49 protein-coding genes (1 of these 49 running past the window's edge) are annotated in these 57,671 nt (G+C 65.6%); 16 read left to right on the top strand and 33 right to left on the bottom strand.

Going from position 1 to position 57,671, the window contains the following annotated elements:
• The 5 genes from VJ897_RS08030 to VJ897_RS08010 all read left to right on the top strand — a co-directional run.
• Positions 1 to 1,220 carry the 3' portion of an asparagine synthase-related protein gene (locus VJ897_RS08030; protein WP_324054903.1) on the top strand. Its footprint begins 706 nt before the window's first position, so only the last 1,220 of its 1,926 coding nucleotides appear in the window; its start codon lies beyond the left edge, outside the window; its stop codon occupies positions 1,218 to 1,220.
• A 130-nt stretch (positions 1,221 to 1,350) separates the two neighbouring features.
• Complete coding sequence (locus tag VJ897_RS08025) at positions 1,351 to 2,766, top strand: IS4 family transposase (protein ID WP_324054901.1); 1,416 nt, start codon at positions 1,351 to 1,353, stop codon at positions 2,764 to 2,766.
• A 36-nt stretch (positions 2,767 to 2,802) separates the two neighbouring features.
• Positions 2,803 to 4,038: a PAAR domain-containing contractile injection system baseplate protein gene (locus tag VJ897_RS08020; protein ID WP_527251209.1), complete on the top strand. Its 1,236-nt coding sequence runs from the start codon at positions 2,803 to 2,805 to the stop codon at positions 4,036 to 4,038.
• Positions 4,035 to 4,532 (top strand): ankyrin repeat domain-containing protein, encoded by a 498-nt coding sequence (locus tag VJ897_RS08015; RefSeq protein WP_324054897.1) that lies wholly within the window; start codon positions 4,035 to 4,037, stop codon positions 4,530 to 4,532. The genes VJ897_RS08020 and VJ897_RS08015 overlap by 4 nt, the downstream gene beginning before the upstream one ends.
• A gap of 215 nt (positions 4,533 to 4,747) precedes the next feature.
• Positions 4,748 to 5,329 (top strand): hypothetical protein, encoded by a 582-nt coding sequence (locus tag VJ897_RS08010; RefSeq protein WP_324054895.1) that lies wholly within the window; start codon positions 4,748 to 4,750, stop codon positions 5,327 to 5,329.
• A 114-nt stretch (positions 5,330 to 5,443) separates the two neighbouring features.
• Here the strand turns inward: VJ897_RS08010 and VJ897_RS08005 are convergent, their stop codons facing one another.
• The 3 genes from VJ897_RS08005 to VJ897_RS07995 are packed head-to-tail and all read right to left on the bottom strand — an operon-like array spanning position 5,444 to position 7,802.
• Positions 5,444 to 6,037 (bottom strand): invasion associated locus B family protein, encoded by a 594-nt coding sequence (locus VJ897_RS08005; protein WP_324054893.1) that lies wholly within the window; start codon positions 6,035 to 6,037, stop codon positions 5,444 to 5,446.
• Positions 6,038 to 6,057: 20 nt separating this feature from the next.
• On the bottom strand, positions 6,058 to 6,984 hold the full coding sequence (locus tag VJ897_RS08000; RefSeq protein WP_324054891.1) for a polysaccharide deacetylase family protein: 927 nt from the start codon (positions 6,982 to 6,984) through the stop codon (positions 6,058 to 6,060).
• Entirely contained in the window at positions 6,981 to 7,802 is an 822-nt protein-coding gene (locus VJ897_RS07995) for a formyltransferase family protein (RefSeq protein WP_324054889.1), read from the bottom strand. The genes VJ897_RS08000 and VJ897_RS07995 overlap by 4 nt, the downstream gene beginning before the upstream one ends.
• Positions 7,803 to 7,951: 149 nt before the next feature.
• Between VJ897_RS07995 and tssK the strand changes: the two genes are divergently transcribed.
• The 6 genes from tssK (at position 7,952) to VJ897_RS07965 (ending at position 18,543) form a co-directional block, all read left to right on the top strand.
• Positions 7,952 to 9,286, top strand: a complete 1,335-nt coding sequence (gene tssK / locus VJ897_RS07990) for a type VI secretion system baseplate subunit TssK (RefSeq protein ID WP_324054888.1) — start codon at positions 7,952 to 7,954, stop codon at positions 9,284 to 9,286.
• Between the two features lie 395 nt (positions 9,287 to 9,681).
• A complete protein-coding gene (gene tssL, locus VJ897_RS07985; protein ID WP_324054886.1) occupies positions 9,682 to 10,986 on the top strand; it encodes a type VI secretion system protein TssL, long form in 1,305 nt (434 codons plus the stop codon).
• 25 nt (positions 10,987 to 11,011) lie between these two features.
• Positions 11,012 to 14,644 carry a type VI secretion system membrane subunit TssM gene (gene tssM / locus VJ897_RS07980; protein WP_324054884.1) on the top strand — a complete coding sequence of 1,211 codons (3,633 nt, stop codon included), beginning with the start codon at positions 11,012 to 11,014 and terminating at the stop codon, positions 14,642 to 14,644.
• A gap of 10 nt (positions 14,645 to 14,654) precedes the next feature.
• Entirely contained in the window at positions 14,655 to 15,773 is a 1,119-nt protein-coding gene (gene tagF / locus VJ897_RS07975; protein WP_324054882.1) for a type VI secretion system-associated protein TagF, read from the top strand.
• The gene (locus VJ897_RS07970; protein ID WP_324054880.1) at positions 15,770 to 16,555 is read left to right on the top strand and encodes a PP2C family protein-serine/threonine phosphatase; all 786 of its coding nucleotides are present in this window, start codon (positions 15,770 to 15,772) and stop codon (positions 16,553 to 16,555) included. The genes tagF and VJ897_RS07970 overlap by 4 nt, the downstream gene beginning before the upstream one ends.
• Positions 16,552 to 18,543: a serine/threonine-protein kinase gene (locus VJ897_RS07965; protein WP_324054878.1), complete on the top strand. Its 1,992-nt coding sequence runs from the start codon at positions 16,552 to 16,554 to the stop codon at positions 18,541 to 18,543. Before VJ897_RS07970 ends, VJ897_RS07965 begins: the two co-directional genes overlap by 4 nt.
• A gap of 6 nt (positions 18,544 to 18,549) precedes the next feature.
• Here VJ897_RS07965 and VJ897_RS07960 read toward each other — a convergent pair whose 3' ends face one another.
• Together VJ897_RS07960 and VJ897_RS07955 are read right to left on the bottom strand one after the other, a co-directional pair.
• Positions 18,550 to 20,562 (bottom strand): hypothetical protein, encoded by a 2,013-nt coding sequence (locus VJ897_RS07960; protein ID WP_324054876.1) that lies wholly within the window; start codon positions 20,560 to 20,562, stop codon positions 18,550 to 18,552.
• Between the two features lies 1 nt (position 20,563).
• Positions 20,564 to 22,261: a caspase family protein gene (locus tag VJ897_RS07955; RefSeq protein ID WP_324054874.1), complete on the bottom strand. Its 1,698-nt coding sequence runs from the start codon at positions 22,259 to 22,261 to the stop codon at positions 20,564 to 20,566.
• 240 nt (positions 22,262 to 22,501) lie between these two features.
• Here VJ897_RS07955 and VJ897_RS07950 point away from each other — a divergent pair, with 240 nt between their 5' ends.
• Together VJ897_RS07950 and VJ897_RS07945 are read left to right on the top strand one after the other, a co-directional pair.
• On the top strand, positions 22,502 to 23,812 hold the full coding sequence (locus tag VJ897_RS07950; protein ID WP_324054873.1) for a type VI secretion system protein TssA: 1,311 nt from the start codon (positions 22,502 to 22,504) through the stop codon (positions 23,810 to 23,812).
• A gap of 84 nt (positions 23,813 to 23,896) precedes the next feature.
• Positions 23,897 to 25,240, top strand: a complete 1,344-nt coding sequence (locus VJ897_RS07945; protein WP_324054871.1) for a glycosyltransferase family protein — start codon at positions 23,897 to 23,899, stop codon at positions 25,238 to 25,240.
• 8 nt (positions 25,241 to 25,248) lie between these two features.
• On the opposite strand, the gene VJ897_RS07940 is transcribed toward VJ897_RS07945, so the two are convergent.
• The 14 genes from VJ897_RS07940 to VJ897_RS07875 form a co-directional block, all read right to left on the bottom strand.
• Positions 25,249 to 26,016, bottom strand: coding sequence for a YdcF family protein (locus VJ897_RS07940; RefSeq protein WP_324054868.1), 768 nt, complete (start codon positions 26,014 to 26,016; stop codon positions 25,249 to 25,251).
• Positions 26,017 to 26,076: 60 nt separating this feature from the next.
• Positions 26,077 to 27,486, bottom strand: coding sequence for a mannose-1-phosphate guanylyltransferase/mannose-6-phosphate isomerase (locus VJ897_RS07935; RefSeq protein ID WP_324054867.1), 1,410 nt, complete (start codon positions 27,484 to 27,486; stop codon positions 26,077 to 26,079).
• A gap of 148 nt (positions 27,487 to 27,634) precedes the next feature.
• Positions 27,635 to 28,771 (bottom strand): glycosyltransferase family 4 protein, encoded by a 1,137-nt coding sequence (locus VJ897_RS07930; RefSeq protein WP_324054866.1) that lies wholly within the window; start codon positions 28,769 to 28,771, stop codon positions 27,635 to 27,637.
• On the bottom strand, positions 28,768 to 29,838 hold the full coding sequence (locus VJ897_RS07925) for an EpsG family protein (protein WP_324054864.1): 1,071 nt from the start codon (positions 29,836 to 29,838) through the stop codon (positions 28,768 to 28,770). Before VJ897_RS07925 ends, VJ897_RS07930 begins: the two co-directional genes overlap by 4 nt.
• Positions 29,835 to 31,799: an asparagine synthase (glutamine-hydrolyzing) gene (gene asnB, locus VJ897_RS07920; protein WP_324054862.1), complete on the bottom strand. Its 1,965-nt coding sequence runs from the start codon at positions 31,797 to 31,799 to the stop codon at positions 29,835 to 29,837. Before asnB ends, VJ897_RS07925 begins: the two co-directional genes overlap by 4 nt.
• A gap of 16 nt (positions 31,800 to 31,815) precedes the next feature.
• Positions 31,816 to 32,613, bottom strand: a complete 798-nt coding sequence (locus VJ897_RS07915) for a glycosyltransferase (protein ID WP_324054860.1) — start codon at positions 32,611 to 32,613, stop codon at positions 31,816 to 31,818.
• Positions 32,606 to 34,609: an acyltransferase family protein gene (locus VJ897_RS07910; protein WP_324054859.1), complete on the bottom strand. Its 2,004-nt coding sequence runs from the start codon at positions 34,607 to 34,609 to the stop codon at positions 32,606 to 32,608. Before VJ897_RS07910 ends, VJ897_RS07915 begins: the two co-directional genes overlap by 8 nt.
• 1,026 nt (positions 34,610 to 35,635) lie before the next feature.
• Positions 35,636 to 36,502 carry a glycosyltransferase family protein gene (locus VJ897_RS07905; RefSeq protein ID WP_324054856.1) on the bottom strand — a complete coding sequence of 289 codons (867 nt, stop codon included), beginning with the start codon at positions 36,500 to 36,502 and terminating at the stop codon, positions 35,636 to 35,638.
• A gap of 60 nt (positions 36,503 to 36,562) precedes the next feature.
• Complete coding sequence (locus tag VJ897_RS07900; RefSeq protein WP_324054855.1) at positions 36,563 to 37,294, bottom strand: hypothetical protein; 732 nt, start codon at positions 37,292 to 37,294, stop codon at positions 36,563 to 36,565.
• Positions 37,295 to 37,373: 79 nt separating this feature from the next.
• Entirely contained in the window at positions 37,374 to 38,105 is a 732-nt protein-coding gene (locus VJ897_RS07895) for a hypothetical protein (RefSeq protein WP_324054853.1), read from the bottom strand.
• Positions 38,102 to 38,998: a sulfotransferase family protein gene (locus VJ897_RS07890; protein WP_324054852.1), complete on the bottom strand. Its 897-nt coding sequence runs from the start codon at positions 38,996 to 38,998 to the stop codon at positions 38,102 to 38,104. Before VJ897_RS07890 ends, VJ897_RS07895 begins: the two co-directional genes overlap by 4 nt.
• A gap of 67 nt (positions 38,999 to 39,065) precedes the next feature.
• Positions 39,066 to 40,172, bottom strand: a complete 1,107-nt coding sequence (locus VJ897_RS07885) for a glycosyltransferase family 4 protein (protein WP_324054851.1) — start codon at positions 40,170 to 40,172, stop codon at positions 39,066 to 39,068.
• Positions 40,173 to 40,179: 7 nt separating this feature from the next.
• A complete protein-coding gene (locus VJ897_RS07880; protein WP_324054849.1) occupies positions 40,180 to 40,974 on the bottom strand; it encodes an FkbM family methyltransferase in 795 nt (264 codons plus the stop codon).
• Positions 40,975 to 41,026: 52 nt separating this feature from the next.
• A complete protein-coding gene (locus VJ897_RS07875; RefSeq protein ID WP_324054847.1) occupies positions 41,027 to 41,914 on the bottom strand; it encodes a hypothetical protein in 888 nt (295 codons plus the stop codon).
• An 80-nt stretch (positions 41,915 to 41,994) separates the two neighbouring features.
• On the opposite strand from VJ897_RS07875, the gene VJ897_RS07870 reads away from it, so the two are divergent.
• Complete coding sequence (locus VJ897_RS07870; protein ID WP_324054845.1) at positions 41,995 to 43,293, top strand: glycosyltransferase family 4 protein; 1,299 nt, start codon at positions 41,995 to 41,997, stop codon at positions 43,291 to 43,293.
• Positions 43,290 to 44,057: a sulfotransferase family protein gene (locus VJ897_RS07865; RefSeq protein ID WP_324054843.1), complete on the top strand. Its 768-nt coding sequence runs from the start codon at positions 43,290 to 43,292 to the stop codon at positions 44,055 to 44,057. Before VJ897_RS07870 ends, VJ897_RS07865 begins: the two co-directional genes overlap by 4 nt.
• 43 nt (positions 44,058 to 44,100) lie before the next feature.
• Here the strand turns inward: VJ897_RS07865 and VJ897_RS07860 are convergent, their stop codons facing one another.
• From VJ897_RS07860 to VJ897_RS07850, 3 genes are read right to left on the bottom strand one after another with little or no spacing between them, the layout of a single operon-like run.
• Positions 44,101 to 44,562 carry a hypothetical protein gene (locus VJ897_RS07860; protein WP_324054841.1) on the bottom strand — a complete coding sequence of 154 codons (462 nt, stop codon included), beginning with the start codon at positions 44,560 to 44,562 and terminating at the stop codon, positions 44,101 to 44,103.
• 3 nt (positions 44,563 to 44,565) lie between these two features.
• A complete protein-coding gene (locus VJ897_RS07855; RefSeq protein ID WP_324054840.1) occupies positions 44,566 to 45,525 on the bottom strand; it encodes a glycine-rich domain-containing protein in 960 nt (319 codons plus the stop codon).
• Positions 45,525 to 45,806, bottom strand: a complete 282-nt coding sequence (locus VJ897_RS07850; protein WP_324054837.1) for a spike base protein, RCAP_Rcc01079 family — start codon at positions 45,804 to 45,806, stop codon at positions 45,525 to 45,527. Before VJ897_RS07850 ends, VJ897_RS07855 begins: the two co-directional genes overlap by 1 nt.
• A gap of 167 nt (positions 45,807 to 45,973) precedes the next feature.
• Here VJ897_RS07850 and tviB point away from each other — a divergent pair, with 167 nt between their 5' ends.
• Entirely contained in the window at positions 45,974 to 47,269 is a 1,296-nt protein-coding gene (tviB, locus tag VJ897_RS07845) for a Vi polysaccharide biosynthesis UDP-N-acetylglucosamine C-6 dehydrogenase TviB (RefSeq protein WP_414706708.1), read from the top strand.
• Between the two features lie 5 nt (positions 47,270 to 47,274).
• On the opposite strand, the gene VJ897_RS07840 is transcribed toward tviB, so the two are convergent.
• The 11 genes from VJ897_RS07840 to VJ897_RS07790 all read right to left on the bottom strand — a co-directional run.
• On the bottom strand, positions 47,275 to 48,144 hold the full coding sequence (locus tag VJ897_RS07840; RefSeq protein ID WP_324054834.1) for a glycosyltransferase family 2 protein: 870 nt from the start codon (positions 48,142 to 48,144) through the stop codon (positions 47,275 to 47,277).
• Entirely contained in the window at positions 48,141 to 48,980 is an 840-nt protein-coding gene (locus tag VJ897_RS07835) for a hypothetical protein (RefSeq protein WP_324054832.1), read from the bottom strand. The genes VJ897_RS07840 and VJ897_RS07835 overlap by 4 nt, the downstream gene beginning before the upstream one ends.
• Entirely contained in the window at positions 48,977 to 49,939 is a 963-nt protein-coding gene (locus VJ897_RS07830; protein ID WP_324054830.1) for a glycosyltransferase family 2 protein, read from the bottom strand. The genes VJ897_RS07835 and VJ897_RS07830 overlap by 4 nt, the downstream gene beginning before the upstream one ends.
• Positions 49,936 to 51,198, bottom strand: a complete 1,263-nt coding sequence (locus VJ897_RS07825; RefSeq protein WP_324054827.1) for a glycosyltransferase family 4 protein — start codon at positions 51,196 to 51,198, stop codon at positions 49,936 to 49,938. Before VJ897_RS07825 ends, VJ897_RS07830 begins: the two co-directional genes overlap by 4 nt.
• Entirely contained in the window at positions 51,131 to 52,069 is a 939-nt protein-coding gene (locus tag VJ897_RS07820; RefSeq protein ID WP_324054826.1) for a phosphoribosyltransferase, read from the bottom strand. Before VJ897_RS07820 ends, VJ897_RS07825 begins: the two co-directional genes overlap by 68 nt.
• 49 nt (positions 52,070 to 52,118) lie before the next feature.
• A complete protein-coding gene (locus VJ897_RS07815) occupies positions 52,119 to 53,195 on the bottom strand; it encodes a hypothetical protein (protein WP_324054824.1) in 1,077 nt (358 codons plus the stop codon).
• A complete protein-coding gene (locus VJ897_RS07810; RefSeq protein ID WP_324054822.1) occupies positions 53,188 to 54,045 on the bottom strand; it encodes a sulfotransferase family protein in 858 nt (285 codons plus the stop codon). Before VJ897_RS07810 ends, VJ897_RS07815 begins: the two co-directional genes overlap by 8 nt.
• Positions 54,042 to 54,740, bottom strand: a complete 699-nt coding sequence (locus VJ897_RS07805) for an acylneuraminate cytidylyltransferase family protein (protein ID WP_324054820.1) — start codon at positions 54,738 to 54,740, stop codon at positions 54,042 to 54,044. Before VJ897_RS07805 ends, VJ897_RS07810 begins: the two co-directional genes overlap by 4 nt.
• Positions 54,733 to 55,887, bottom strand: a complete 1,155-nt coding sequence (neuC, locus tag VJ897_RS07800) for a UDP-N-acetylglucosamine 2-epimerase (RefSeq protein WP_324054818.1) — start codon at positions 55,885 to 55,887, stop codon at positions 54,733 to 54,735. The genes VJ897_RS07805 and neuC overlap by 8 nt, the downstream gene beginning before the upstream one ends.
• On the bottom strand, positions 55,884 to 56,912 hold the full coding sequence (locus VJ897_RS07795) for an N-acetylneuraminate synthase family protein (protein WP_324054816.1): 1,029 nt from the start codon (positions 56,910 to 56,912) through the stop codon (positions 55,884 to 55,886). Before VJ897_RS07795 ends, neuC begins: the two co-directional genes overlap by 4 nt.
• 45 nt (positions 56,913 to 56,957) lie before the next feature.
• Positions 56,958 to 57,671 (bottom strand): hypothetical protein (locus tag VJ897_RS07790; protein ID WP_324054814.1); only part of this gene is annotated, 714 nt, incomplete at its 5' end.

Below are 57,671 nucleotides of genomic sequence, written 5' to 3'. Positions count from 1 at the left end.
TCTCGGAGGCCACCGCAGCGGCGCTGGACGGCGCGGCGCGGCCCGGGGTCAGCCTGTCGGGCGGGCTCGACAGCCAGGCCGTCGCGGCGGAGGTTCTGGCGCAACGTCCGGGTCAGCCACTCGACGGGTTCTGCGCCGTTCCCGAACCGACCTGGGACGGTATCGTGCCCGGGCCGCGCAGCTTCGGGGACGAGTGGCCCCATGTTGCCGCCCTGGCAGCCATGCACGCCGATCTGCGTGCCCATCGGGTGCACTGCGAGGGCAAGTCCTTTGACGATGATCTCGATGCGATGTTTCTCGTGGCCGGGGCCGCGCCGCGTAATGCCATGGCCCTCCACTGGCTGCATGGGGTTCATGGCGCTGCGCGCGCGCAGTCCTGTGATCGGCTTCTGACAGGCGTATGGGGAAATTTCACCTTCAGCTTCGATGGGGCTGGCGCACTTTCGGGGTGGCTGGCGCGGGGGCAATGGGGCCGCTTGGCGCGTGAAACCTGGCGCGGCGGGTCTCGCCGGTATGCACCGATTCGGTTCTGGCGCCAGGCCGTGGCGCCGCACCTGCCACGTCCGCTTTGGCGCCGCCTGGGTGGGGCGCCACCGGAGACGCTGGCAGACCCGCTATCCCACTGGTGCCCGATGACCCCGGCGTACATGCGACGGATGCGCGTTGTCGAACGGGCCGCTGACGTCGGGTTCGACCCGCTCTTTCGCCGCAAGGCCGACAGTCGGTCTGCACGCCTCGCGATGCTGGGCAACGCCACGCTGGAAGCCGCGGACATGCAACAGGCCACGGACATTCTGCAGGGTGTCCCCTCGCGTGATCCGACAGCCTATCGCCCGCTCCTGGAATTCTGCTTCGGCCTTCCCGATGACCAATTCCTGCGCGATGGGCAAAACCGCTGGCTGGCACGGCGGATGCTCGCGGGACGTATCCCGAACGAGGTCTTGCAAGAGCGGCGCCGCGGTTTGCAGAGCGCGGACTGGCACCTGCGACTGGGTCGCCAACGCGACGGCCTGATCGCCGAGCTGGACGGTTTGGCGCGTGACCCTGACATGGCCGAGCGATTTGACCTTCCCGCACTGCGCCAGGCGCTGGAAGACTGGCCGGCAACTACGCCGACGGACCGTCAGAAGGTTGCACGGCTACGGTCCGCCGTCCCGCGCGCCGTCGCAACCGCGCGCTTCATCCGCCACGTCACCGGGCGTAACGATCCGGTCGGCTGAGATGTTGGCTCCCGGCTTGCAGTTACCCACAAGTGTTGTGCGGCGAATTGATTCACCCATCAGACTTGGTCTTGTCCGAGCGAAACCGATCATGATTCGTCAGGTGGCACCGAAGGATTGAGGTGCGGACATGGGACAGAATTGGGTGGAGACGGAAACTGCCGGATGCAATCTGGGTGATGCCCGGCTGAACAGGCGGCTTGAGGCAATGCTCGAGGCTCTCGGAGAGCGTCCGGGGAAATCGTTGCCCACAGCATTTCAGGACTGGTCGAACACCAAGGCCGCCTACCGCTTCTTTTCCAACGGGAATGTCAGCGAGGACAAGATCCTCGAGGGCCATTTCGCCGCCTCTGCCCTACGCATCCGGGCAACCGGTGGTCCGATTCTGATCTTGCAGGACACGACGGAGTTTTCCTTCAAGCGCGCCGCGCCGGAAAAGGTCGGGTTCACAAAGGTTTCGACTGGACGAAAACTGAAGGAGGGCCGCCATCAGAAACATGCGGTCTGTGGGCTCCTGATGCATGCCAGCATGGCCATCACGCCGGACGGGCTGCCGCTCGGCCTGACGGCGGCGAAATTCTGGTCGCGCAGCAAGTTCAAGGGAACCGCCGCCCTTGAACGCAAGATCAATCCGACCCGGGTGCCGATCGAACAGAAGGAAAGCATGCGCTGGCTCGACAATCTGCGCCTGTCCACCGAACTGTCTGGGGCGCCGGAGCGCTGCGTGCATGTCGGTGATCGGGAAAGCGACATCTACGAACTCTATTGCCTGGCCGAGGAACTCGGGACCGGGTTCCTGGTGCGCAGCTGCGTCGATCGTCTGGCGGAGGATGGCGGCACGACCATTGCCAAGGTGATGGCAGAGGTGCAGTCCAGCGGCACCCACGAGGTCCGGTTCCGCGATGCGCAGGGCAAGGATCATTGCGCCGTGCTCTCGGTCCGGCACGCTACGATGACGGTCCGCCCGCCGATCGGAAAGCAGCGGAAATACAGGCATCAGGATCTCCAGATTATCTATGCCGAAGAGCTCGATCCGCCAGAAGACCGGGCGCCCGTCTTCTGGAAGCTGATCACGAACTTGCCGGTGGCAACCCACGCGGACGCCGTCCACAAGCTCGAATGGTATGCGCTGCGCTGGAAAATCGAGACATTCTTCCGGACCCTGAAGACCGGGTGCCGGATCGAGGAGCTGCGCTTGGCCACGGCTGATCGACTAGCAAACTGTATCGCGCTGTGCTGCGTCGTGGCATGGCGCGTGTCCTGGCTAACAATGCTGAGCCGTGAGGCACCGAAAGTATCACCTGCTGCCGTCTTCACCGACGCCGAGCGTCACCTGCTCGAACGCACCACGCCCGAAAGCAAACAAGAGGGTCCGCGCGACCTCGACTTCTATGTCAGGATCGTCGCGCGGCTCGGCGGCTATCTCGATCGAACCTCCGATGCGCCACCAGGCACCACCGTTATATGGCGCGGCCTCTCCCGCCTCGCCGACCTTGTCGAAGGCGCGCGCATCGCAGAAACACCGTCATCGGAGACATATGGGTAACTGCAAGGGCTCCCGGCCGATTACAGTCCGGGATGCATGACAAGCGATTCGTATCCTGCTAACCTCTCACCGCACCTTGACGGAGTGCTCATCTTGCCGCCTGCCGCCAGAATATCGGATATGCATGTCTGCCCGCTGGTTGACCCGGGGCCCAAGCCGCATGTCGGCGGGCCGGTGGTCGCCGGCGCGCCGACGGTTCTCGTCGCAGGCATGCCGCAGGCCAGAATGGGCGATCAGTGCACCTGTGCCGGACCGCCCGACGTGATCATGAAGGGCAGCCCGACTGTCTTCGTCGGCGGCAAGCCGGCCGCACGACTGGGTGACACGACCGCGCACGGCGGGTCGATCACGATGGGCGCACCCACTGTGCTCATCGGCGAGGTGGGGACGGCAGCGGTGCCGCCCTCCGGGCCCGCCCTGCTGTCGCCGATATGCCAGCAACTGGCAGACGCAATGGCCGACAATCAGGCCGCGCGTGACAACGCGCTTCTGGCCAGCGCGGCCTATGGCGACCCGGACGCCGAACTGCCGGAAAACACGCGCCGGGCGACGCAGGAGGACCTCATGGCCCTCGATCTGCATGATGGCGAACACGACCTCACCAGCTTGAATGACAGCAATTTCCGCTCGGAGGTTTTCGTGCAAACCGATCCGGCCTCTGGACGGGAAAATTATGTGGTCGCATTCAAGGGCACGGACATGCTGAGTGGTGAGGACTGGTCCACCAATGCCCGGCAGGGCCTGGGACGCGAGACAGCCTACTACAACCAGGCAATGGAGATCGGCACGACGGCAAACGATGCCGCGCCTGGTCGAGTGAGTTTCGTCGGCCATTCCCTGGGTGGTGGGCTGGCCTCGGCGGCCTCGGCTGCGACGGGTGCCCCTGGACATACCTTCAACGCGGCGGGGCTGCATCCCAGAACGGTGGAACGTTACGGTGCCGAGATCGCCGACGATCTGCCGGTGGAGGCCTATTTCGTGGACGGCGACATACTGAACGCGTCTCAGGACAACACACCGATTCCGCCTGCAGTCGGCAACCGCCGGCCGCTGCCGCCCGCGCGTGAGAGCGTCTGGACGGATTATGCCGGTGGGGCCGGGGGCGCTGTCCTGGGGGCTTTCAAGGGCGGTTTTGGGGCTGTTGCGGGCGGGGCGGCGGGCCATGCGGCGGCGCGTGGCGGCCGCCTTCACATGATGGACGCGGTTCACCGTGCACTCGATGCCCAGACGCAGGGTATCACCGAACAGCAGGACGCGAACGGATGCCCATGACCAGACCCAGGTTGATTTGGCAGCGTGCGCTGGTTGTTCTGGCTATCGTTATTGGATTCGGAGGCTGGGCCATGTCGGATGAGAAAGTGGATATCGAGGCGCTTGGACCTGACGGGTTGCCGGGCATCTTCTGGCTCATCAAGCAGGAAGATATGGCCGGCATGGCCGATTGGATCGAGGCCGGCGGCGATATCGAGGCGCGCGGCTACCACGGAGCGAGCCCGGCGTTGGCTGCTGCAGTGGTCGAGAACTGGCCCGCGGTGCATTGGTTGCTTGAGAACGGCGCGCGGGTCCAGGTTGCTGATGGCCGCGGTTACACGCTTGCCTTTCTGGCAGCGCGCTCAAGGGTCGACCCGGAAGGCCGTTATGGCAAGGCGCTGGCAGACGTGAGGTCAATTCTCGCTGGGCGCGGGCTGCTCGAAGAGATCTACCAGCCTGCAGCTGTGAAGCGGATGCGCGCGGATGGAACCTGGCCCCCGGCGGAATATCGCTGAGGTCTCTGCGTTCTGATCGTATGATGGTCTGTAAGCGCCGAGGGTACCATAACACATTGCAGGATATGGGAAATCGGGCCATGTGGAAATCCGGGTCGACTGCGCTTGCTAACGGTTCAACGACGCATGACGCAACTCCAAGGCAGCACCCTTTCGTGAAGAGCCCAACTGTGCTAAGTATACCTTAGGGGGCCTAGCAAAGGCAGGCACGAATCATGACCGCACAATTCAATATTCAAGACGCCAGATCGTCGCGCGGGTCGCAGCGGCGCAATATAGCTGCGGCCGTCTCCATGGCGGCTTTCGCAGTTGTTGGCACAGCAGGCATGGCTTGGTCGGCACTTTCCATGGCGCTCGACTCGCCGCTGGAATTGCGCAAGGCAAGTGATTCAATGGCGTCTCACGTTTCGGGTCCGAAAGGACAAGAGGCCATCGAGGGTTTTGCAGAGGGGACCCGTGTTCAGGCTGCCACGACAAAACCGGCCCTCCCGTCTGCGCCCATTGTGATCGAAGGGCCGATCCTGTCCACCCGCGGTGAAGCGGCCCTCGCCGCTGCGGCGCAGGATGGTCTTTTTTCGCCGTCCTCATCTTTGGCGGATGGGGAAACCGTGCCGGTGGGTGTGGCCAGCCCGGTAAGCGAGAGCACGCCACGCCCGGCGCCGCGCCCGGAGGCGCAGGTCCCCCCGGTCGTGCAAGCCTCAACCATCGTGGTGACGACCCAGCAGCCAGTCGAAACGGCGACTTCCGAAGAAGAGTCGCGACTTGAGCGGCTCTGGACGACGGGCGTCTTCCGTTAGAATTCAAGCGTTTCTGAAAAGTGCACTTGTGCCGCTTGGCACATAGATGGCGTTGTTTGCACTGCGCGGAGGTTGCGCCCGCTTGGTCGGCTTGGGTGATCGCTGTGTTCCGTATCAGCCGTCCTGAAGCGCGTTCAGTCTGTTGAAGGCTGCCGTGAATCCCATGAAGGAAACCGGGATTCCGAAGGCCTCGCCGTTGCGCGTCACCGCCTGGATTTGCCCCTCTACGCCGGCGCGCATGGCGGTGATGTCCTGGGGCTCGAGCACGGCTAGCACCACGCATCCATTGTTCAGACAGGTGTCAAAGCCGAAGGGCCCGAACACCGTCTCGCCAACAGCGATCTGTACGCCCTCGGCAAGCCGCAGTCCGAACGGTAGCACGAGGACACCGACCAGGTCGCCGTCGGTGTTGTAACGCAAGGAGAACAACAACACGTTGCGTCCCGTCTCGTCATGGCTGACTTGCTGCAGCATCTCGCAAACGCGGCCGGTCTCCGGACGCATCTCGCATTGCACGGTCCAATCGCGAAAGGTTTCGCGCAGCGCGTCGGGCGCGCTGTCCTGTGCCTGCGCTTGAACGCCCGGGAACAGGGCAAGAAGAACGGCAAAGCCGGTCGCGCGGAACTGGTGCAGAATCATGGAAACCTCTGGTGTCACGGTGGTGCCGAAGGAAAGCGTGCTGTCATGGTGGCCAAAACCGCGCGCCAAGGCAATGGGGGCGCCGGATGTCAGCTTGCCGCGCCATGGCGGAAGCTGTTGCAGTCGTGACGCGGCAGGAAGTGGCGTGCCGATTGATGGTCCAGATCTGTTATGTCGCGCGGCTCGACATTGAATGCAAATGCCACGTCATTGTCACCAAGCGCCGCCAGCGTTGCCGCGTCGAAGCTATGGAATCCGCCGTAGGGATGGGCGTAACTGCGCACCGGGGGCGAACAGACCGCATCGAGGCATTCCAGGCAGTCGGTTATTTCCCGTCCCTGCGCGGCGGGGTCGAGCTTGCTCATCACGGGGTGACGGACCGTATGCCCTCCGATCATCATTCCGCCCGCCTGCATCTGTCGCAAATGCTCGGGCCTCACGTAAAACGCGTCGCAATCGAAGGTCAGGCCGAACTCGGCCCTCAGGGCGTCGATCACGTCCCCTCGATGCGCCTCGTCGAGAAAATAGTTGAGCAGCCGCTTGGCCTCGGTCACGCCGGGAGCATTGTGCTGGGTGGTATAGGTGGCCTCGCGGAAGGCATCGCGCCGGGCGTGGGGGATCATGCTCTCGTCGACCATGGCGCGAGCGCGGTCGAAAAGGTCCGGGCCGGATACCGTGCCGCAAAGAAGGTGGACCTTGTGAACATCGAGCATACGGCCCTGCTCATAGGGTTGAGTCGAGACGTAGAACATTCCCCACAAACCCCTTGCGCGCAGCTCGGGAAAGACATGGGTGTAATGGCAGGACATCGCGTCATCGAAGGTAAGAATGATCTTGCCCGGCGTCCGGGGCATCTCGCCGAGGGTCACGAAGGCATCCCATTCAGCACGTGTGACGAAGCCGTATTCGCGCGCGAACATGTCCAACTGGCGCCGGAAATTTGCGATGTCGAGAAACCGGAAATGCGGCCGAGCCGCGTCGTAGTCGCGAACATAGTGATACATGATGGCCTTCATGCAAGGCTCTCCAGCGTTCGGTTGCGCACCAGCGGGGCGGGCTGTGCGCGGTCGCTACCCGACAGGTGGGATTCGATCATGCCGTCGCGGAAATTCCGATAGAGCCTGGCGCAGGCCTCAGCATCGAATTCTGCTTGCCTGTAAAGCCGGCCCTGCTCCGGGTCAGGTTGCGACGGATCGTCGAGCGAACCGAAATGTGCGGCGAGGTCGGCATAACAACCTGTCATATCGCGGATCAGGCGGTTGCCGATACTGTGCGGGCTGTCGCCCAGCGCGATCCCGGCACGGATCTGGTGCAGGATGTGGCCGGTGTCAATGCCGGCGTCGATATGCATGAAGGTCGCGCCGACCATGTGCGGCTTGCCCTCGATCAATGGCCAGACATTGGTGCCGCTACCCCGGTACCAGGGCGACAGGCCCAGGTGCACGTTCAGGAACCGGCCGACGAAGCGGTCCAGCAGCGGTCCCCGGACGATCGAGGCCCCGTAGCAGAGGATCAGGTCAGGGGCGGCATCCGTCACGAGCGCAACCACGTCGGGACTATTGATCGCGCCCTTGGGGATTTGGCGCGGATGCGACTCGTCTGGCAGATGCCCGGCCACCTCTGCGAAGAAATCCGTTTCGGCTTGGTCACGGGCCTCGGCATGCCATCGTTCAAGGGGACTGGCATCGGCCCTTGCCCGGGTGCGAGCGCCAAGGCTCTTCTCGATGCCCTCGCAGACTGAAAGCACCACGTCAAAGCGCGGGTCCAGTGACATGCGGATGCGAAAATAGCGATGACGCAACTCGTCACCGGTCAGGATAACGATGCGGGTCATGCCGCCGTTTTCCGCGTCGGGCGGCTGAAAGCCCTATTTTGGCGAAAAATTCCTTGGAAGGAAACGGATTGGCGTGTCATTGATTTCAACACAGTGAATTCTTTAACCTGTCTTGCAACCAATGGCATAAGTCGAAAGGCGATACCACCATGTCCTGGCACAGCAAGGTCGCCTGGAAGGAAGGTCTCTTCCTTCAGGCGCATCACTTGCAGCAGAGCGACCGCTACATGGAGCATTTGCTGGAGCAGCGGAGCCGCTACAGCGCGCCATACCCGTGGGGGTTCTCGCAACTTGAAATCGACTCCGACCTGTCCGAGCAGAACCTGTTCGGCCTGCGCCGCGCGACCGGCATATTCCCGGATGGCCTGGCATTCGATCTGCCGGGGACAAGCGTTCTGCCGCATCCGGTGGCGGTGCCCGACAGCGCCGAGGGGCAATTCGTGTGGCTGACCGTTCCGATGTCGGATGCCAATGGCCGCGAAGTGGGCACCGACGACGAGTCGAGCCGCGCCACCCGCTATGTTCTGGACCGCGAGCGCATCGCCGACAGTGCTGCCGCGATGCGCCTGGAGCATGACCTGGAAATCGCCCACCCGCGCCTGGCTCTGGAGGTGCGCAAGACGCCGAAACCCGGTTACAGTTGCCTCAAGATCGCCCGTATCGTGGAAGTGCGCGACAAGACGATCGTGCTCGATCCTGCCTTCGCTCCGCCGGTGATCACCGTCGATGCCCACGCCGTGGTCTCGGGATGGATAGACAGGGTTGTTGGCTGGGTGGAAACACGTCTGGCCGCCTTGGCCCGCTATGCGGCTGATCCCGGATCTGGTGGCGGCTTGCAGGCCTCGGACTATTCCATGTTGCTGCTTCTCAATCGCGAGATCGGCGGTCTGCGGCACATGCGCGCTTCGCGCTATGTCCACCCCGAACAGCTCTATGTCGCGCTGCTTCGGCTCGCGGGGGAACTGTGGACCTTTGATGCCACGCGTTTATGTCCCGAGTATCCTGCCTATGATCACGATGATCTGGAAGAGACCTTCTCGCCGGTGCTGCGCGACATACAGCGGCTGATCAGCCGCGACATGAGCCGTGCTATTCGTCTCGACCTGCAACAGCCCGTGCCGAATTCCTACATCGCGACGGTCGAGGACCGGAACCTGTTCCGAGATGCCGCCTTCGTCATCGAGGTGGCCGCCGACAAGCCCCTGACCCAGATCCAGCAACAGTTTCCGGTGTTGTGCAAGGTCGGTCCCAATACTCGCATGAGCCAGATCGTGGACAGCAACCTGCCGGGGCTGGAACTTGTTCACATGCCCACCCCGCCGCACCAGATTCGGGCAGTGACCAGCCACGTCTATTTCAGTATCGACAAACGGTCGGAGCTGTGGCGCGAATTCTCGACCGCTTCGGCCATCGGCCTCCATTTCGCCGGCGACTGGCCCGAGCTGGAACTTGAAATCTGGGCAATCATGGAGACCGCGTCATGAGCCAGTCCTCGCCTCCCGGGGGCGGCGGTGACAAGCCCGGAAGGCCGCCCCAGAAGACGGTCATCGCGCCGCTTCCCGGTGGTCGTGGCGGCCAGTCTTCTCAGGGGGCGCAAGGGGGGCAGGGCAACCGTGGCGGTCAGGGTGATCAAGGCGGCGTCTGGTCGCCGGCCGGGGGCGCCACGTCGGACCGGGGATCGGGAGGGGCTGCCGGGTCGAGCGGCGCGCGCCCTCTGCCCTGGAGCACCCCTCAGGGAGGCCAAGGCAGCCCGGCCCCATCCCAGTCCCCGCAGTGGCCGGCGTCAGGGGGCACTGGCCCCGCATCGCTGCCCCCCGCCTCTGCCGGTGGTCAGCACGCATGGATGGGCAGCACCGGTCAGGATCAGTTCTTCCCCGACATGTCGCGCCCCGACCCGACGCCGCAGGCCGCTCCGATCCAGAAGATACCGTTGGAAAGGGCGCTTCAGGGCACAACAACGGGGCATTCTGCGGGCAACAACCCGCTGACGGCCGCGGCCGCGGGTTTGCTCATGCTGCTGGGTCGCCTGCGCAGCCAGGTCGTCGATCTCGATGCCATGCCTCTGATGTCCCATGTGACCCGTGAGATTGACGAATTCGAGGACCGCGCCCGTACCGCAGGGGCCGATCCACAACAGGCCCAGGTTGCCAAGTACGTGTTGTGCGGGACCGCCGACGACATCGTGCAGAACCTACCCGGCACGGATCGCGACGTGTGGGTGCAGTACGCGATGGAAGCGCGCTTTTTCAATCGGCGCACCTCGGGTGTGGGCATCTTCCAGGAGATCGAGCGTGCGCTGGGCGACCCGGCGCGCTGCTACGACTTGCTGGAACTGATGCTGATCTGCCTGCAATTGGGGTTCCAGGGGCAATATCGCGGAGCGCCCGGCGGCGATGTCGACCTGCAGCACATGCGCCGCCGCGTATACGAGACCCTGCGCCGCGTGCGTGCCCGCGATGATGACGATATATCGCCCCATTGGGAGGGGATCGCCACGCCGACCCATCACCAGCGCGGGCGGGTTCCGCTGTGGATCATTGCCAGCCTGGTGCTGGCGGTGCTTTGCGGCGGCTACATCGGGATGCGGGTCTATCTTGCGGGTGATGCAGGCCAGGTTGCCGACCGGATGCGCGACTTGCACCCGGGCGGAACAATCGCACTGGCGCGCGCGTCCACATTGCCGAGCCAGCCGGTTGATCCCGAACCCTACAAGCCGCCCGAATTCGACCCGCCCGACCAGCTGGAACGCATTCGTGATGCCCTCTCCCGGGATATCGAGGCGGGAAACCTTACCGCGGACACCCGCGGCAATTTCATCGCGGTGACGGCCAACAACCTGGTCCTGTTCGACACCGGCAGCGCCGACATCCAGGAAGATTTCGTTCCAATTGCCGGGCGCATCGCCGAGATGCTGCAAGAGGAAACCGGCGACGTGCGGATCGTGGGCCATACCGACAACGTCCCCATGAGCGGGACCGGCCGCTATCGCAACAACCAGGAGCTTTCGGTGGCACGGGCCGAGTCCGTGGCCGAGGTTATCCGGCAGGCCCTTGAAAACCCCGATCGGATCGAGGTGGTCGGTGCCGGGCCGGACGATCCCATTGCCCGCAACGACAGCGCCGACGGCCGCGCCAAGAACCGCCGGGTCGAAATCCTGATCCGCCGAGAGGAGGGCGGGCAATGAGACGCCGAAATCCGGAGGCCCGCGCATGAAGCGTATCCTGCGTCCCCTTTTGATCATCCTGGGGCTGGTCGCCTTCGCTATGGCGGTGTGGTTCGGCGGGCCGCTGGTGGGCATTGCCGATGTCTACATCCTCGCGGGTGTCTGGAGCAGGCTTTTGCTCATCGTGCTGGTCTGGGGCACGGTCGGGCTGTTCTACCTGATCCGCTGGCTACGTCGGCGCCGCGCCGAGAAGGCGCTGGAAGAGGCGATCGTTCCCGAGGGCCCGACGGGCGACGGCGAGGTGCTCGGCGAGAAGCTGCAAGAGGCCCTGTCCGTCCTGCGCCGCTCTTCGGGGTCCTCGGCCTATCTCTATGAGCTGCCCTGGTATGTTATCATCGGCCCGCCCGGTGCGGGCAAAACGACGGCGCTGCTCAACTCGGGCATCCAGTTTCCCCTGGCCGATTCTGGCGGCGGAGCCATGCCGGGCAGCGGCGGCACCCGCTATTGTGACTGGTGGTTCGCCGAAGAGGCGGTCCTGATCGACACCGCCGGGCGCTACACCACCCACGACAGCGACGCCGAGGCCGACCGCGAAAGCTGGATGTCGTTTCTCGACATGCTCAAGAAGAACCGTCCGCGCCAGCCGGTGAACGGGGTCATCGTGGCCATCAGCCTCGAGGATATCCTGCAGGGCGATGCCGACAGCCTTGCCACTCATGCCGCCGCCATCCGTGACCGGCTGATGGAGCTTTACGAGGTCTTCCGCGTCGAGGTTCCGGTCTACGTCCTGTTCACCAAGGCCGACCTCGTGGCCGGATTCACCGAGTTTTTCGGCAGCTTCAGTGCCTCGCGACGTCAGAAGGTCTGGGGTGCCACCTTCCGCCCCGCCAGCCGCAAGGAACCCACGCTGCCGTACGCGGGCGCCGAATTCGACGCGTTGCTGTCACGGCTTTCGGCCGAGGTCACAGACCGAATGAACGAGGAACCCGACGGTGTTGCCCGCATCGCCATCTTCGGCTTTCCCGCGCAGGTCGCCATGCTCAGGGACCGTGTGCTTTCGCTGCTCGACGGTGTCTTCGGGTCGACCCGCTACAAGGTCAACGCGGTCCTGCGCGGGTTCTATTTCACCTCTGGAACGCAGGAAGGCACGCCGATCGACCAGGTGCTGGGCGCGATGGAGCGCAGCTTCGGTGACATGACGGCCGCAGGCGCCGGGGCCTCGGGGCGGGGCAAGAGTTTTTTCCTGCACGACCTTCTGCGCAAGGTGATCTTTGCCGAGGCCGGGTGGGTGTCGCAGGATTCCCGCGCGGTGCGGCGCGAAGGCTTTTTGCGCTATGGCACGATCGCTCTCCTGGTGATCGGGGCGCTGGTGCTCTCGGGGCTTTGGGGCAACAGCCTTTATCGCAACCATAACCTTGTCCGCGGCGCCGAAGCCGCGGTCGCACAATACAGCGACGAGGCCCGGCTGGAGTTGGAGCAGGCCGAGATCGCCGATGCGGACCTGACCCCGGTCCTGCCGCTACTGCGTAACCTCAGCACTCTGCCGACAGGCTATGCCGAACCCGAGGATGCCGGCACCTGGCAGGACGGTTTCGGGCTGAGCCAACGCGACGCACTGGGCGGTGCGGCACAGGCCGCCTATCGTGACGGACTTGAACGGCATCTGCGCCCGCGCCTGATACTGCATGTCGAGAACCGCATCGCCGATGATATCCGCACCAACGACCTGTTGTCGCTTTACGAGGCGCTCAAGGTCTACAAACTGCTCGGCCACGCGGCCCCCGCGCCCGACGACCCCTTCATCGTGGCCTGGTTCGTTGACGAATGGTCGCGCGATCCAGCCTATCGTGGTGCCGGGCCGATGCGCGAGTTGCGCCAGGAAATGGAGGCCCACCTCTGGGCCATGCTCGACCTTTCCGCCACCCAGAGCCAGGCGCGCGTCGACCTGAATGGCGCGCTCGTGGCCCGCGCCGAGCAGATCCTTTCCCTGATGAACCTGGAGGACCAGGCTTGGCTGCTGGTCATGGGCGGCGGTGGCCCGCAGGAGGCCGATCCGTTCAATATCGGCCTTCGCGCCGGGCCGGACGCCAAGCTTGTCTTCGAGACGCTGGACGGGCGCACGCTGGACGAGCTGACCGTGTCGGCCGCTTTCACTTATGCCGGCTTTCACGAGTATTTCCTGCCGCGGCTGGCGGATGTGGCGACCAAGCTGGAGACCGAGCAATGGGTTCTGGGCGCGCGCGCCGAAGCCGCCGATGTGTCGGGCGAGCTGCAACGGCTCGGTCCCGCGATGATGAACCGCTACGCGTTGGAATTCACCAAGGCCTGGAACGCGGCGCTGGACAACCTGCAGCTGCGGCCCATGGCGGCCGGGGCGCCGCAGTTCCTCGCACTCAATGCCGCCTCGGACCCGCGCCAGTCGCCGATCCTGCAACTGGTCGAGGCGATCAACCGCGAGACCCGCCTGACCGCCGGGTTCTCGGAGGAAGGTGGCTTTGGAGCCGGAATGGGTCAGCTTGAGGGCGAGGGTGCCGAGGTTGCCGGCATGGTCGGCGAAGAGGTCATGCGCCGGATGCGCGACCGGGCCTCGGGCATGAGCCGCATCGGCTTTGATGTGCTGTCCAACCGTCGCACCCAGAATCGCGCCTCCTCGGACGGTCAAGGTGACGGACAAGGAGCGGCGGCGCCGCTGCCTGGAGCCAATGTCGAGGCGCAGTTCCGCCGCTGGCACGACCTGACGGAGGACCTGCCCGAGGGTCGCCCGGTAGACGTCCTGCTGGCCGATCTTCAGAACATCTACCGGCTGCTGCTGACCTCGACCGCGGGCGCAGGTCAGGCCCCGGCCAACCTCGGCCAAGAACTGTCGACGCAGGCGGCCCTTCTGACGCGCCACATCTCGCGGTTGCCGCCGCAACTGGCGCGGATGATCCAGCAGGCGGCGGACGAATTCGCCGGGGATGCCGCCAACACGACGCTGGCCGCGCTCAACGAAAAGCTCAACAACGAGGTCACGCAGGTCTGCGAGGCGCTTATCCCGGACAGCTATCCCTTTGACGGGCGTGCCAATCGAGACTTGCCCGTGGCCGAATTCGCCCGGCTCTTTTCCCCGGGTGGCGTGATCGACGGCTTCTTCAAGCAAGAGCTCCTGCCTCATGCCAACATCGGCAGTGAGGACTGGGAATGGAAGTCCGACAGCCCGCTGGGCAGCCAGATGTCGCCCGCCACACTGGCCCAGTTCCAGCGTGCGGCGGCGATCCGGGACGCCTATTTTCCCGCCGGCAATTCCATACCGGGCTTTGACGTGACGATCCGGCAAACGGCGCTGCACCCCGACGCCGACGCTGCGCTACTCGAGATCAACGGCCAGGTGATTACGACCCAGCAATCCGGCAGCCTGGCGCAAAGCCTGTTCTGGCCCGCCGGTGGCGGCGGCGGGTCCGCCTCGGTGCAGTTGTCGCCGGAACTGCGCGGGCGCGAATCGGAGAAGCGCGTGGCGCCTGGACCCTGGGCGCTGATGCGGCTTATCAACAGTGGGCGTCCACGGCCCTCGGGGTCATCGGTCAACATCCGGCTGGACGTGGGCGGACGCTACGTGGCCTACAATATCAACGCCGCCGCGTCGAAAAATCCGTTCTTCCTGCGTGAACTCTGGGATTTCCGATGTCCGCGCGGTTTGTAGGGGGGAGCGCATGGTGAACACGACCGACGATCCACGAAAGGACGCGCCCGAGACGAAGGACGGGGCCGAGGTGGCGGCGGAAATCGGCGTCACCGATCAGACAGGCACCGGGGAGGACCACGGCGGCTCCCCTGAGGTGTCCGACGACGCGACGGAAGAAACCAGAGGCGATGCCCCCGCCAATGCAGAGCCCGACCCGATCGCTGCGCCGGTCGAGCCGGACACCGAAGACCCGGCAGCTCCATCCGGCGCCACGGTGACGGACGGCTCGGACACCGCAGCGTCGACGGCCTGGATGCCGGAGGCGCCCGACCCCGAACCCTTCGACCAGACACCCTTCGCTCCCGTGTCCGACAGTGTTGAACCCTGCGAGGCCGGGCTCTTCGGCAAGCTACCCGCCCGCGGCGATTTCATCGCACGCGCCTTGGATCGTGACCTGATGCGGGCGCTAGAGGACTGGCTGCTGCCCTTGGTCCAGGGCACCCGGGATGTTCTGGGCCAGGGCTGGGCCACGGCCTGGGGCCAGGCCCCGGCCTGGCGGTTCTGGATCGGTCCCGGTGTCCTTGCGGGCGAGTGGCAGCACGATTTCCGGGGCCATGCCCGAAAGGCGAGCGGGGCGATCACGGGCGTGCTTCTGCCCTCGGCGGACAAGCAAGGCCGGTTATTCCCGCTGGCGGTGATCCTGGCCGACAGCCACGCGCGACTGATGCCGCCGCCGGTGCTGGCACCGCCCGACCGCACCTTCTACGCGGCCTGTGACGCGCTGTTGCATGGTGCCCGCGATGGCCGCGACCTGGCCGCTGTCGAGTCTGATCTTGCCGCGCTGGCGGCCCCGCGCCGGACCCAGATGGCCGAAGCGATGGAGGACCTGCTGGTACAGCAATCCCTTTGGGCGCAGACGACGACGCATGATGCCGAAGGTAACAGCGGCGTCTGGGCCGATATCCGTGCCAGCGATCATCAATTGGCCGCCGCCAACCGCAGCTATTGGTGGGTCGAGGTTGCCGGGGCGCCCGATACCTCGGGGCCGACAAGCGTGCTCAGCCTTGCGGGGTTGCCCGACCCTGAAACTTTTGCCTTCATGTTGACGGACGCGGTGCCCCGCCCGCCGGAAAGTGAGAAACCATGAACAACACGCGATACCGTTTCGAGACCGGTGCCGTGACCCACAGCGGGTGCGTGCGAGACCACAACGAGGACCGCTTCCTTGCCGCATCGGAACAGGGCATCTGGCTCGTGGCCGACGGGATGGGCGGGCATTTTGGCGGCGACCTTGCTGCACAGATGATCGTCGACCGTGCCGAATCGGTCAGCCGCGCATCAAGCGCGCCGGACCTGAACGCGCGGTTCCGAGACCGGATCGTGCAGGCGAACCAGGACATTCGGGACCATTCCGCTCGCAATGATGGCGCCACGATCGGGGCCACGTTGGCCACGCTGCTGATCCATGAGTCGAATTTCGCCGGTATATGGTGCGGCGACAGCCGCCTCTATCGCCTGCGCGACGGTGCCCTGACCCAGCTGAGCCGCGATCACACCGAGGTGCAGGAGTTGCTCGACTCCGGCGCGATCACCGCCGAACAGGCCGAGACCTGGCCGCGCAAGAACGTGATTACCCGTGCCATCGGCGTCGAGGCCGAGGCGGACCTGGATCATGTCTCCGGTGATCTGCGCGACCGAGACACGTTCCTCCTGTGCTCCGACGGGCTGACAGGCCACATGGCCGATGACGAGATCGCAGCGATCATGCGGGGCCGGTCCTCGCAAGCGGCCTGTGACGCACTTTTGGAGGAAACGCTTCAGCGGGGGGCCAGTGACAACGTGACCCTGATCATCGTGCGCTGTGCTCACAAGACCATGGTAAGCGACGATGACATCGCCGGGCGTGAATTCGAGGGGCGCCGGGCATGACCTCGCAACCCCCCAACGGCACGACGCCCCCCGGGAACGGTGACAACGGCAGCGATGGCGGCAACGCGGCAGGGCACCAGTTGACGCATGGACCGATCCAATTGTCGGCGGGGACGGTCCTGATCGGCACATACGAGATCGTCGCGCATATAAACACCGGCGGCATGGGCGAGATCTATCGTGGCCGTAACATCCACAACGACGAACCCGTCGCGATCAAGATCGTGCTGCCCGCGCTGGCGCATGACCAGAAGATCCTGTCGTTGTTCCAGAAGGAATCCACCGTCCTGCGGCGCGTCGCCCATGACGCGATCGTTCGCTACGAGGTCTTCACGATCGACCCGGGAATCGGCCGGCCCTGCCTCGTGATGGAATACGTCGAGGGGGTGGCGCTGAGCGATCACACCGAGGGGCGCCCGCTGCCCGAGCAGGAGGTTCTGTCCCTGGTTGTCCGCCTTGCGGATGGCTTGCAGGTGGCACATCGCGCCGGGGTCGTGCACCGGGACCTGTCGCCGGACAATGTCATCCTGCGTGACGGCAACGTGGACACCTCCAAGATCATCGATTTCGGCATCGCCAAGGAAACCACCTCGGGCGGCGGCACACTGATCGGGGGCCAGTTCGCTGGCAAGCCGGGCTATGTCGCGCCCGAACAACTGGGTCTTTATGATGCTCACGTCACCGAGCAGGCCGACGTATACAGCCTTGGTCTGCTTGCCGCGGCCGCGGCATTGGGCCGACCGCTCGACATGGGTGACAGCCCGGCCGATGCGGTCCGCGCCCGCATGGACGTGCCCGACCTTTCAGCCCTGCCCGAGCGGCTCAGAGGTCTCCTGGGGTGGATGTTGCAGCCCGACCCGGGCCAGCGACCGGCGGGAATGCCCGGGGTGATCGCTGCGGTGGGGCAGATGAGTCATCCGCCGCAGATGCCCCCGCAGCGCTCGCAGGGGCCACAGCCGATGTCGGTACCACCGGCATCAACACCAGCAGGCACCAGCCCGCCCGCGTCCGTGCCGCCGGGCACGGCGGCGCCCGCGACGTCGGCCGCCCCGGTCTCGGAACTCCGGGTCAGCGAGGAAGGCGCGAGCCCGTTCGGCCCGCCGCCCGCGGCGACCGCGACTCCGGCCGAGGCCGCACCGGCCCCACCTGAACAGAAGCGCCGCGGTGGCGTGACGCGCGTTCTTGCGATCCTCGTCTTGCTGGGGTCGCTGGGGGTGGGCGGCGCCTGGTATGCGGGGGTCCTGCCCGTCGAGAGCCTGAGTCAGATCGCCGTGCCCGACACGCCTGATCCACCCCAGCCGGACCCGGCTGCCCAGCGCGACTGGCTGGAGGCCCGTTTCGACACCTACACCGGTGATTGCCGACACTTGCAGCCCGCGGCCTCGGTGCCGGCCGGGACCGAGGGCTTGCCGATCCAGGGGTTCGCCCTCCAGAACGCTGCATTCGATGGGCTGCGGGCTGATTTCGCCGCGGCACTTGGCACCGACCCTGCGCTTGCTGTTACCTCGGTGCCCGAGGCTCAGTGCGCGACGCTGGATTTCGTCGCCGGCGCCGCGCAGCCCTTCGCGGCCGGAACCGCCCCGTCGGTCCTGCCGGCACAGGACAGCCTGCCGGTGGATGCCGCGCTGGAGGGCAGGCTGTCGGGGATTGACGAGGGCGCCGTAGCACTGCTTCTGATCGGGCCGACTGGCCGCTTGCAGAACGTCACCGGCGAGATGGGCGCTGACGGCGTATTCTCGCTGCCACCACGACGGTTGCGGGTGCCGCAAGCCGCCGACCTTGGGGCCGATGCGCCGTTCCTGCTGTTGGCACTGCGCAGCGCGATGCCGCTGGATACGGTTTCGCTGATCCCTGAAAATGCCGTGCTGCCCGCTGACCAGGTAGGCGAATTCTGGCGTTTTCTTGGGCAGGACATCGCGCGGCAGGGCGAAGAGAGCGAGGGATCAGAGGTTCGCGCCACGCTATCCGCGGTGCGGCTCGGCCGTTGATCGAGCTTACCCCGCGGTCAGCATTTCGTCGACCAGGGCGCGGAAATCGTCAAGGCCTTCTGGTTCGCGGATAACCGCGACACGGCCCGAGGCACCGCGCATCTTGTTTTCGGCCCATTGCACGACGTAACCTGCGTCATGCCCGCGCAGGAAGGGGTTCGCGTTGATCACACCAGCGCCGAAAAGGGTCTTGAGGTCGGTATCAGGATCAGCCGCAAGCGCGGTATGCGCCCCATCCATGCCAAGGAAATGGGCCAGGTAGAGTCGCCCCGCGGTGATCGTGTGCCCCCGCGCGCGCAGGAAGGCGGCCCCCTCTGCGGCGAGGTGCTCGACCATCTCGCGGGACAGTGCCGGATCGATGCGCATCGCCAGCAGCTCGGCCCGGGTGTGCTGGGCGGTGAGGTCCGGGCGATAGACCCGCATCATACGCAACCAGGTGCTGTCGATGAACTGTCCCAGGCCCGTTGCGCTGGACAGCGGGTTCTTGGCGTCGGCCTGGCCAGCGGATTCCACCTGAATGATGCGGTCGACCAGGGTCGCGATTGCAGTATTGCCACTCAGCGCCCGCTCGGCGTCCGCGGCGCTACTGCGTCGCGCGGGCCGGGTGCCGTCGCCCGGGCCGTAGCAGGTTGGCGCGGCCTCGGGATCGGGCCGGTAGACATAGCAGCGCACACCGGCATTGGTGCTGTCGATCCCCACGAAGAGCACCCGGTCGAGCGCGCTCGCATCCTGGTCGCTGGTATTATCAAGAGGGGTCTGTGCCCCCAGGACCAGCGTCAAGCGGTCATCGGGGCCGGCCTTGGCATCCAGGTCATGGGCTTCGGACAACAGCATGATCAATTGGCCCACCAGGCGCGGCGGCAAGTTCTGGCGCAAGGCCGCACCATAGAGCGCGTCCATCAGTCGAGGATCGGGCTGGCGGGCGCTGCTGGCGGTAGTGGCCTGATCCCGGTCGTCCAGCAGTGCTGTCAGGTCGCGGTCAATCCAGGGGTCTGCGCCGGTGCTGATGGTGCTGTCCGCGCCGCTGCCGTCGTGGGCGGGCGCGCGCGTGCGGGCCAGCGCCCCGATATAGCGGTTCGGCGCGTAGAAGGCGGCCTGCACGAACCTGGGTTCCTCCGTTACGCCAGAGGCCGGTGTCAGCCAGCGGAGCGCCAGGATCTGATTCACGTCTAGCCTGGATAGTTTCAGCTGCGCCTGGGCGGCGTCGGCCACTGTGCGGGCTTCGGCGGCGGGCAGACCTTCGCGTTGAAGGACCTCCGCGGTGGGGGTGCTGCGGTCGATGCGCAAAACCGTTTCGCGGAACAGGGGCTTGCGGTTCTCCGGGGCGCGCAGACGCATGGCCTGGAAGCCGTCCCGCTTGGCCGCGCCCTGCGCCTGGCGCGCGGGGTCGGCATAATAGGCCACAAGTGCGTGGGCCTCGGCAACGTTGCGTGGCCGCGCCCTTGGCACGCCGCTTCCGGTCTCCATTTCGGCGGGGGTGTTCACCATACTCCGTCCGTCCGTGTTCCGGCGCTGGGCCTGGAAGATGGCGAAGTCTTCCTGGCTCGTGGGCAGGGCAACATTCAGACGTTCGCCTGCCGGGATCATGCTGTCGCGGATCACGAGGATGTCGCCCCTGCCACCGCGTGTATCGGGCAGGCCCGCCGGGCGCGGCACGCGATGAGGCAGGGCCGATTGCCCCGCCTTGCCTGAAGTGATCCGCAGCGGTTCCCCCGGCAGGTCGATGAACCGGGGCCGCTCCTGCTCCCACTCGGCGGGATCCGAGGGGGCGGTCTCGTCGCCTCGTGGGCCGGTTGCCGGGTTCGTCGGAGGCGCTTCCGTTGCGTCTGCGACGGTGCGAGGCTGGGACGGTTCGGTTTTCGTCCACCACCAGCCTGCGGCACCACCTCCGGAAAGCAGAACCAGGGTCAGGCAGAGCGTAACAAGCCGGCGCAGGCGCTTGCGTCGTTGACGCAGGCGGGCCATCTCGCGGGCCTGTCCGAAACGTGGATCGACGCGGCCATCTGCGGTCCCTGACATGTCACCGGAACCCCGAGCCTAGCGCCCGTTGCAGTCGGTCGCTGTCGGTGGATGTGCCGGAAGGTTGTGTCGGTGCCGGTGACGGGGCTGGCACCGAGGGTGCCGGTTGCCGGCTGGGTGATGCCGTTGGCGCCGGTGCGGGCGGCGGCGCGCAGACCTGGCCGCTCGCTTCCTTGACGCTGCGCCAGACCTCGGCCGTGGGCTCGCGCGCATTGAGGCTTTCACCGCTCTCACGCAGGTAGGCGGCCAACGCACGGCGCGAGCCGCCACCCCAGATGCCGTCGATCCCCGCGGTATAGCATCCCACGCGCTTGAGCTCCTCCTGGACAGCTACTGCAAGGTCGTCGGGGACCAGCCAGCTTTCGGTGATATCTTCGCCGAGCAGGTGCTCCAGGTCCGCCAGTGACCTTGGCGCCGGGCCGGGCGGGGCCGCGACACCCGACAGCCGCGAGATCGGCGCGTCGCCCGCGAGGCCGGATGGTCCTGCCGTATCTCCTGTATCACCCGAAAGCGCGATGGTGCCGGGATCATCCCCTGTCATGGGTGCCGGGGCCGACCCCGAGTCAGGGTCGTCTTGGACTTGCGGCGTTTCTTCTTCGAGGGGCTCGAAAACAAAGACGGGGCCGTCCTCGGCGGGTGCGTCCTGCTCCTGCGGTAGATCGACCGGGTTCTCTGTGGCATCAGCAGCATCTGGTGCGGTCCCGGCGTCCTGTTCCCGCAGTGGGTCGGTTGCATTCTCCCTGGCAACCGGCGGTTCCGGGTCCGGCGCGCCGTCCTGTCGCATCGCGATCTCTTCCCGCGTGATGTCAGCCCCCTGGCCGCGCCAGATTTCCAGCAGGAAATCCTGCTGTTCCTTCGGCATGCCCGCGAGCCGCTCGAAATCCCCTTCGTCTGGTCGGAAGGGGTTCAGGAAAACCGGTTGCGAAAGGGTCGAGATGCTCCAGGGTTCTTGGGCTGCGTCGGTGCGCGCTACTATGATCTCGCGCAGGTCGCCCACCACCCGGTCGATGGGTTGACCGGGGGCACCCAACCCGCTCACGAGCATTTGGGTGAAGCGGCTGTTTCGCCCGCCTGCGCGTTCTGGTGCCGTGCGTCCTGGTTGTGCGGCACTGGCGATATAGGTTTCGCGACCCGGCACGACGCGGCCAAACCCTGGGGTGATCCCGGGATCGGTGTCCTGAGGCATAGGGCGACTGGCATCCAGAAGCGCGATTGTCGGGCGGGTGCCCCTGCCAATCCGGTCAAGAACCCGCGCCAGCGGCACGGCCGCGCTGCGGGCGCCTGCGAGGTCCGTGAGCGGGATGTCGATGGGCAGCAGCTGGGTTTCACCCGCGATCTCTGCGCTGTGCCCCGAGAAGTAGAAGAGAACCGTCTCGACCTTCTCGGAAGAGTCCACGCGGGTCGCAAAACTGTCCAGCGCTGCCGAAAAGGTCGCTGCATCGCTGTTGAGCAGCAGTGTGACAGTGAAACCCAGCCCTTCGAGCGTTTCGGCCATGTCACGGGCGTCACGGGCGGCGCGGGGGACCTCGGTATCATAGGCGGCGTTGCCGACCACAAAGGCCAGCCGTGACGGCGCGTCCTGTGCATGCAGGGGCGAGGCAGTGGCCAGCGCGAAAATGACCACTGCGCATGACATTGCGACCCACCGGATGGCATGGCGGCGTGTCCCGGGGAAATGGCCAGTCTGCAGTCCGATCATGATCGGCGCCCTTTTCGATGGGTTGGGCTTGAAAGTAGCGCAGTTGACCCTGCGTGACGAGTCCTGCTGCACGCCAATCGTCCCGGACAGTGGTGGGGTTTGCCAGCCTTGCGGCGGGCTGCTAATTTCCGACCACTACCGCGGTTCGGTGTCGCGTTCGGGACGGTGCGCGGGGTGTTTCGTGGGTCTTGGGGTGGGATTGCGCCATCAGGCGGCCCGGGCAGCGGCAGGAGTCAGGCCATGAACATTGATGAATACCTTGCGCCGATCTCCGGGGAGGAGAGCTGCGGTCCCGACCTGTTCGAGAGTTACGACCCCGCCTTCGAGACCTACATGAACGACGCCGAGGCGCGTCTGCCGGAACGCTTTTTCGATACCGCAGGCATGCCGTCAGTCGAGGCCTCGAGCATCGATCCCTCGGCTGAATGGGCCCCGGTTGCGGCCTTGCTGGAACGCACGCGCGACCTGCGCCTTCTGGCCTACCACGCCCAGTTCTGCGCACTGGCGCAGGACCTTCCGGCCTTGGCCGATTGCCTGGACCTCATGGCCGGTTTTCTGGAGACCTTTCCCGAGGCCGTTCACCCACAGGTCGGCGACGACGTGATTGACCGTACCAATGCACTGGAATTGCTGGCGACACCTGCCACGATCCTGATGCCGTTGGAATTCGCCTCGCTGGTGCGCGACCGTCGCCAGCGCGATATCAGCTTTCGCCGGATTGCGGTTTCGCGCGGTGACCGAACCGCGCAGGGCAATGAGGCCGCAGAGGATGCCGAGGCTCTTCTGGGCGCCCTGCGATCGGCCGAGAACGCTGATGCTGTTGGGGAGGCTCACGCGCTCCTGAGCCGGATGAAGCAAGCCGTGTCGCGGATCGAGGCAATCTGTCTGACCCATGAGACGATGCCTTTCCGCCCCAACGTCGAAAGCCTGCACAACCGGCTGGACGACCTGATCGGCCTGCTGGTCGAGGCACGCCCCGATCTGGGCGAGGATGCCGAGGCCGCGGGTGAGGACGACGGAGCGAATGACGCAGCAGACGTCGGTGGCGATGAGAGCGACAGCGCGGAGACCCTGGCGGCCGCGCCCGCCACCGGTCGGATCGAGACCTCGGCGCAGGCGCGTGCCGCGCTGGATGCGCTCGAAACCTATTTCCGCACGCACGAGCCCTCGTCACCCAGTTTCGTGCTGGTGCGCCAGGCGCGCCAACTGGTGGGGCGGCCGCTGGTCGAGGCGCTCGAGCTTCTGGTCCCCGAGATGTCAGGCCGTGCGCGGATCGACTTCGGACAGGATACCGGTTTTCTGCTGACCATGGAGCGGATGCGGGCCCTTTCCGATGTCTCCACCCCCGAGGACCCTGAACCAGACGGCGAGATGCCCGATTATGCCGTGTCCAGCCGCAAGGAAGCCGGCAGCCTTATGAGCGCATTGGAAAGCTTCTATACCGCCAAGGAGCCCTCCAGCCCGATCCCGATCCTTCTGACGCGGGCGCGCGGATACCTCAACCAGAGCTTTACCGCGATCCTGGCCGAGTTCCTGCCGCTTGACAATTGATGCGATGACGCCGGTTTCTTGTGAACCCTGCTTCACACTATGTTATGGCCATCGCGCAGCACCGGCAGCCCTGCAGGAGGGAACATGGATTTACGGACATTGATGTCCTCGGGCCGGCTCGTCCGCAAGGCTACACCGGGCAAGGTGCGGTTCTGCCTGGACCCGGACACGGCTTCGATCATCCATGCTATCCCGTCATTGCCATTGGGCGCGGGGGGCCGCGCGGCACTGGCGCAAGGCTACGCCGACCTTGTGGCCAGGTGGCGTCCGGACATCCTGTGCGAGATCGGGTCGACCGACGAGACCGTTGTTGCGGCGGATGCCTTGCCTGCTGGCCTGACAGTCCAACGCCACGAGACCGTCGATCAGGCCGCGTCGGTGCTTCCGGGTCGGACCGACGCCGTGGCCTGCCTGCGGCTTTGCGGCACCGCGGACCCGGCCGAAGCGCTGCGGCGCAATCCTGCCCTGCTTGCGCGGTCCAGGGCGCTGCTGCTCGACATGGGTGATGCGGCGCGCGACGGTACGATCCCGGAGTCGATGTCGGCCCTGAGAGCGACCGGCCTGACCCCAGTGGTGCGGGATCGATACGACGGTGACTCCGCTTTCAACGTTTTGTTCATACGGGATACCTGGTCCGGCGATATGGGTCCGGCCGAGCTGGACCGACTTTTCGCCAAGGCGGGTGCGCGCCGGACCGCGCGACCAGGAACATCCACCGGACCGCGATATCCGGATGCGGGGCTGCCGGTCGTGGTGCCAGTTTTCGAGAACCCCACCTTTGCGCGGATGATGGTCGCTCAGTTGCTGGACCATGGGTTCAGTGACATCATAGTGGCCGATAACGCCTCGCGCTCGCCCGATATGCTGGCCTGCCTCGAGGACCTCGCCCCCAGGGCCCATGTCGAAAGGCTGGAGCAGAACATGGGCCCGCGCAAGACGTTGAAGTCGGCCCGGATCAGGGCGCTTTTGCCGCGTTATTTCGCCGTGACCGATCCCGATATCGGCTTCAACCCGGCATTGCCCGCCGAATTTGTCGCTGTTCTGAAGGCTGCTCTTTCGACTTTCGATGTCGGCAAGGCTGGTTTCGCGCTGGACATCTCTGATCGAGAAGCACTGGTCGATACCAGGTTCCAGATGAAAGCAAAGACCTATCATATCTGGGAACACGAGCGGAATTTCTGGTCCGACTTTGCCGGCGAGACCGGCGGGGGCGACCCGGTATTCCGTGCTGGTCTCGATACGACCTTCGCGGTCTACGACAGAAAACGGTTCGGCAAGCGCCATTTCCTGGAGGCCGTGCGCCTTGGCGGGCGCTTCACCGCGCAGCACTTGCCGTGGCTGAGGGCTATCCAGCTCGATCCGGAGGAGTTGGAACGGTATCAGCAGGTTCAGAAGTACTCCCACTACCAGGCGCAGGCGGGGGCTTGAGTCCGGCCTTAATCGGTCAAGCCGAGGACCAGCCGCCCAATCTGTTCCCGCAGGGCCGAGCGTAGCTGCCCCATGTTTCCATGGGGGTTCCAGCCCATGGCGTCGCGCCATGTGCTGGTGCGGAAATCCACCGGGTAGGGCGTCGGTTCCGGCCAGCCCGCGGCCGTGAAGGCCGCCATGGCGCGCGGCATGTGAAATCCCGACGTGACCAGCACCCAGCGGGCCTGCGGCTTTGGCGCGACGCGGTTCAGTGACAGGCGGGCGTTCTCGGCGGTGTTGCGGGCGCGGCTTTCGACGATCAGGCGATCTTCGGCGATGCCCAGGCCGATCAGGATCTCGGCGCTGATCTCGGCCTCGCTCCGTTCACCGGGGGCTGCGCGCCCGCCGGTCACCAGCAACGGTGCTCGCGGAAATCGGCGTGCCAGAAGCGCGGCCGCGATCACGCGGTCCGCGGCCTCGTTCAACTCGGGGCGGCCGCGCTGGGCGCTGACGGCCAGGCGCTCGGCCCCGCCGAGAAGGATGATGCCGTCCACCTGCGCCAGCGGCGGCTCAACCGGGTATTGCGCCTCGCGTGCGGCGATGACAGGCCATCCCAGCGGTAGGGTCGAGATGACCAGCAAGCCGACCAGAAGCGCCATGGTCACGCGCCGGGCGGCAACCGGGCGGCCTCGCCAGAGCAGCGCCAGGATCAGGACAAGCCCGAGGATGATCCAGATCATTGGCGAGACGGCGAGCCCGGCCAGCTTGCGCAGCACGAACAGGATGTCATCGGTCATCGCCTTCCCCCGGTCGGGTGCCTTGCGCCCATCATGCGCGATGGGATTTGCGGGTCAGCCTCAGTCACGGCTGTAAACGTCCTCGTGGCGAATGATGTCATCCTCGCCCAGGTAGGCGCCGGTCTGCACCTCGATCAGGGTCAGGCCCATCTTTCCGGGATTGGCGAGCCGATGCACCGACCCCTGTGGCACGTAGACGGACTGGTTCTCGTGGACCACCTGAACCGTCTCGCCCACGGTCACCTCGGCACTGCCCTCGACGATGATCCAGTGTTCGGCGCGATGCACGTGGCTTTGCAGCGACAGCCGCCCGCCGGGGTGCACGAAGATGCGTTTGACCTGAAAGCGCTCGCCGAGGGCGAGGCTCTCGAACCAGCCCCAGGGCCGGTGGTCGCGCCGAAATGTATCCGCTTGCGGCGCCCGGCGCTCGCGCAGGGCCTCGACCACCTTCTTGACGTCCTGTGTGCGGTCGCGATCGGCAACAAGAACCGCATCGGCCATCGAGACGGCCACGATATTGTCCAATCCCAGGCCCACGAGCGCCTGGCCCTCACCCTCGCTCCAGAGCAGGCTGTCGCGGCAGTCGATCGCCGTCACGTTCCCCGAGGCGACAAGACCGTTCTCGTCGGCCCGGGTGATCCGCACCGCCTCCCAATCGCCCAGGTCGGTCCAGGCCGCCGGGAAAGGCACGACCATGAGACTCTCGGATTTTTCCATGATTGCGTAGTCGATGCTGACCTTGCGGGTTTCGCCCCATGCCTGCGCACCCGGCCTCAGGAACCCCAGGTCAGGCCGGGCGGCATCAAGCGCTGCCTGCACAGGCGCCACCAGGTCCGGCGCATGCTTTGCAAAGGCATCCAGCACCGTGCCGACCCGCATCAGGAATATCCCCGCGTTCCAGAGATACCGACCGGTTCCCAGCATTTCCTCGGCCCGGGCCTGGTCGGGTTTCTCGACAAAACGGAGCAGGGGCCGGGCCTTGGTACCGGTAACCGGCTCGGCCAGTTCCAGGTAGCCATATCCCGTTTCGGGCCGGTCTGGGGCGATGCCGAAGGTCACGATCCGGCCCTCTTGTGCCGATGCCGCGCCCGCTTCGACGGCAGTGCGGAACGCCGCCGCGTCCGGGATGGCGTGATCCGAGGGTGCGACTAGCAAGAGCCTGTCGGGGTCCTCGGCCATGGCCAGAGCCGCCAGAAGGATCGCAGCAGCGGTATCGCGCCCCTCGGGTTCCACGAAGACTTGGTCGGGCAGAACGCCGACCTCGCCCAGCTGCTCGGTGACGATGAAGCGGAAATCCTCGGAGGTTACGACGACCGGGCGCCCCATGTCGGCGCCCGAGAACCGCAGAACGGTGTCCTGAAACAGGGACCTGTCGCCGTCGAAGGCCGCGAACTGCTTGGGGTAGCTTTTGCGGGACAGCGGCCAAAGCCGGGTGCCCGAACCGCCTGCCAGGATAACGGGAGTGATCATGGCGTTACCTCCGGGAATGCGCGCATCGCGCGGTTGGGGCCTGCCCGTGCGGACAAGGGACCTGACATGGGCGTCTTAGATGATGACCGCGCGGCAGGCATTCGTCGCCGACCCCCGCGCCGGTCGGATCGAGGCAGTGTGCCAGGGGTCATTGGTGCCCCCCAAGCTGCTGCACCACCTCGCGGTAGGTGGCGATCACGAGGTCCTGGTCGAATTGGCGCTCGATCCGGGCGCGGCCGGCCAGGCCCATGGCCGCCCGTGAATCGGAGGGCAGGGCGATGAAGCGGGCACAGGCCTCGGCCAGGCTGGCGCCATCGCGCGCCCTGCACAAAAGCCCGGTTTGACCTTCCACCAGCGCCTCGCGGCAACCGGGAACATCGGTGGCGATCACCGGGCGGGCCATGGCGGCGGCCTCAAGCAGGGTTCGCGGCATGCCCTCTCGGTAGGACGGGAGGACGACACAATCGGCCCGCGCGATATGGGGGCGCACGTCCGGGGCGGTGCCCGAATAGTCGATCACGCCCTCGTCCTGCCAGGCGTGGACCGTCTCGGGCGGGATCGCGCTCCGGTTCTCGGCCCCGAGTGGCCCCAGCAACCGGAAAACCGCCCTCGGATGGCGCGCACGGATGGTTCGCGCGGCGGTGACGAATTCTTCGACTCCCTTGTCACGCAGCACCCGCGCGATCATAAGGAAAACTGGCTCATCGGCGGCATGGCTAGGCATCGGTTCGGGCGCAAAGGCCGAGGTGTCGATGCCGGAACCGGGCAGAACACGGGCCTGGCCAGCGGTCACCAGGCCGAGACGTAGGAACAGGTCGCAGTCGTCCTGGTTCTGGAAGAACACGACCGGGGCCCGGGCGAAGGCATGACGATAGAGCGCCTCGACCAACCGCTGCAATCGCCGCCCCGACAGGAAGGCGGTGCCAAGCCCCGTCACGTTTGGAACGACGGGAATGCCGCGGGCGCGCGCAGCAAGGGCGCCGAAGATGTTGTTCTTGATGGTATAGCCCAGCACCGCGTCGGGCCTGTCCTGACCCATGCGCCGCCACAGCCGCCAAAGCAGGGCAAGATTGCGCAGCGGCGACACGCCCTTGTTGTCCATCGGCAGGTCTACGACCCGGCAGCCCATCTCTTCCAGCGTGTCGGCCGACTCGTCGCGCGGGGCAAGCACTGTCAGCCGGTGCCCGTCGTCCAGCAGGGCGGCGACCAGACCGCGCCGGAAATTCACCAGGTTCCAGGCGGCGTTCACGGTCATCAGCAGATGCATGGGTGCGGGCCGTGTCATCCCAGCCAGACCCGATAGGGCAACCAGGCCCGCGAGAAGTTGCCGAAGAACAGCCAGACGAAGAGGATAAGCGCGCTGTAGGCCAGGACCATCAGGACGATGGACTGGTTCATGCGGTTGTATCGGCCCATAAGGTCGGGCAGGTGAGAAAACGCAAAGAGCTGCAGCGGGATCATGTAAAGCGCTATGCGGTCCAGGGCCGTGCTTGCCCCGGTCGTGAAATAACCGACGAAAAGCCCCACCGAAATCAGCGCGAACAATCGCCAGACCTTGTATTCCGCAGGTGCGATGCGGAGTCGCTTGCGATAGTAGAGGAACAGCAAGGCCGGAACCACGTTCATCGTCAGCCGGATCAGCGCCCCGGTCGAGACCAGGTTGGCCCCGATATAGTTCTCGACCAGCCGCGCCGTCGAGTCGGCCAGCACCACCTGGTAGCCTATTGAACCGATTATCCCGACCAGCAGTATGATGAGCCAGCGATTGCGCGTGGCCGTAAGGGCCACTGTTGGCAGCAGGATGATGGCGCTCTTGTGAAAGAGGGCGGCGATCAATGTCCAGAAGATGAAAGACATCGCCCTCTGTCGGCCGAGCGCGACGAGCCCGAGCATCACAAGGCCGATAGCGACAGACTGGCGCGTGTAGCCCATGCTGACGACGACGACGAGGTAGGGCACCGCCACGGTGAAGGCCAGCCATGGCCGCGGCATGCTGCGGCAGAAGGCGACAAGCCCGACAGTGAAGAGCAACCCCGAGACGGCATTGACCAGGACCATGTTCAAGCCCGTGAGCAGGCCGAGTTCATTAAGGAGCCGATAGCCGGGATCGTCCTGGAATATGGTCTCGGCGAGAGACATGGAGCGTGCCTCGTCGAGATATGTGAAATAGGCCCCCCAATCGCCGCCGACCCGGTAGCGCAAGCCGATCATCAGCGTCAGCGCGATGATGACAAGCAGCCAGGCCCCGTCGAACCGGTTGAAGCGTGTCCCGTCCCGGCGCACCCGGCGCGTGGGCGGGCTGCTCATCGCGATCAAGGCTGGAACCAGGAACAGGGTCCAATAGGGGATCATGCGGGTCTCTCGGCGGTCGCGTCATGGTCGAGCCATGCCAGCAGCATCAGCACGGTCCAGAGTTTCTGCCCCTGGTTGTTTCGCCGCGCAAGATGGCCGGTCCAGGCCTCGTCGATCATCTGCGGGTTGAGACCGGCCCGGTCCAGAAGGTCCGAGCGCGTCAGCAAGCCCTCGGCCCAGTCCCGCAGCCCCTCGCGCAGCCAGCGGTCCAGGGGCACGGCGAAACCCTGCTTGGGCCGGTCGATGAGCGCGGCGGGCAGGTGTCTTTCCAGGATGGTGCGCAGCGCGACCTTGCCCCTGCCCCGCGCGACGCGGTCCTCGGGGGGCAGTGCCCAGGCCGCCGCGATCACCTGCGGGTCCAGAAAGGGCGCGCGTGTTTCAAGCGATGTGGCCATGGCCGCGCGGTCTACCTTGGTCAGGATGTCACCGGGAAGATAACCCAGGCTGTCCTGCGCCATCAGCCATTCGGTGCCCGTCAGCCGTTCCAGCGCTGCGGGTAGCCGCAGGTCGGCGACGGCGTGGTCCGGCGGGGCCGTCATGAATGCGCCCGGGTCCATTATCCCGCGTGTCAGATGGGCGTAAATGTCCGGCATCCCGTCGGCCTTGGCGACCAATTCGCCCAGCCGGCCAAGCTTGTCGAGCAGCGTGACGGGCATGCGCGCCCGAGCCGCCAACCGGTGCAGGGCCGCGTGGCGCGCGGCTGCTCCTTCCAGCCCGGCCAGAGCGCGGCCCAGCGGGCGGCGCAGCGCCATGGGCAACGGCGCCAGCAGACGCCATAGCTTCGGCCCGAGGATGTGGCGGTTGTAGCCACCGAAGACTTCGTCCGCCCCGTCACCGGTGAGCGCCACGGTGACCTGCTTCCGGGCCGCGCGGCACAGCAGGGCCGTTGGAATCTGCGAACTGTCGGCGAAGGGTTCATCGTAGATGCGCGCCAGGTCGGGGATGACGTCCAGTGCCTCGGTCTCGTCCAGCCGGAATTCCGTATGCGCGGTGCCCAGGTGGCGGGCGACGGCAGCTGCGTGTGGTGTCTCGTCGAAACGCGCATCGGTGAAGCCGACGGAGAAAGTTTCGACCGGCGTGGCGCGCCCCGTCTGCATGAGGGCGGCGACTAGCGAACTGTCGATGCCGCCGGACAGGAAACAGCCCAATGGCACGTCGGCAATCATCTGGTCCTGGATTGCGTGGTGAAGAACGTCTTCCAGGTTCCTTGACCGCGCGGCGGCATCCGCCATGGCTGGAGCGGCCATGCCGCGCGCGGCCAGTGTCACGAAATCCTCGCTCGTTTCGGTGCCAGGATCGGTGCCGGCCCGCAGGGTCAGCACCCGGCCCGGGGGCAGCTTGGCGATGCCGGCGTGGATGCTCATTCCGTCGGGCACGTAGCCGCGCGCCAGATAGGCCGCCACCGCCGCAGGGTCGGTCCCCGTGGGGCAGCCGGGCAGGGCGCGCAGGCCATGCAACTCCGAGGCGGCGGCCCAGGTGCCACCGATCGCACCGTAGTAGAGCGGCTTTTCCCCCATGCGATCCCGGGCGAGGTGCAGCGTACGCGCCTCGCGGTCCCACAAGGCCAGGGCGAACATGCCGTGACAGGCGCGCAGTGAATCGACCAGGCCGCGCGCGGCGACCAGCGCCAGAAGCGTCTCTGTGTCGGACTGCCCGCGCCAGTCGGGAGCATCACCGGCATGGTCCAGGTCGGCGCGCAACGCGGGATGGTTGTAGATCTCGCCGTTGAAGGCAATCACGAAACGGCCACAGGCCGAGTGCATCGGCTGTGCCCCCGCCTCGGACAAGTCTAGGATCGACAGCCGCCGGTGGCCCAGTGCGATCCCCGCTGCGTCGTCGCGCCAGTGCCCTTCCGCGTCGGGGCCGCGATGGCGGATGGCGTCCGTCATGCCCTGCAGGGTGTACGGGGCCGGAACCGGTCCGCCGGGCTGCTGCGCCATCACCGCCACGAAACCGCACATCCGCCGCGCCCCTTTCTCAGTTCCCGCTCAGACCGAAATCTTGCAAGAGGGCAGCGGTCTCGCGCCGCCCCAGATAGCTGTGTCGGTCGCGCCAGCGCCGCAGTGCCCCGGCCATCCGCCCCGCCAGCCCACCAAACCGGCTGCGCCCGTTCGAGACATTGTGCGCATGCAGTACGGTCAGGCCAAGGGGCCGGTCCAGCCGCGCGACATGATCCACGCGCTTGTCCAGGTTCTCGTGTCGGGCAATGAATACCGTACGCGGGCCGCTGCCCCAATACCCCTCGTCCCAGCCCTGCGGGCCGGGGCGTTCGACCATGGTGGCAAAGGGGGTCACGATGTCCGAGCGATACTGCCGCGCCCGTGCTTGCCCCTCGCGCCACCAAGTGGCGCAGGGTGTATCCACGATTCCCGGCACTTTGCCTTCGGCGGCCATCGCCCTTGCCCGCGCCTGCACTTCGGCGGTAAACGCGGGATGCAGCACGTCATCGTTGTCCAGTCGCGTTGTCAGGAACAGGCCGGTCCCGGGGGCCTGCGCCCGCAGGTCGGCGATCATCTCGTCGGGGCTGTCGACGTAAACGGCACTGATGCCGGGATGATCCAGCAGCCCTTGCACATGATCCTGGCGCGCCTGCGTCCTTGCACGGTCGAAATAAATGCGCCAGCCGAACCCGGTCTCGCGTTGGCGCAGGACGGAGGGCAGGCAATAACGTTCGAACAGCGCCATGCGGTGATCCATCCAGGCCTCGGAATAGGGGTAGAGATCGCCGTAGTTCAGGTTGAACCGGGTGATCAGCAGATGTGTGATATCAGTCATCGCGGCGCGCCTCCGTCCCGACCGGGCGCACCAATTCCGCAAGGGGGGCAAGGCGCGGGGCGAACCGCTTCCTGCCAGCTTGCGACCAGTGATGTCCGTCGATCCAGTAGAGCGCGTCACACGAGACGATATCATTTGCCGGGTCAAGGCGCATCATTTCGCGCAGGGAAATGTAATCCACGTCCCCGTCCGCCGCCATCCGGTCCGCGATCGCCCGGTCAAGTGCGGCGAAGCTCTCGGCGAGGCCGGGGCGCAAAGTCCACTCCGCCGCGCAGCCACGCCGGATCAGGGCGCGCATCGGCAGGTAGTGCCCGACCTGTGGGCCAAGCCATATCACCCGCGGCCCGCCCGGTACAACCAGATCGTCGAGGTAGTCGCGCACGCTTGCGATCCGGCCCTCATCGGGCGCGAATGGCTCCATCGCCTCGTCGGGCCCGTAGCGCTCGAACATGTCCGGCTCACCGGCCATGGCGGTTCCGTCGTCGAGAACGGCCTGCCCGGCGCTGTGGTAGACGATCTCCGAGAACATCCCGGGATGCTCGGCCACGAGCGCCTCGAGTTCGGCGAAGACACGGCACTCGGGGCGCGGAGTGAACGGCCGGCAGCCGCCGCGCGCCAGCGTCACCACGAAGGGCCGTTCCGTCAGACGCTGCAGGGGTGGCATGATCATGCGCGCATGGCTGTCGCCCAGCACCAGTAGGCCAGGCCCGTGCTGATCCAAGCAGCGGTTCAGTCGGTCGCGGCGTGGCCCGACCGAGGGGATCTGCATCACGCATGGCTGCGCCGGGTCTGGCACGAGGGCGGCGCCTCCGGCGCGGGCGACTTCGTAAAGGCGATACATATGCGCCTGATCGATGGGGGCCATGGCCAGCCAGGTATCGCGTCGCCCGTCCGAGAGATGACCATGCACGCCGACCCCGGCCAGCAGCGCCGCCGCCGGCAGCAGCGCCAGCGGCAGTCGGGCTCCGAGAAAGACCCCGCGACGGTTGCGGAAGGGCTGTTCGACGAAACGCCAACTCACTGCGGCCAGACCAAGTGCCGCCGCCGCCAGCGCCAGCATCAGCCATGCCGGCGGGATGTCCGACAGGGCAATGCGTGCGAAGGCGAAAAGCGGTTGGTGCCAGAGGTAGGCCGAGTAGCTGACCAGCCCCACCGCGACCATGGGTCGCCAGGCAAGCACTTGCGCCACCCTCCCGCCCGGTCGCGCGAACAGCACGATCAACGCCGTGCCGCCCACTGGCGCGAGCGCCCAGAGAGAGGGAAACGGCGTGGTCCGGTCGAAGAGCATTACCGCGCCGAGGATCAGCGCCAGTCCGAGCCCGGCGAGCGCATCATTGCCGGGCAACGCGCGGCGGTCCAGCATCAGCGCGCAGAGCACCCCGGCCATCAGTTCCCAGGCGCGCGTCGGCAGAAGGTAGAAATTCGCCGCCGGGGAGGCCTGCGCGGCGTAGTGGCTCAGGCCGAGGCTCATGAGACCCACCAGCGCGATGGCGCCGACCAGCGCCCGACGGCCCAATTTCCAGATCAACAGAACGGCCAACGGGAAAAGGATGTAGAACTGTTCTTCCACCGCCAGCGACCAGGTGTGGAGGAGCGGCTTTTCCTCGGCCGCGGCGGCGAAATAGCCACTTTCGCGCCAGAACAGGATGTTCGAGGCGAAAACGCTGACGGCCACCATGCTACGCGCAAAGGCCAGGTATTGTTCAGGCAGCATCAGCACCCAGGCCACCGGCACGCAGACCGCCATTACCAGGAAGAGCGCGGGCAGGATCCGCCGCGCGCGGCGTTCCCAGAACCTGAGCAGGGAAAATCGCCCCTCGGCCTTTTCGCGCAGGATAATCGAGGTGATGAGATAGCCGGAGATCACGAAGAACACGTCCACGCCCACGAAACCACCCTCGAAGCCCGTGATTCCGCCGTGGAACAGGATCACCGGCATCACCGCCACGGCGCGCAGCCCGTCTATCTCGGGGCGGTATATTGCTGGACTACTCATCTTTTCCGCAGACGCCTTGCCAGCCGCTTAAAGGGTCCTTTCGATCCGGATACGCTCTGTCCCGGGGTTTTTGAGTCCGATGCCGACCTTGGGCGAGGCGGCAAGGTGTCAAAGCACGCTGGAGGCTGGAACTCGAGACTGTCTGGTTGAGCGGGTTGCCACCAAGGCTCGAGTGCTCTGGAAGTCTGATCCGCTGTCTGAACACGCCATTGGTTACGCAGATAGTGTGATCCGTTTTCTGTTTCGATCAGCGTTCTCTCAAGCTGTGCTGATGCCCGGTTTGTGGTAGTCTTCCCCAATACGCGGGTGGCTGCTGGTTCCGTTACGCCGACATGCACATTTACGTGACTGCCAGCCGATTTTTCGAAACAGCAATCTAGTTGCCGATCAAGAGTCAGCATGTTGGTTTTGAAAATGGGTTCACCTTCCGAGCCTATGTCTGTTACCAATTCATGGTTGGGTGTCCACTTTGGCACCCAGCCAGCAGAGTAGAGCATTGGGGATCGTACCGGACGAACCTCTTGAAAGCATTCGGTATCCTGAAGAAAATAACTAGTATTATATAATACTAGCAAGCCACCATCGGTCAAATTATCAACCAGCGCAGCGCACCAATTTTCGAAAGTTGGAAACGAAAACTCTTCCATTATATCAGATCGGAGGGGGTAGGCGCAAAGCACGGAATTAGCAAAAATGAGATCAAACTTTCCGTGTATAGCGATATTTTCCGTCATACTGTCGAAATAATAGCCTGTCCGTTGGGCAGCGACATTATTTTCAAAGCCTTGATTACTCACATCACAGCCGAAGATGCTCGCATTTGGAAAGTAGCAACCTAACGTCGTCATCTCGGAGCCATCAGCACATCCAAAACAAAGAATTCTGCCCCCCCCTTTGGAATGTTGCTTCTCTCTTCTGCCCAAGCCTGCGACGTAAGGAAAAGATGGGGGTAGCGATTCGATAGCGTAGACCGTGACTTCTGAAGTACTTCCATATATGATCTCCATTAATTGAAATAAATGCGTGTCACTTGAGTGCTCGTCGAACGCGCCGCACCAAGCCGCGTGCCTTGCGCGCGCCCCAGGCGCGCGGTCCCCATTGCCAGTAATGCACTGGCTTAGGGGCGGCCCGCGACAGGGCGCGGTCGGCAGGGTCGGCAAGCGTCTTGAGCCGCGCGGGCGGCGGGAAGCGGTAGGCGGCACGCCCGGCGCTGGCGCGGGCGGCATGCCAGCCGCGCTTCAGCTCGGCTTCGGCAAAGCGGCGCTGGGTGTACTTGGCGTAGGCGTGGGCCTGGTCCGTGAACATGTAGTGGCGCATCGCCAGCGTCTCCTCGGCCAGGCGGTAGTCGATCCCGTGCAGCTTGTGCCCACCGCTTTTCACCTTGTCGGGGCGCAGCGACGCGCGCCACGCGTTGATCTTCTGCGGGACCCCTTGCGAGAAGTGATAATAGTGCCGCATTGGCTGCACGCCCGCATGGTCGGGGATGTAATCGGCCTCCACTGGCAGGAACACGAACTCGTCGAAATTGATCGCATCCGCCCCGGTCGCGGCAATGCGCGCAATGGCGTCGTCCAGCTGCTCGCCCGGGCGGTAGGAATGGACGTATTCATCCGGGTCGAGATGCATAAGCCAGTCGACAGTGTCGGCCAGATCCTCGTACATGGCCTGTTTCGTCTCCAGAATGGCCTGCCACTCGTAGACGCCGTGATATGGAAAGGTCCGGTAATCGACCAGGTTGGTGCGGAACCGCGGCTCTTTCAGGATATCGGCGCTGCCATCGTCGGACTCGTTGTCGAGGATGGCATAACGGATGCCGTTGTCGATCAGGTGCTGCAAGGCGTTGGCCAGATAGGCCTTTTCGTTGCGCATTGCGAGAACGGCGACGATGTCCATGGTGCGGGATGTCCTGGGTGAAGCGGTCTGGGGTGAGATGCCGTATGATGTCGGGTGCGGTCAACTCTGATCGAGTGTATAGCCGAAACGGGCGATCTCGTAGTCGTAGTGTTCCTTGATCAGGGCGTTCACCCGTGGATGGGCTGCGTAGATCGTCGCCAGATCGCGGGTACCGGATTTGCGAATGCTACCCTTGGCCCGGATTCCGTGGAAGCGTTCCTGAAGCCCCGCCAGCGCGGGAATACGCGATTCAAGCGCCCCGATATCGGATTTGAAGTGTTCGTAGCGCAAGAATTGGTCAACCACCGGTTCACCATCGATGAAGTAGAATTGTCGATTGAGGTTGAACGCGTCGGCTCTGGAAAGCGCCCAGTCTGTCAAGTCCCCTATCTCGGCGTCACGGCCACAGTCCCAGAAGAACCACGAAATGACCATGTCCCAAGGGTTGCGGACGATCGAGACCTTCAGGCAGTCGTGCCAAACGGTCTCGCCTACACGATGGCGCAACGCCTTCGCGCCGATGTGGTTAAAGAACTTCTTGGGCATGTCGCGGCGCCGGACAGCGCGTAAAATCCTTGGCCAGTCCTTTCGTTTCACGAGGTCTAACCAGCCATAACTGTAGTTTTGCGGCCCGCGCCCTCCGAGAGAGCGGCGTATCGTCTCGTCCTCGGCTGTAATGGGTGTGATGATGTCCTCTGGCCCGGCAAATTCGGACAGCGCAATCTCGAACGATGTTCCGGCCGTCTTTCTGGACTTCAGGAATATCAGATCATGTTTGTGCGAGAGTATCATGATGGAAAGTCCCTGATGAACGGTTGATCGCTGGCAAGAAAGAGATCCGTTTGGGCGACACGGAGGCGCAAAGCTCGCCTCACCCCGGATCGAGAGTGTAGCCGAAACGGTTGATCTCGTACTCGAAGAACACATCGACCAGCGCGGCGACCTTGGGATGATCCGCATAGATCGCGGGCAGGTCGCGGCTTCCGGCCTTGCGGCTGGCGCCCTTGGCCTTGATGCCCGCGAGCGTGTCGGCCAGACCGGCCAGCGCCGGGCGGCGGTCTTCGAGGGCCAGGATGTCGTCGCGGAAATGCTCGTAGCGCAGGAAATGGTCGATCACCGGCGCCTCGTCGATCAGGTACATGCGCCGGTTGAAGGCGAAAAATTCGGGGTTGGCGATGCTCCAGCGGGTCAGGTCGGCGATATCCGCATCACGCCCCTGGTCCCAGTAGAACTTGGAGACGACGATATCCCAGGGGTTCCGCACGATCGACACCTTGAGGTAGTCGTGCCAAATCTGATCGCCAACGCGGCGCTTCACCGCCGAGGCCGGGATGTGGTGAAAATATTTGCGCGGCATCCGGCGGCGCAGAAGGGCCTTGCCAACCTCCTTGTACTTGCGCTGATGCAGCAGGTCGCGGGGCGTGAACTCGTGATGTTGTGCGCCGCGAAAGCCCGCCTTGCGCCGAACGGCTTCGTCTTCCGGTGCTACAGGCGTGATGATGTCGCGCCGGCCCAGATAGCGCGACAGCGCGATCTCGAAGGAGGTACCAGCTACCTTCTGAGGTTTGAGAAATATCAGCTTGTGGTCGTGCGAGACGATCATGCCGGGGCGCCTTTTGCCTGTCGGGGAGCATCGTGATCCGCCCGGGCTGCTAGACCAGCATGGAAGGCGATGTCGTCGGAGAGAGCCCGCGTCATCCGCTGCAGCGCGTCGGTCCCTGGACGGTCAGGGGCGCGCGGCGTCATCGCGCGCCGCATTCCGTCGCGCATCCGCCGGTAAAAAGGGCTGGTTTTCAGGCCGCCGGGCACCAGCCGGGCGGCAACGCGCACAGGGCCGGGCATGACCTTGCGCCTAGTATCGGCCGTTGCGTTGCGCGTTTCCGCCATGGCTTCCGAGGTGATTTCCGGCAATCCAAGAAACGCGTGGCACCGCGCCAGCACCGCCGCGCGGTCGGCGGCCATGTCCTCGGTTCGCAGCACCAGCACGTTGTCGGCCCCGAACCGTGATTGCCATGCCGGCACGAGGCGCGTGTAGCGCGAGAAGGCGAGATGGCCACCCAGATTGCGGTAAAAGCCGATCCGGTCGTCCCAGACATGCACGGGGTCGTCGCCACGCTCCCGCAGTGCCACCTCCAACGGGTCGGTCTCGATTCCGCGGCGCACGTCGTAGCGGTATTGCGACAGCGCCCTCTCGACAGGATGACGCAGCAGCAAGATGATCTTCGGGGTATCGAGGCTTTCGGCGATGCGGCTTGTCGACTGCGGATCGGCGAAATAGCCCTGTGAGCTTTCGCCGAAGACCCGTACGCCGTCCTCGGCATGGGCGAAAAGGGCGTTATGCCGCGCCGCGCCGCCCTCGAACCTATCGCCGAAGAAGAACCACGGTTCCTTGGGGCGGCTCATGCAGATTTGCGGATGGGTGGCGAGCGCCGCGTGCAGCGCGGTGGTGCCGCTCTTCGGGGCGCCGGGGATCAGCAAGTTGCACTTGTAAGTCACTGTCACTGATCCTGGACTTCCATGGGGTCAAGCCATGCGGGGTGATTAGCAGGTAGGATGCAGGCCTTCAACGCTGTGTCACCCCGTCTGGCCCCAGCAGTGAATGACAGGCCGTCAGCATGTCGTCGCGGTAAAGTGCGTGCTCGGCCCAGGTCGCGCGCGCGGCCCGCGCCATGCTTTCGGCGTGATCCGGGGCGTCCAAAAGGGAGGCAATGCGCCCGGCGACCTGCCCGGCGTGCACGTCCCGTGGCACGAACAGGGCATTCTCGCCGTCACGACAATAACCTGGGATTTCCCCGACCGGAGCGACCACCGGGATCAGGCCCAGCTGCATCGCCTCGACCACCGACATGGCCATGCCCTCGGTCAGGCTCGGTTGAAGGTAGAAATGGTGTTCGGAAGCGTGGGCGAAGATCGCCGCGCGGTCCATCGGGCCGGTGAACACCACCATGTCGGTCACCCCGAGGGCGCGGGCCTGCGCATTGAGAGCCGTTTCGCTGCCCATGTCTGGGCCGATGATGGTGAACCGCGCGTCAGGCCGGGATGCGGCCAGCGCCGCGAAAATGTCGAGCGCGCGGTCCAGCCCTTTCTGGGGATGCAGCCGCCCCCAGAAGACGAAGCGCGGCGCGACGGGCCCTTGCGTCGCCCGCTCCAGCCGTTCGGTCAGGAACGAGATCACCCGGCCCTTGTGCCGTAGCCGCGCCGGCAGCCGCCTGGCCAGCGTGCTGTCGCTATCGGCCCAGATTTCCGTGGCCAACCGCATCACCAGCGCGTTGAGCAGCCGGTCGGGCAGGTGTACCGCCTCCGCGAGGTGCAGGAAGGCCACGAGCCGCAGGCGTGGCATCACGATCTTGGCCAACAGTGCCACGATGCAGGACCGCCACAGCGACACGATCACCAGGTCGGGACGGCGACGGTACAGCTCGGCCGCGGCCCTCAGGTAGTTTCCCGGTGCCCATTCCGAGGCGCGCGGTCCGGTCCAGACATGCGGCGCTTCTGCCTTGTCGCCGCTGCGCCGCGATATGAAAAGCTTGACCACCCGTACCTCGCCCCGAGGTGAGGGATGGTCCCCCGCCGGAAGCGAGCGGGCGGCCACCTCGACCCCGCCGATCCCGTCATAGGGGATGATATGAACGACCGTGATTGTCCGTTCGTTTTCGCGGGGGCGCGCCATGACGACCTCAGATCCAGGTGGAGTAGGGCGCGCCCATCTCGCCGAGCAGCGCTTCGTAACGCCCGTTGTCTCGGGGTTCGTCCAGCAGCGCAGGATGGAACTCGATCATCAGGTAATCGATCGGTCGGTCGCGGGTTTCGGACCAGACTCGGTGCAGGTCCTCGATGATCTGGTATTCCGCTCCCTCGATATCCATCTTCACCGTGATGAAGTCGTGGCCCTCGCGCCGCTTCTCGGCCAGGAAATCCGAGAACCGGATGGCAGGCACCTTGTAACTGGGCTGTTGCGGCGTGCGACCCCGCGGGCGCAGGATCGAGGTTCCGCCGCGCATGTTCGTCCGGGCCGTGCCGACAAGATAGACCTCGACCTCTCCGATCTCAGCTGCCACCGCCTCGTTGCGTAGTTCGACCCCGGGGTTCACTTTTCGCGCCTGTTCGATCACGTCCGTCTGGATTTCGAAGCCGACGAAGTCGAAACCGGTCAGCGCCTTTCGGTAGCGAGAGAGAATGACCCCCTCGTTGACGCCGCAGTCGATGAAGAGTGGCCGGGCCGCACACCCGGCCCGTTGAGCGATCTCGCGGGCGTTGTCTGCGACCAGGCGGTTGATTTCCCGGTCATGGCCATGAACCCTTCGGTAGAGCGACAGGTAGAGATAGGGGTCGATGCGCCGCGCAAGCCCCAGCACGTGCGTGTCGAAGAAACGCCTGGTCCGCCGGGCCGTTCGCCGCCAGAGACGGCCCAGAAGATCGCCCGCGCCGTCGCGGCGCAGGGCGCGCACTCCTCGTCTCAGCAGATTGGTCACGTATGGTCATCCTTTGATGGGCAGGCGGCCAGTCCGGCCGGGAATCCGGGGGTCATGTCGCCTCGCGCAGAATATCGTCGAGTATGGAAGGAGTAAGCAACCCGTCCTCGGCTGCTGCTTCGATCGACTCGCTCAGGGTGGTAAGCCGAGCCTCCTCGGCATCCAGCAACGCGTTTTCATGGTCCCGGGGGTGCAAGGCCCGGCGCAGGCGCGTCAGCCGATTGCGCCCGGAAAGACGCAAAAGCAGGTCTTGAGCCGTGAAGCGCACCGGGTGGTCCCGCCGGACCAAGCGCGCGATGCGATCCCTGTCAAAATGTGATAGGCGGCCCCGGCTGCCAGCGCCATGGTGGTAGACGATGTCGCCGTAGACCCCGAACCACAGCGGATGTGGGTCATGCGCGTTCGACCGCAGAAGCGGTTTCCAGTTCACGTCAGCGCGGTCCAGGTGCTTGGCAAGATTGCCACCGACATCGCTGATCTTAGTGCCATTGGTGCGCCGCCACTTGTGGCCCGAGGCCCAGGTGCCGCCGATCCCGCGCCAGAACCCGACGGTGGTGACGCAGAAGCACGGATGCGGCTGCGAGTCACCAAGGTTTTCCAGTCGCTGAACGGCGACCAGCCCGTGCCGGTCAAGCTGCGAGAGGCAGGCTTCCTCCCACGGGGCGACCGGGAAGGCGTCGCTGTCGATGAACACGAGGATGTCGTCGTCAGAGTCCGCCTGCCGGCAGGCCTCGAAGCCAAGGATGTCCAGCTTGACCGCATGTTCGCGTATCTGCGTCTCCTCGCAGAAACCCAGGTGATCGTGTTCGGGAATTGGTCCGTCGAGGTCCGTGTGCAGGCACAGGATACGGTAATTACCCTTGGTGTAGGCCGCGATATGGCGCAACTGTCGCCTGATCCAGCAGGCATTTTTCCAATGAACGACACAGAAATGGATCATCCGCGGGCTTTCTAAAGGGGTGTCGCCCGGGGCGGGCCGCGAGTAAACGCCGAAATGCCCAAGTTCCCTACCCCAAACCCTTGCCGCCGGGCAAGCCACCGCTGCGGCCAGAAACCGGTGGCACCTTTTCCGGGGCCTGTGCTAAGGCCGATTGCGAACAAGAAGCTCTCCTTCGCGTGCCGCCCGCCGTGCGCAGAACCTCAAGGACTTCACGAATGAAAAGGTCTGGCGCACGGCACGGTCTGGTTACGGCCGGTGCTCCTAAGAACGCAGTAGCGTTTGTCGCCGCCGCAGACGACTTGCGCGAAAAGGGCATCACGTTCCGGCTGATCTGGAATGGCTACGGGTCGTCGAGCCTGCGCCGGCCTTTGTCCGTGCTCCGCTATGCGACACGGCGCCTTCTGCCTCGGCCGGACCGGGGGCTGGTGTTCTGGACCCTGTTTTCAAGGCGGCTGGATTTCGTTGTCGTCATGTGTGCGTCCACCGTCTACAAAACGCCCCGGAAACACGCGCTGGCTCAGGCGATTGCCCGTATTCGCGGTGCGCAGGTCATCTTCCTCTACGTGAATTGCGGCTATAATATTACCAACTTGGTCGAGGCGATCTCTCAGTCGCCCGCCGGGCAACGGCAGGTGGCTCGCGCCGAGCGTCTTGTCACCCTGCCACATATCGTCAAGGCCGCGATCAGCCCGCAGGCCGCCCGGGACGTGGAAGATCATTTCGGCCTTGAAGGGGTTCGCAATATCGGGTTTGCGCCGGGCATCCGTCCCGACGAATTCCAAGATGAATTGCCAGCAGATCCGCCCCTTTTTATCAATATCGGCAACTATTCCCACCGCAAGGGCACCGACCTGTTTATCGATGTGGCGCTGCGGTGCCTTGAACGGGATTCCTCGCTGCGTTTCTGCTGGGTCGGAAAGAACGTGCCACGACCGGAAGATGTGCCCGAGATCGTTGCGCAGGGCGTGGCCGCAAATTTCCATTTCACCAAGACCAAGGCCCCGCCGTTTGATCTTATCCGGCGGTCATCCGGTATCATCTTCACAAGCCGTAGCGAGGCGTTCGGCCTTGTGGTGTCCGAAACAATGGCGATGCGGCGCAGCGTATTCTGCTTCGAAGGGACGGGTGGCAGCTACCAGGCCGGTGACGTCGGCCATGTCTTCGCGCGGTTCGACACCGCCGCCATGGCCGAGGCGGTGCTGGCCCAGGCGGCCCGGCCCGCAGCCGAGCGGGTGGATGACGCGGCCTTTGAACGTTACCGACGGGAATTCGGCCCGGGGGCCTTTGCAGACAGGTTTGCGCACCTTCTTGGTGACCGGCCGGGAACGCCGGGTGCGGAGCGACCGTTTTTGAATGGCGATGGAGCGGACGAAAGATGACCACGGGCAGCACGATCAAGAAAGGCTTCAAGCGCACGATCCGGCGCATGGGCTTCGACATCGTCAAGGCGAAGCGGTTCCCACCCAACGAGATCCATTTTCTGCATATCGGGAAGAACGCTGGGACCCAGATCAAACGCATTTCAGAAGTAATCAGTGAAGGATCACCAAATCGACCGATAGTGAGCCATACGCACGACTTCTTCCTTAAGCATCTGCCGCCCAAGGCGAAATATTTTTTTAGCCTGCGAGATCCTGTTTCGCGATTCAAGAGCGGGTTCTACTCTCAGAAAAATCATGGCCGACCGGCGTTCAATGTCCCCTGGTCCAGCGATGAAGAGATCACGTTTCAGGAATTCGAACACGCGAACGATCTTGCCGAAAGTCTTTTCGTCGAGGGCGATTTGGGCATGAAGGCCTGGGCCGCGATCAATTCGATACGCCATACCGCCCAGCATCAGAGCGACTGGTTCTATCTGCGCGGTAATTTTCTGCAACTAACGCCACCGGTCTGGATCATCCGGCAGGAGAATTTCGACGAGGACCTCGAAATTTTCCTCGCGCGCGCAGGGTACGACATCCCCCTTGAAGATCTCGTCGCACCGCCACAATCGACAGCATCCAACAGGAATGATTATTCCGACATTCCGCCGATCTCGGACAAGGGCAAGGAAAACCTGCGGCGCTGGTATGCCCAGGATTTCGAACTCTACCGGGCCTGCGAGGACTGGCTGGACGCGCAGAAAGCGGAAATGCGGTCGTGACCATGTCCCCGGACGGGCCCGTTGGTCCGCCCGGGACAGGCGTTCAGTCCGGCAGGGCGGACCATTTTTTCCCGGCCTCGTCCCACTGGTAGAGGCCGCCATCGTCAGGTTCGGGCACAGGCGCCGCCCATCGGGTGCTGTCCCATACCCAGGACGGATAGGGCCGGGGCGGGCGTGGCACGGTCAGCCCATGCCGCCCGGTCATCGTCTGGCCCGAGGTGGTGATCCGGACCTCGACGGTGATCACCTCGTCGGGTCGCCAACGCACGGGCACCACCGTCAGCAGGTCCTGGTCGGTGCTGCGATAGGTCACGCCGGGCGGCGGGAAGGTATGCGTCTCGGGATCGCCGCCGTCACGGGTGATCGTCAGGCCGAATTCCAGCCCGTCGAAGTGGATGGTCTCGCCGTGGCGGTCCAGACGGGCTTCGATACTGGCCCCGAACGGGCGGATCGTGCCGTCCTCAAAGGCAAAGTCCCCGGTGGCCGTGTCGTAGGTGATACGCATGGTTTATCTCCGATACCTGATGATGACGATACCCGAGCCGCCGTCGCCGCCCGGGTCGTTCTGGCCCGAACCACCGCCACCGCCGCCCGTGTTCGCCGTGCCGGGTGTGGGGGCGGTGCCGTCGCGATTGCCGCCGTCGCCGCCGCCGCCGAGACCGCCGAAGCCCTTTTCATCGGTGCCGCTGGTGCCCGGTCCGGGTTCATCTCCCCCTCCGCCACCGCCGCCCGCGTAGTAGGTCGCCGTGCCGCTTATGGTGGACGACAGGCCGTCGCCGCCTTGCGTTCCGAGAACCTGGCTGGTGAAGTCCTCGCCCTCCTGACCGGCCCCACCGCCACCGTTGCCGTAGCTGCCCGCAGGAGAAGCGCCGCCGCCACTGTTCCCGCTGCCGCCGTCCGTCGAGCCGGGCTGCGTCGCCGTGCCCGGTGCCCCGGTGCCGCCCGCGCCCTCGGGAATTGCGTTGCCGCCGCCCGATCCGCCCGACAGCCCCTCACGGTAGCCGCTGCCCCTCGATCCACCACCGCCGCCGCCAAGGGCGGTAAGGCCAAGCGCCGTGGTGTCAGCCCCGTTGGCGCCCTGCGCATCGGCACTCGTGGACCCTGCACCGCCAGCGCCCACGGTGATCGTGTTGCTGCCTGTCGCCAGCGTCGTTGAGCCGGACAGCCAGCCGCCAGCGCCACCACCACCGGCAAAGGCCGGACTGTCGCCCGACCCGCCACCACCGCCACCAGCGATCAGCAGGTATTCAAAGTCCCCGCCGGTCGTGACCTCGAAGGTGCCGTTCCCGGTGAAGGTATGCACGCGGTAGTCCAGCCCGTCGTCCGGGTCGGTGATGTCCGTGATCGTGCCGCCGGTCGCGGCTGGCATCGACGCGGGTGGGGGGGTGCCATCGCCGATGAACCCGGTTCCGGCGCCGGGGCGCGCGTGCAGAGCCAGGCCGGGCGGACCATATCCCAGCCAGGTCATCAGCCCACCACCAGCGCGTGAATCCCGCTCGCGGTGGTGCCGCTGGCCATCACCCGTCGCGTGCCCACGGGCAGGAAGGTGAAATCTGCCACGGCCACCTGCCGTTGCGTGCCACGCTCGGTGACCAGGCTCAGATTACCGCCGGTTTCGACATAGAGGGCCGTGGCCACCTCGGGCAGATCGGACGTGTTGTCGGGCGTGACGGCCATGATATCCGTGGCCGGGCCCTCGAGCGAGGGCGCGCGATTTTCGAAGGGGTTCTGCATGCTGTCGGTCTCCATGGGTTGCGGACGCCGCCGGACAGGCGGGTGTTGCCCTATCGATCTGCACCCGACCCGCTTGCCATCAGGTGAAACGGCCGTGCGTTGCGTCGCGGCTTGTCGGGCCTGCCAATTCCGCTTATTCGACCCCCAGCGTCATCTTTCCCAATTCGGATGGACCATACTTCGTGCCAGAAATTGCCCCGCTCGACCCGGCCCGTGATCGCCGTATCGCCGTAATCGGACTTGGTTACGTGGGGCTGCCGCTGGCCGTCGCTTTCGCGCACGCCCGCCCAGTCACCGGTTTTGACATCGGCACCGGGCGGATCGAGGCCCTGCGCGCGGGCCGGGATGACACCCGCGAGGTCACCTCCGAGGAGTTGGCGGCGGCCCCCGGCCTGCATCTGACCAGCGATCCGGCCGATCTGCGTGACTGTGATACCTTCATCGTGACGGTTCCCACCCCGATCGATGCGCACAAGCGGCCCGACCTGGGCCCTCTGATGCGCGCCTCCGAAACCGTGGGCAGGGCGCTGAAACCCGGCGACCTGGTGATCTATGAATCCACGGTCTATCCGGGGGCGACCGAGGAAGATTGCGTGCCCGTCCTGGAAGGTGTCTCGCGGCTGATGTACAACCGTGACTTTTTCGTCGGCTATAGCCCGGAACGGATCAATCCCGGCGATCGCGCGCATCGCCTGCCCGACATCCGCAAGGTGACCGCCGGGTCAACGCCCGAGGCGGCAGAAGTGGTCGACGCACTCTACGCCGGGATCATCACCGCGGGCACCTATCGCGCCCAGAGCATCCGCGTGGCCGAAGCCGCAAAGGTGATCGAGAACACGCAGCGTGACCTCAATATCGCGCTGGTCAACGAACTGGCGATGATCTTCAACCGCATGGGGCTGGATACCCAGGCGGTGCTCGATGCAGCCGGCACCAAGTGGAATTTCCTGCCGTTCCGCCCCGGCCTGGTTGGCGGGCACTGTATCGGTGTCGATCCCTACTATCTGACCCACAAGGCCGAAGAGATTGGCCACCGCCCCGAGATCATCCTCGCCGGACGACGCATCAACGATGGCATGGGCGCCTTCGTCGCGGGGCAGATGGTCAAGGCAATGCTGCGCCGCCGCCTGCCCGTGGACGGCGCGCGGGTGCTGATCCTCGGTCTGGCCTTCAAGGAGAACTGCCCTGATCTGCGCAACACCCGCGTGGTTGACGTCATCGCCGAGCTGCGTGACTACGGCGTTTCGGTGGATGTGCACGATCCTTGGGTCGATCCGGAAGAGGCGCGCGCGGAATATGGGCTCGATCCCGTCACGGTGCCCTCGGCGGGGAGTTATGACGGTGTCATGCTCTGCGTGGCGCATGACAGTTTTCGGCTCCTCGGCGCCGACGGAATCCGGGCCTTCGGCAAGTCTGGACACGTCCTGTATGACCTCAAGCATATCCTGCCGGAAGAGGCCGCCGACCTGCGGCTGTGACCGCCTCAGCGCGTCGGAGCGCGCCCCAGAAGGAGGATGCCGAGGGTCTCGGCCATCTCCAGCGCCTTGATACGTGGGATCAGCAGCCCGGCACGCAACCTCGCTGCACCGCCTGGCCCCGGTTTCGTGGCCAGGATGCGAAGCCGCATCAGCGGCGGCGCCAGCGTGACTGGCAGCGCGCGCCAGCCGTCACGGGTCGCCCGGCCGCCGGCCACGCGCCGAGCCTTGGCCAGAAGCGTGGGCAGATCGGCGCGCAGCGGATGGCTTAGCACCGCCAGCGGGCAATGCACCAGCGCCGGGCCCTCGCCTGCGAAATACCCGGCGGCGCGGCGACAGAACTCCACGTCACCGCCGGACATGAGCGTGGCGTCGAAGCCGCCTGCCGCCTGGAACAGCGCGCGGGGCACGAACAGGCTCGCCGTCGCGGCCACGCCGTCACGGGCGTAGATATCCTGGTTGATGCCGAAGAAGTAGTCGTAGGATTCCGCCCAGTTCAGCCGGTTCATGGGACGGCCGTCACTGAACATCTCGACCCGCCCCGAGATCAGACCGTCGTGCGCCTGTGCGCAGTCCAGAAAGCCCGCCAGCCAGTCCGGATCGGGGCGGCAATCGCTGTCGGTGAAGGCCAGGTAAGGCGCCCGCGCAGCCTGTGCGCCAAGATTGCGCGCGGCATAGGAACCGGGCGCGCCCTCGGTCAGCATGCGCAAACGCGGATCAGCTGGAAAATCCGCAGGGGGCGGATCGTCGGGGGCGTTGTTGACAAGCAGGATCTCGAAATCCGTGATGGTCTGGGCCAACAGGGCGCGCACCAGAGCGGCGGCACGGTGCCAGTCGCGAAACGTGGGTGCGACGACAGAGACGCGTGGCGCGCTCATCCGAAGAAGGCCGGCAGGCGGGGATGCAACGCCGAGGTGGCATGCCCGCAGAATAGCTCGATGCCCGCCGGGTCCAGCCAATGGTCGCGCATGAGCATGACCACGCGGTCAACCGGCACTGACCCGACCGCTGGATCCATCGTTCGGTGGACGGTCCCGGGCTGGGCATTGCCGAACCATGACAATTCCGGGTCCTCGTCCCAGAAATAGCGCGTATCGTTGAGGTCCACCCCCGCCAGGACGATCCGGCGATAGCCCAGCTCTGCGCCAAGGCTCAGGGCCTGAACGATCGAGGCGCGCGCGAAGAGCAGCAGCCTCGTGCGCCGCGTCAATCCGATCCGGCGGCACAGCGCGAGCATCCGCAACAGCCGCGCCTCGTCATCTATCGGTAGGTTGACCTTGTTGAGCACCCGCAGGCTTGCCACCGTTTCGGGCGGCAGGCGCGACAGGTCCAGCTGGTGGCGTTCGAGGTCCTTGTAGATCATCATGACGCTTGCCATCCGCGCGGCGCGTTCGGCCAGGAAGTCCTCGAATTGCCGGGTGCGTTCGGGTGTCGGTCCGGCCTCGAACTGGTAGAAGGTCGGGGTGAATGGGTGCAGCATCCAGAAGTTCAATCCCAGCGTGTCGTGCTCGCGGTCGATGTCGCGCCAGTCGGCATCGTTCAGTCGGCAGATCGATCTGCCCGAACCCAGAACTATCAGCGTGTCCGACGTCTTGCGCGCGCGCGCCTCGTCCAGTTGGAAAGGCAGCAGGCCATGGGCGCGGCGCAGCCGGGCCACCCGCCGCACCCGCCGCGCCTCTGTACGGGCCCAGCTCAGGTCATCGCGCAGGGTCATTGCCGCCACCCCCGCAGGGTCCGTTCCGCCTTGCGTCGCGCCCGTGCGAAGGCCAATAGGTTCAGCATGTGCCGTGGCAGGGATCGGCGGCAATAGAACAGGCTGCCGGGAATCCATGTCTGGACCAGGTCAGGATGGTGCAGCTTCAGTGCCCGCATGAAGCGGCGATAAGCGTCCTGATCATGCAGCCGGGCAATGGCCGCCAACGCGTCCTGGGCCGTCGCGGGCACCGCGTCGGCCATGGCTTTGAAGGCCGCGGCGAAGCTCTCCTGTTCGCGCAGCCGCCCAGCTGGGGAATTGTAGGCGGTCCCGTCGAGATCGGACAGGGCCGCCGCGTGGGCCGCACCCTCGGTGATCGGGGCGGCGGGCAGCCACCGGCAGTCGCCCCCGTTGAGGGCCATGACGTAGACCAGCATTGTCTGGGGATAGAGCCGCGCTGCGTAGCACCCGGCCTCGAGCCGTGCGCGCAGGAAGGGCAGCGCGGCGCGCGCCGCCGTCGCGCGGTAGATCAACCCGGGCGCGTGACCGCTGGCATCCCGGACCTCTGTCAGGGCCAACGGCCCGGCCGTGGCTCGGCCCCGCTTGAGCGCGCCATCGCGGTCCAGGTATTGTGTGGCGGCAAAATCAAGGGGGGTCTCGGCCAGCATGTTGCGCACCCGGGCAAGGCCCGTCGGGTCGCAAAGATCATCGTCGGCGCTGACCAGCAGGTAATCGGTGCCGCACCCTTCGATCAGTTCGACAAAGCTTGCCGCGTAACCGCGGTTGGTCTGATGCCGGACCAAGCGCACTTGGTCGCCGTGCCCCGCGAGGATCCGGGCCGTTTCCGGGTCCGGGCCGTCGTCAATCACCGTGACGGGCAGCGTCGGGTCCGCGGCGGCTAGCCCGTTCACCAGCTGTGCCACGTCCGTGCTGCGGAAATAGGTGGGGATGCCAACGGCAAGCGATGGTCGGTCAGTCATCGCGCCGCCTCCGCCATGAGGATCTCGGCCACCCGGTCATGGCAGGCGGGCAGGGTAAAAGACTCGACCACTCGCGCACGCGCTGCCTCGGCCAGCCGCCCGCGTAGCGCGGCATCGCCCATCAGATGACCCAGTCCGTCGATGGTGGCGGTCAGGTCGTCGGGCGGGATCACCCGTGCATTCACCCCGTCCTCGAAAATCTCGACATTCCCGTCAACGGCTGTGGCCAGCACCGCACAGCCCGCCGCCGAGGCCTCGAGGTTGACCCGCGCGAAGGGTTCGACCCGCGAAAGCATCGCGAAAACATCCGCCCCCCAGAGTACCGGGCGAACGTCCTCGACAAACCCCAGGAAATGGACCGCAGGGGCGAGGTCCTCGGACACGAACGTGCGCCGTGCCTCCACGATATCGGCCTCGGTGCCGCCAGCGACGATGAAATGCGCCTCTGGCATTTCCTCCCTCAGGGCGGCTGCCGCGCGCAGGAACAGATCAAGCCCCTTGCGCGGGCGCATGTTGCCAACGAAACAAGCGACAGGTGCGCTCACGGGAATGCCATGCGCGGCACGAAAGGCGGGGCGATCGGGTGTTTTCGGGGCAAAGCGGGCGGCGTCGATACCATTGTGAACGCTCACCACTTGCGAGGGGTCAAGCCCGGTGCGGGGTACTGCCAGCACCAGCCTGCGTACCGCCTCGGAGACACAGATCACCCTTGCCGCGCTGCCCAGTATCCGCCGCAACCGCCAGCGGCGCCATGGGCTGTCCGGTTTCAGGTAGTTCTCGGCCTCGCGTACATGGATCACTACCGGGCGGCGCATCGCCTTGGCGGCCCAGATCGGGGCGGCGCGCAGAACCGTGTTGACATACACAAGATCCACGCCACGCATCGCGCAGATCAGCCGCAGGAAAATCCTCAGTGCGCAAAGCCGCCGCTGCACGCGAAGCCAGGCCTGCTCCAGCCGGAAGGCCAGCGCCCGGCGCGTGGGGTCGGGAATGCGGTCGCAGGCGTCCAGCACGTTGATGTCGAGCCCCTGGTCCTGCGCGTGGTCCACCATGTCACCCGCTCCGAAGGTCAGCATCCGAATGCGCGCCAGCCCTTCATGCTGAAGATGGGCGCAGATCATCGTCAGGCTGCGCGGCGCCCCGTAGAGCAGCGATTCATGCGACACCGCCAGGATGCGCGGGCGCGTCATCTCAGCGCCCCAGCCTGCGGCGCAGCGCCCGCCCCGCCCGGCGCGCCAGCCCACGCGCATGGATGACATGTTGATCCAAGCGGTTCATGTCCGGCCGGTAGAGAGACCAGTTCTCCGTGCACAGCACAGGTTTGACCGCGATCTGCGCGATGTCGCGGGCTTGGAAGGGCTCGCTTTCGATGAAAAGCTCGGCATTCAGCTCGCGATAGGCGCGCCCCTTGAACCAGCCATGTGCCCCGGCGCGCCTCCGGGTTTCGGCGCTGACCCCATCGAGCAGGATCAGCTCGCGATAGCGGATGCCGTGCCGCGCCAGCCAGTCCTCGGTCTGCGCACGGTATTTTTCCAGCCGGTTGGAGATCAGCCAGCCGATTTCGTGGGTCGGGGTTACCAGGAGGTCGGCATTCTGCAGGAACCGGGCATAGGCCGGGCCATCGTCATTCTCGGCACGTTCCGGGTCGCGGCATAGCACTCCGTCGATATCGACGCAGAAATTCGACACGCCCTCATGGTGCAGCGCATTCCACTCGAACAGGCGGGGGCGCGGCAGCTTTTCGAACCAGTAATCTAGCCCCTCGACCTCGACGCCTGACCAGTAAATCGCCAGGAAGGACACCGGGCGGCGCCCGGCGTCGGGATGGGCGGCCAGGGCCGCGCGCACACGCTCCAGCGCGCCGCCGTCGCCGACACTGTCGTCCACCACCAGCACGCGGCCCGTGCCGCCAACGTCGCGCCGCGCGCGGGCGCTGAACCGTGCTGCGTCGTCCGCCCCGGCCAGGTATTCGTCAAGCGACAGGATCGGCAGGTTGCGCTGCAGCGCGATCTGCGCGGCCGGGATGATGCCCGAGCGGGGCACGTGCACCACCAGGTCGATGTCATGCGGCAATTGCTGGATCTTGCGCCGCACCAGGGCAACCAGATCGCTGTAAGATCGAAAATTCATCCCTTAAATCCGTCTCCGCCTCGGGCCGGGCTAGGCCTGCGTCTGTCTGTCATGCCCGCCCCCTCAGGCCAAGACCCTGCCGCACCTGCCGCCTAACGCGGGCCAATGCCCGTCGCATGCCCGAGGGCGGTGGCGGCAGGGTGTCGAGATGCGCGGCGAGGGCCGCGCGGACGTCTTCGGAGATGGCCTCGAAATCCGCGACCCCGGCCAGTCCCTCGGCGGGTGGGGCGCGGTCGGGCAGAGCGCGACCGAGCCGGGTCTCCATCCAGTTGAGATCGGCGCGATGCGCCTCCAGCGCGGGTCCGAGGAACTCTTCGGAGAAGGCAAAGCGCCCCTGCCCGAACCCTGTCAGCGCGCGTGCGGGTGTGGCTCGGAAATGCGCGGCGCGCGCTGCGTCGGGGTAATCGGCCCCCAGCCGATCGGCCAGCCGGCACCAGGCCACCGCCATGGCCTCGCGGCTCAGCCCGTCATTGGCGCGCAGGGGTGCGGCCTCTGGCAGGGTGACGCCCAGCCATGCGGCGAAATCGGCCACCACGTCTCCCCCTGGGAACCCAGAAGGATCGAAGGCACGCAGGTGCACACGGTCGCGGCCGAAGACGGTGTCCAGCTTCTCGAAGCGGGCACGATAACAGGGCCAGAGTGTTCGGGCATCCAGATCCGCCGCCCCGGGCTTGTCCTGTTTCACCCGCTGCTGGAACGCGCTTTGCATGAAAGAGATGGGAGCGCGGACATAGGCCCGGACATCGATTCTACGACCGGACCGATCCAAAAAATCGGCCATGCGCGCCGTGGCCGCGACGTCGAAATCCGGTGCGGCAATATCCTCGGCGGAGAACAGGAAGATCGGCGCCCGGGCGCGCGCCAGCCGAGCGGTCAGCCGAGTCTCTTCCCGGGCGCGCTGGCGCATCAGCGCGCGGCGTGACAGATGCGGCACACGCGCGGCGTGGAACTTTTCCAGCAATGGCCCCTCGGCGAACAGAAGCAGCACCGTGTCCGACAGGTTGCTGCGCGGTCCGCCCGGGTGGTCCACGCCGGCGACGGCGCGCGCGCCAAAGACCTCCTGTATCGCGGTCGAGCCGGTCTTGTGCATCCCGGCATGAACGACCAACTGGCCACGCTCAGCCATCGGTGCTGCTCCAATCCGGGGTTCGAGCCCCCATCAAGGGCGCGAGTGCTGCCTGTTGGCGATTGGTTTCCTCGGCCAGCATGGCGCGCAGTTCAGTGATTTCCTCCGGCCTGACAGGAGCAGGCGCGGGCGGATTGAACCGGGCCCAGGCGCGCCGTGCCAGTCCCTCGGCCCCGATCCGCTTGACCAGCCGCCGCAGCGGCTCGATCTCGGCCCGAAGCGCCCAGGCGGTCAGGCGTCCGTGGCGGCGGACCCCGTCGATGGAGGTGTTCTTGCGCAACTCCTGTGCCAGGGGCGCAGGCGCCAGGCCAAGCCAGTCGAAAATCTCGTCCATCACCGCCTGCCGGTCGGTGCTCAGCCGTTCGGCGCTCAGGATGTGCACGCGGTCTGCGCCGAAGCGATCCAGATAGGGCCTGATCTGGCCCTCGTAGTCGCCGATCTGCCGATAGCGCGGGTCGGCGCGGACGGCCTGGCAAAGTGGGCGTTGCTCGCCGTGGATGCGGATGTTGAACAGGTACTGACTGATGACCCGCGCCGCTGGCTCGCGCACCATGTAGAGGATATGCGCCTGGGGGGCGAAGCGCGCCAGCCGGTCAGGCACGCCCGCGATGGCCGGGGCCTTGGTGTACTGGGTGCTCGACTCGCCGCGATAGCGCGCCCCGGCCCCGTCGGCGAAAAGCGCGAGATAGGCCTCGCGCGCCGCATCCGTGCGGTCCGCGCGCGCGAAAAAGCCCGGTTCCTTGGGGTCGCTCATGAAGATCTCGGGGTGCTGGTCGAGATAGCCGTGCAGGGCCGTGGTCCCCGCTTTCATCGCGCCGACGACGAAGAGGTTGGGATGCAGTCCGCTCATGCCGGGTCGCCGCCGGTGTCACGCAGCCGCGACTCTACTGCTGCGAAGTCCTCGCTGTTGTCGATGTCCGCCGCGCGTTCGGGGGGCATCTCGACCATGCCGATGCGCCCTCCTGCCAGCGTCCCAGAGCTGCGGAACCAGCCGGCATCGAAGACATAGACCGCGCCGTTGGGGCGATAGACCGGTGGCAACTCGGCGCGGTTGGCAAAGCAATGGGCCGGGTCCGAAAGCGGCACGAATGCCGCGCCATCGACCTTGCCCCATTTGAGCACTCCAGAATCGGCACGGGTGGCGCTGAGCACCAGGTCGAAGTCGCCCTGCACATGCAGCTCCAGCGCTGCGGTGATATCGGCGGGCCTGCGCAGCGGTGAGGTCGCCTGTAACAGCACGATCGTCGCGGGGCCGGTCACGTCATGGGCCAGGACATGGCGCAGAACCGCGTCCATCGGAACGGTGTCCCCGGCGAGCGCCGCCGGGCGCGGGCAAAGTTGCAAGTCCTGCTCCGGTGGAGCCGAGAGCAGCGAACCGATATCTGTCGAGACCAGCACGCGGGCGATCCCGGCCGCGCGGGCCTGGTCCACCGCATGCCGCCAGAGCGGTTTTCCCGCAAGCTCCCTGGTGTTCTTGCCCGGCAGGCCCTTGGACCCCGCCCTTAGCGGCACGAGGGCCAATGTCTCGCGTCCTGACTCAGCCATGATCGTCCCCCCCCGCAGGCGGGTCCATGTCGTGAAAGGTCTTTTGCAAGGGCCGGTCCCAGAACCCGGGATCGGCGAGTACTGTGGCGAACCGGTCCGCCGCGCATCCCTCCCCGAAACCGGCATCGGGCGGATGTCGACGGCCCCATTCGCGCAATAGGAACCCGGCGATGGCGCCGGCATCCTGCGCCGGACAGGCGTGGATAGAACCACTGTCCGCGCGGTTGGTCTGCCGTGTGCCCACGTCGAGGCTCGCCACGCCCAGGAAAGGGGCCTCGCGCACCCCGGCCGAGGAATTCCCGACGATACAGGCGGCGTTCTTCATGAGTTCGGAAAAATGCGAGAACCGCATCGAGGGCAGCACGCGGAACCGCTCGCGCGGCAGGGTGCGGATCGTGTCGAGAATCGCTTCGGCACCGGGGTCGTTATTGGGCAGGATCACCACGAAGGGTTTCCCTGACGCCTCGAGTGCCGCGAAGAAGGCCGCCGCCTGCGCACCCATGCTGTCCTGTTCCGAAGTGACGGGATGGAAGGTGCAGATGCCGTAGTCGGCAAAGGGGATCTCGTAGCGCGCGCGCACCGCGTCAAGCGTGACACCCGAGGGTGCGGCGTGGAAATCGAGCTCGGGAGAGCCTATCACATGGATCGTCGCACGCGCTTCGCCAAGCGCCATGACGCGCTGCGCCGCGCGCTCGGAACTGACGAAATGATGGCTGGCCAGCTTGGTGTTGCAGTGGCGAAACAGCTCGTCGATGGTGCCCGAGACCTCGCCGCCCTCGACATGGGCGCAGCGGATGTAATTGGTGGCGCAGACCAGCGCGCAGGCCAGCGCCTCGACCCTGTCACCATGCACCGCGACCAGGTCGGGGCGGTGTTCGGCAACATAGTCCGAAAACCCGGTGACCGTCTTGGCCAGCACCGTGTCCTGCGCATCCTCGATCCGCTGGTTGAGGAATTCGTGCACCGACACCCCGTCCATCCGGTGCACCTCGAGCTTTGTCATGCCGTAGCGTTCCAGCATGTGCATGCCCGTCACGAAGAATGTAACATCGTGCCCGGCATCGCGCGCGGCGCGCGCGAGGGGCTCCAGCTTGCCGAAATCGGCCCGCGTGCCGGTGACGAACAGGAGGCGCCGGCTGTCGGTCATTCCAGGTCGGCCCATGCCAGCTGCTGGTTGCGGGTGACAGCACGGGCCAGGCGCTTGCCGACCACCTTGTCGAAGTCGAACCCGGGGATTTCGCCTGATCCGGGGCGGCGAGCCCAGATGTCGCCTTCGGCGATGACATGGCCCGCCGGCAGGTCGGCCTCGGCTACGACGCTTGCACGGGCGAAGCGATAGACATCCTCCTCTGGGCCGGTGCGTTCCTTTGCGTTGTTGGCGGCCACCCAGATTTCGCGCGCGCGATCCACCAGCAGGCGCAGTTCGCCAGGGTCCATGGAGCAGCTTATATCGGGCCCCGCACGGTAGCGCGTGTCGGTGAAGTGCCGTTCCAGCACGCAGGCGCCCAGTGCCACGCTCGCCAGCGCCATTTCCGGGCCGATGGAATGATCGGAAAACCCCACTACAGCGCGGGGAAAGGCGGCCCGCAACTCGGTTATTCCTCGCAGCGAGACGATCTCGGGCGGGCTGGGGTAAAGGTTCGTGCATTCCAGCAGCGCATAGTCCACCCCCGCTGCATCCAGGATCTCGACGCTGGTGCGTACGCTGTCGATGCTCTGCATCCCGGTCGACATGATGACCGGGCGCCCCTTGGCCGCGATGTGGCGGATCAGCGGAAGGTTGTCCGCCTCGCCCGAGCCGATCTTGAAGGCAGGCACGTCCAGCGTGTCAAGTCGGTCGGCGGCGGCGCGAGAGAAAGGCGTCGAGATATAGATCAGCCCCAATCCCTCGGCATGGGCTTTGAGAGCGGCCTCCTCCTCCTCCGACAGGGCACAGCGCGCCATGACCTCCCAGATCGAGACGTCGGCATTGGGCGGAAAGATCGCCTTCGCCTCCTCGGTCATCTCGTCCTGGACGACGTGGGTCTGGTGCTTGACGCATTCACAACCCGCCGCAGCGGCAAGGGCAACCATGCGCTTGGCTACCTCCAGGTCGCCGCCATGGTTGATGCCGATCTCTGCGATAACAAGCGGTGGATGGCCGGGGCCGATGTCCCTGTGGGCGATTCTCATGGTGATCTCCGGTTCGGGGGCATCCCTCACTGGATCGGTATAGGCTTAGCCGCGCCGCGCCGCAATCTGCGCGCGTACAGCATTGGTCAGCGGTGTGCGCGTCGGAGACAGGGTTGCGCGGAGCGCCTCCCGGTCGGCACGCGCCGCTTGTGCCAGTGCCGTTTCGTCCGCCAGCAGGGCAACGTGTCGGGGCAGATCGGCTGCGCCGTCGGCGACCCGCCCGGTCGAGGCGATGGCATCGGCATGGGCGGGCGAGTTCGATGAAAGGTAGGGCATCCAGACCAGTGCCGCCCCGCAGCGCACCGCATCCACCCCGACACCCGAACAGGGCGAAAAAGCGAGCGTCCGGTCGCGGTGCACCACGCGGCGCATGAGCACGCCGGTCACGTCCTGCCAGTCGCGGCCTTCAAGTGCGCGGGTAACTTCGGGCTGGGCAGAAAGCGGCGTAAGGGGGTGCGCACGAACCAGCAGCGGTGTGGCCGAACCAGGCAGGGCAGAAAGGATCTGTTCGATCATCGGCGCGCTGACCCAACGGTTGTCCAGCAAGATGAGCGCACAAGTCGAATCCGGCGTGGCCATTGCGGCCCCTTCAATCGGCGTATCTTCATCGGCCAGGATCTCGAGGCTGCCCCGGGAAATCCTCTCCTCCGGGACGCCCCAGTCGCGCAGGAGCGCCTGAGAATGATCGTCCGAGACCACGAAGCCCGCCGGCAGGCTGGCCCATTCGCGGGTATAATCCATCGGCATGGCCGGCATTCG

Source organism: Salibaculum sp., assembly GCF_035270045.1.
Classification (GTDB): domain Bacteria; phylum Pseudomonadota; class Alphaproteobacteria; order Rhodobacterales; family Rhodobacteraceae; genus Salibaculum.
This window is presented reverse-complemented; position numbering and strand designations above follow the sequence as displayed.

Bases quoted from the DNA above. Each gene is read 5' to 3' on its own strand.
- VJ897_RS07805 (WP_324054820.1), bottom strand. From the start codon at position 54,740: ATGGCTGAGTCAGGACGCGAGACATTGGCCCTCGTGCCGCTAAGGGCG.
- VJ897_RS07815 (WP_324054824.1), bottom strand. From the start codon at position 53,195: ATGGCTGAGCGTGGCCAGTTGGTCGTTCATGCCGGGATGCACAAGACC.
- VJ897_RS07825 (WP_324054827.1), bottom strand. From the start codon at position 51,198: ATGTCATCCATGCGCGTGGGCTGGCGCGCCGGGCGGGGCGGGCGCTGC.
- VJ897_RS07970 (WP_324054880.1), top strand. From the start codon at position 15,770: ATGAACAACACGCGATACCGTTTCGAGACCGGTGCCGTGACCCACAGC.
- VJ897_RS07835 (WP_324054832.1), bottom strand. From the start codon at position 48,980: ATGACCCTGCGCGATGACCTGAGCTGGGCCCGTACAGAGGCGCGGCGG.
- VJ897_RS08000 (WP_324054891.1), bottom strand. From the start codon at position 6,984: ATGAAGGCCATCATGTATCACTATGTTCGCGACTACGACGCGGCTCGG.
- VJ897_RS07945 (WP_324054871.1), top strand. From the start codon at position 23,897: ATGGATTTACGGACATTGATGTCCTCGGGCCGGCTCGTCCGCAAGGCT.
- tssK (WP_324054888.1), top strand. From the start codon at position 7,952: ATGTCCTGGCACAGCAAGGTCGCCTGGAAGGAAGGTCTCTTCCTTCAG.
- VJ897_RS07960 (WP_324054876.1), bottom strand. From the start codon at position 20,562: ATGTCAGGGACCGCAGATGGCCGCGTCGATCCACGTTTCGGACAGGCC.
- VJ897_RS07855 (WP_324054840.1), bottom strand. From the start codon at position 45,525: ATGACCTGGCTGGGATATGGTCCGCCCGGCCTGGCTCTGCACGCGCGC.
- VJ897_RS07905 (WP_324054856.1), bottom strand. From the start codon at position 36,502: ATGGACATCGTCGCCGTTCTCGCAATGCGCAACGAAAAGGCCTATCTG.
- VJ897_RS07965 (WP_324054878.1), top strand. From the start codon at position 16,552: ATGACCTCGCAACCCCCCAACGGCACGACGCCCCCCGGGAACGGTGAC.
- VJ897_RS07830 (WP_324054830.1), bottom strand. From the start codon at position 49,939: ATGACTGACCGACCATCGCTTGCCGTTGGCATCCCCACCTATTTCCGC.
- tssL (WP_324054886.1), top strand. From the start codon at position 9,682: ATGTCGCGCCCCGACCCGACGCCGCAGGCCGCTCCGATCCAGAAGATA.
- VJ897_RS07925 (WP_324054864.1), bottom strand. From the start codon at position 29,838: ATGATCCCCTATTGGACCCTGTTCCTGGTTCCAGCCTTGATCGCGATG.
- VJ897_RS07935 (WP_324054867.1), bottom strand. From the start codon at position 27,486: ATGATCACTCCCGTTATCCTGGCAGGCGGTTCGGGCACCCGGCTTTGG.
- VJ897_RS07875 (WP_324054847.1), bottom strand. From the start codon at position 41,914: ATGATCCATTTCTGTGTCGTTCATTGGAAAAATGCCTGCTGGATCAGG.
- VJ897_RS08015 (WP_324054897.1), top strand. From the start codon at position 4,035: ATGACCAGACCCAGGTTGATTTGGCAGCGTGCGCTGGTTGTTCTGGCT.
- VJ897_RS07895 (WP_324054853.1), bottom strand. From the start codon at position 38,105: ATGATCGTCTCGCACGACCACAAGCTGATATTTCTCAAACCTCAGAAG.
- VJ897_RS08025 (WP_324054901.1), top strand. From the start codon at position 1,351: ATGGGACAGAATTGGGTGGAGACGGAAACTGCCGGATGCAATCTGGGT.
- tssM (WP_324054884.1), top strand. From the start codon at position 11,012: ATGAAGCGTATCCTGCGTCCCCTTTTGATCATCCTGGGGCTGGTCGCC.
- VJ897_RS08020 (WP_527251209.1), top strand. From the start codon at position 2,803: ATGACAAGCGATTCGTATCCTGCTAACCTCTCACCGCACCTTGACGGA.
- tagF (WP_324054882.1), top strand. From the start codon at position 14,655: ATGGTGAACACGACCGACGATCCACGAAAGGACGCGCCCGAGACGAAG.
- VJ897_RS07930 (WP_324054866.1), bottom strand. From the start codon at position 28,771: ATGACACGGCCCGCACCCATGCATCTGCTGATGACCGTGAACGCCGCC.
- VJ897_RS08010 (WP_324054895.1), top strand. From the start codon at position 4,748: ATGACCGCACAATTCAATATTCAAGACGCCAGATCGTCGCGCGGGTCG.
- VJ897_RS07795 (WP_324054816.1), bottom strand. From the start codon at position 56,912: ATGAGAATCGCCCACAGGGACATCGGCCCCGGCCATCCACCGCTTGTT.
- VJ897_RS07885 (WP_324054851.1), bottom strand. From the start codon at position 40,172: ATGGCGCGCCCCCGCGAAAACGAACGGACAATCACGGTCGTTCATATC.
- VJ897_RS07850 (WP_324054837.1), bottom strand. From the start codon at position 45,806: ATGGAGACCGACAGCATGCAGAACCCCTTCGAAAATCGCGCGCCCTCG.
- neuC (WP_324054818.1), bottom strand. From the start codon at position 55,887: ATGACCGACAGCCGGCGCCTCCTGTTCGTCACCGGCACGCGGGCCGAT.
- VJ897_RS07940 (WP_324054868.1), bottom strand. From the start codon at position 26,016: ATGACCGATGACATCCTGTTCGTGCTGCGCAAGCTGGCCGGGCTCGCC.
- VJ897_RS07820 (WP_324054826.1), bottom strand. From the start codon at position 52,069: ATGAATTTTCGATCTTACAGCGATCTGGTTGCCCTGGTGCGGCGCAAG.
- asnB (WP_324054862.1), bottom strand. From the start codon at position 31,799: ATGTGCGGTTTCGTGGCGGTGATGGCGCAGCAGCCCGGCGGACCGGTT.
- VJ897_RS07860 (WP_324054841.1), bottom strand. From the start codon at position 44,562: ATGCGTATCACCTACGACACGGCCACCGGGGACTTTGCCTTTGAGGAC.
- VJ897_RS07995 (WP_324054889.1), bottom strand. From the start codon at position 7,802: ATGACCCGCATCGTTATCCTGACCGGTGACGAGTTGCGTCATCGCTAT.
- VJ897_RS07915 (WP_324054860.1), bottom strand. From the start codon at position 32,613: ATGACTGATATCACACATCTGCTGATCACCCGGTTCAACCTGAACTAC.
- VJ897_RS07810 (WP_324054822.1), bottom strand. From the start codon at position 54,045: ATGAGCGGACTGCATCCCAACCTCTTCGTCGTCGGCGCGATGAAAGCG.
- VJ897_RS07900 (WP_324054855.1), bottom strand. From the start codon at position 37,294: ATGATACTCTCGCACAAACATGATCTGATATTCCTGAAGTCCAGAAAG.
- VJ897_RS07865 (WP_324054843.1), top strand. From the start codon at position 43,290: ATGACCACGGGCAGCACGATCAAGAAAGGCTTCAAGCGCACGATCCGG.
- VJ897_RS07950 (WP_324054873.1), top strand. From the start codon at position 22,502: ATGAACATTGATGAATACCTTGCGCCGATCTCCGGGGAGGAGAGCTGC.
- VJ897_RS07910 (WP_324054859.1), bottom strand. From the start codon at position 34,609: ATGAGTAGTCCAGCAATATACCGCCCCGAGATAGACGGGCTGCGCGCC.
- VJ897_RS07840 (WP_324054834.1), bottom strand. From the start codon at position 48,144: ATGAGCGCGCCACGCGTCTCTGTCGTCGCACCCACGTTTCGCGACTGG.
- VJ897_RS07955 (WP_324054874.1), bottom strand. From the start codon at position 22,261: ATGATCGGACTGCAGACTGGCCATTTCCCCGGGACACGCCGCCATGCC.